Origin of the sequence: Actinobacillus ureae ATCC 25976 (assembly GCF_000188255.1) — a bacterium.
Taxonomy (GTDB): Bacteria; Pseudomonadota; Gammaproteobacteria; order Enterobacterales; family Pasteurellaceae; genus Actinobacillus; species Actinobacillus ureae.
Genome location: NZ_GL831081.1, coordinates 219,382 through 277,052 on the forward strand (window position 1 = coordinate 219,382; position 57,671 = coordinate 277,052).

The window sequence follows — 57,671 nt, forward strand, 5'->3', positions numbered from 1 at the left end:
GTGGGTTAAAGCCTTATAGTACAAGGTTTTAACCCACTTTGTAGACTCAATTTTGTCCACTATCCCCTAATTTGCAATAATAACCTTAAAAAAATTATACATAATTATTGAGTATGATTTATCCTCACCAAACAAGTTACATATAAAATAATTAAAAAATTCCTCGTGATTTCGGTTTCTATGAAACTTTGGTGTATGATGCTAAGACTAATTACTCATTTCGACCAATAAAAAGGAAATAAACAATGTCTAATCCTCTTTTAAATTACACCGGTTTGCCTGCCTTTTCACAAATCAAACCGGAGCATATCCAACCTGCAGTAGAAGCAGTGATTAAAGAATGTCGTGATACTATTGAACAAGTTGCCCAAATCGAAAACCCAACCTGGGAGAATTTCTATATGCCACAAGCCATCGCCGGCGATAAATTTGCGCGTGCGTGGTCGCCTATCGGTCATTTAAACGGGGTAAAAAACTCGCCGGAATTACGTGAAGCTTATCAGGCTTGCTTACCGCTACTTTCCGAATACAGTACTTGGGCGGGACAACACCAAGGCTTATATCAAGGCTATGTAAAACTTAAAAACTCACCGGAGTTTGAGAGCTATTCGCTTGCACAGAAAAAAGCGATTGAAAACAGTCTACGTGATTTCGAACTTTCAGGGATTTCATTACCCGCAGATAAACAAAAACGTTATGGCGAAGTGTCTGCCCGTTTATCTGAACTCAGCTCGCAATTCAGTAATAATGTCCTTGATGCCACAATGGGCTGGGATATCGTGATCACAGACGAAGCACAGCTTCAAGGCTTGCCTGAATCCGCCTTAGAAGCGGCAAAACTTTCTGCGGAAAGCAAAGGTAAAAAAGGTTACCGCTTTACTTTAGAATTCCCAAGTTACTATCCGGTACTGACTTACTGCGAAAACCGTGAATTACGTGTAGCAATTTATAAAGAGTATGCAACCCGTGCTTCTGATCAAGGCTCAAATGCAGGCAAATGGGATAACTCGGAAAATATCAATGAGAAACTCAAATTACGTTTAGAAATGGCGCAATTATTAGGTTTTGAAACTTATGCTGATCTTTCTCTTGCTACCAAAATGGCGGAGAACCCGCAACAAGTTGTCGATTTCTTAGAAGATTTAGCCAAACGTTCAAAAGCACAAGGTGAAAAAGAATTAGCGGAACTACACGCCTTTGTTGAACAAGAATACGGCGTAACCGAACTTCAGCCGTGGGATATTGCATTCTATAGTGAAAAGCAAAAACAAGCGTTATATGCAATCAATGATGAAGAACTTCGTCCGTATTTCCCGGAAGATCGCGTACTTTCAGGCTTATTTGAATTAATGAAACGTATTTTTGGCTTACGTATCGAAGAAAAATTCGGCATTGATACTTGGCACGAAGACGTACGTTTTTTCCAAATTTACGATGAGCAAAACGAAGAGCGTGGTTCATTCTATTTAGATTTATACGCACGTGAAAATAAACGTGGCGGTGCGTGGATGGACGATTGTATCAACCAAAAACGTTTAGCGGACGGTTCGTTACAAAAACCGGTGGCATACTTAACTTGTAACTTTAATAAACCGATTGGCGACAAACCGGCACTCTTTACGCATGACGAAGTCACTACCTTATTCCATGAGTTCGGTCACGGTATCCACCATATGCTCACCCAAATTGATGTCGGCGATGTTGCCGGTATTAATGGTGTGCCGTGGGATTCGGTAGAACTACCGAGCCAATTCTTAGAGAACTGGTGTTGGGAAGCGGAAGCGCTTGAATTTATTTCAGGGCATTATCAAACCGGCGAACCGTTACCAAAGGATAAATTAACCCAGTTACTCAAAGCGAAAAACTTCCAAGCGGCAATGTTTGTGCTAAGACAGTTAGAATTCGGTTTATTCGATTTCCGCTTGCATTTGGCACAACCTCGTGAAGGCTTAGTCTTAGATACATTAAAAGCAGTGAAGGCGGATGTTGCAGTGGTTCGCACACCTGAATGGGTACGTACGCCGCATAGCTTTAGCCATATTTTCGCAGGTGGCTATGCAGCAGGTTATTACAGTTACTTATGGGCGGAAGTATTATCGGCGGATGCCTTTGCGAAATTTGAAGAAGATGGTATTTTCAACCGAGCTACCGGTCAGTCTTATTTAGATAATATTCTGACTCGTGGCGGTTCGGAAGAACCGATGGTATTGTTTGAACGCTTCCGTGGTCGTAAACCAACCTTAGATGCACTATTACGCCATAAGGGTATTGCGAGTTAATATCGTTCTATTCAAGTATAAGGAAGAAATTATGTGGATGACAATCGGGATTGGCATAGTCACTCTCCTCGCAATATCAATAGCTATTTCACTGAAATTAAGCGTAAAAGAACAACATTAATTTTCTAGAATAGTAAGTGTATTAAAGCGGTCAAATTTGCAAAAAATCTTGCAAATTTGACCGCTTATCTTTTTTTTATCAACGAAATCGCTATAATCTTGATAAATCAAATAATTAAGAGAAAACACGATGTCATTAGATTTATCCAATATCCGCCAGCAAATTACCCAACTTGATCGCTATTTACTGAAATTACTTGCCGAACGTCATCGTCTCGCTTTTGATGTGGTACGTAGCAAAGAGATCACACAAAAGCCGCTACGTGATATCGAACGAGAAAAAGCGCTATTACAAGCATTGGTAAGCCATGCCGAAGCGGAAAATTACCAATTAGATCCGCAATATGTCACACAAATTTTCCAACGTATTATTGAAGATTCCGTGTTGACTCAGCAAAATTATCTGCAAAATAAATTAAACGAGCAGAAAGAACAGAATGTATCGATTGCCTTTTTAGGTATGCGTGGTTCTTATTCCAATATGGCATCTCGTCAATTTGCGAAAAAATATCAAGGTTCTTTAATTGAATTGAGTTGTGATTCGTTCCAACAAGTATTTGATAAGGTAAGTGAAGGTGAAGCTGAATTTGGTGTGCTTCCGCTTGAAAACACCACTTCAGGTTCAATCAATGACGTGTATGACTTACTGCAACATACCGATTTAGCGGTGGTCGGCGAATTGGCTTATCCGATCAAACACTGCGTATTGGCAAATGCTAAGATTGACTTAGCTGAAATTGATACCTTGTACAGCCACCCACAGGTAATCCAACAATGCAGCCAGTTTATTCAAAGCCTGAATAAAGTTCATATCAAATATTGCGAAAGCAGTTCACACGCAATGCAAATGGTTGCTCGCTTAAATAAACCGAATATTGTCGCATTAGGCAATGAGGATGGCGGTAAGCTCTACGGCTTAACCAATATCAAAACCGATATCGCCAACCAACAAAACAATATCACGCGCTTTATCGTGGTAGCAAAACAAGCGATTAACGTTTCGCCGCAAGTACAAACTAAAACTTTGTTATTAATGACCACTTCACAACAAGCCGGTGCATTAGCGGATGCGTTAATGGTATTCAAACAATATCAGATTCGTATGACAAAATTGGAATCTCGTCCAATTTACGGCAAGCCTTGGGAAGAAATGTTCTATGTGGAATTGGAAGCGAATACGCATGCTGAAAACACGCAACAAGCTCTAAAAGCATTAGAAAGCGTAACCAGTTACATCAAAGTCTTAGGCTGTTACCCGAGCGAAATTATTGAGCCGGTAAAGCTATAACAAGCGGTTGAATTTTAAGATCTTTTTGCAAAAAAATGCCCGATAAGCGATGATTTATCGGGCATTTTATTTAGAAAGTTACCTCTGCAGTTAACTTAAAGTTTCTTCCCGGAGCAGTGAAACGATTTAAGCCTTTACCTGTTGCTTGGTTAATCAAGTTACTCGTACCAAACGGACGAATTGAACGAACTGATTCCCAAGTCAGATATTTTCGATTCTGTAAATTATAAACACCTGCTTGCAAGGTGACATTTTTCCACGGTTTAACATAAGCAATCATATCTAACAACGTATAAGCATCGCTACGCCATTTTAAGTAGCTGTCTTTTGCTTTTTCTTCGCTGTGATACATATTGTAAGTATCTTCCGCTTTCTTCGCACTTACACGAGTTACATATACATCTACACCGAATTTATCTTCCGGATGTGCATAACCTAAACCAAACACAGAAGTTCTCGGCTGAATCGCATTAAGCGGTAAATTCCCCTCCATCTTACCCTTTTGATAAGTGTATTTATAACTTGCGTTGAACCCTTCTAAAGCTTGCCATAATTGCCCGAAATTCAATTTAGAACTAATTTCTAGGCCGTTAACTCTAGCCTCTTGACGGTTTACATTTTGATAAATTTGATAAGGTCTTGCCGTTGCACTGCCGCCGAAAGCATTCATTAGATTTTTAGGACCAAGATACTTCAAATCAATAAAATTATCATAATCCGTTTTAAAGTAACTGGTTGTAATAAAGCCTAAATCACCATGTAAAGTTAATGCGGCTTCTTTCGTCTCTGCACGCTCAGATTTAAGATCCACATTAGGCAATACGGTAAAATCCGGGTGCTTAAAGGTAAAATAAAGCTCATCAGAAGTCGGTGCTCTAAATCCATTTGCGTATTTAACTTGTACGCGCAAGAAGCTAAACGGATCCGCAGTTGCCGCTAATGAATAAGAATGTTTTTGATATTTAACATTACGTGATAAATATTTAATATTTTCTTCCGCATTTTGGCGAATCTGCTCTTTTGACGGCCGTTCCGGTAACGGCACAAATAAGCCTTGCAGCATATCATCCGGAATCTTCGCCGTTTGTCCCGCAACATATTTAGGCTTATAGCTAATATCATCATAGCGGTAGCCGATATCAAAACTTAAATAGTCATTCGCTTTCAAATTATCCGCAAAATATAATGAACCATTTTTCGCTTCAACCGGAATTAAGAACGAAAACGTATCTTCATTCGGGCAAATTAAGCCATTCCATTGATCGCTACCGGTCGCATTTTTACAAGTAATGACTTCTTCCGTTCCTTTAAAGAAGTCATTCCTCATACCAAGGAAACGCATTGTCCACCATTGAGTATTACTCGTTGCACCGAAACCACTACGGTTAACCATTTTTTTCTCAGTATGGTTGTAACTACCACCGTATTCCAGCGAATGTTCTTGACCAAATAAAGAAAGTGATTTTGTCAGATCAAGGTTAAGTTGCTTCGTATCCGTGTCTAAATCTCGTTCAGTATAAATATTTTCCGTATAACCTTTGCTTTCCGGTAATAGAACATAATTGAATTGCTTATTAGTAATTGCCGCAAATTTTCGTCCTTTCTCATCCGTATAGATTTTATCTAAAGCAACTTGTTCAGATGTAATGCCATTATAATAGCTTTTTTTATAGGCCGTCACAGACTTATTACAGTCAAAAATACTACAATCAAACCAATAATCTCTCACCAAATTTACACCTTCAGTGTAAGTACCTTTTGAATCTGTAATTGTAGTTAGCCCCGATTTGTCAACGCCTAACTTCGGCTGATTGCCGTCTCTATCCACTACTTTGCCGTCTTTTAACTGTAAGCCCGCTGCGTTACTGGTTTCCTTGCAATGGGAACCGTCACAATAATCATCCGTTCTAGCTCGATTCTTAATTTTTTGCGTAGAATAAGTAAGTTTTAACGTATCCCATAATGGATTCGCACTAAAATTCTCATACACAAACGCATAATTTTGGCGCTTGCTTTTATCATTCGTATGACGTAATTCATATTCGTCAACATTAATGTAGGTAGTCTGTTTTAAGTTATAAGAAAAGTCGTGCCCTCTATTTTTCTTCTCATACAAATCTGCTACCACACTAAAACGATGATTATCCGAAGGTGAATAGCCGAATTTAATTAAAGTACTGTCTTTCTTAATTGAATAAGGATCGGCTTTTTCTCGTTCTTTTCCCTGTACACTACCGTCTGCTGTCTTGTAATCATAATTTTCTAATTCATGACCGTCACGCCAAGTTTTTAACGCTAAAATATCAAAGTTTTTATAACGACCTGCAAACGTCACAGAATTGGCTTTTTGATTATCAGCACTGGAATAACCTGTTTTATAGCCAAAGTGGTAATCTTTTTCCGTTAAAAAATCGCGAGCATCTTTGGTTTCAAACATCACCGCACCGCCTAAAGCACCGCTTCCGGCTCGTACCGAATCCGCACCTTTACGAATTGTTGCTTGTTTTAATGTTTCGATTTCTACCGAGTTACGCGTATTATTAAAGTTACCGTACCCTTCAAATAATTCTTTAAACCCTTGAGACGAAAGTGTTTCAGCTTGATGTAAGCCGTCTACTGTAATTGCAACACGATTCTCATCTACGCCTCGCACGGCATAACCGCTACTGCCCATACGTCCGGTTTCAACCACCGTTACGCCGGTTTCATAACGAACAAGATCTCGTGAATCCTGCACTTGTTGTTTTGCAAGTTGTTTTGCGGATTTTTTGATTTCAGCAATTTTTTGTTGCTGAATCCCCTCCTTCACAATAACAGTATCGAGCTGTACTTGTTCTTGCGCTAATGCAATGTTGTATTGCAAAATACAAAGTGCTGCAATAGACAGATTAAAACGAAGCTTAATCACAATCATTCTCCTTTAGGTGAAATAAAAAACTGTGCCAGCAAACCACCAGCACAGTAAACGTTTAATAATGTATTTATTCTGTTTTATGACCTTCATCTAAGTGAACAATATTCACTAGATCATCCGGGCTAACTTCAAACGCTTTACCAAAGCCTTTTACGAAAAGCCCTTGTGTCGGTTTAAAGCTAAATAATTTGAAATCTTTCATTTTCGAAAGCTCATCAATAAGATCGCCATGGCGAGCTTTCAATGCTTTCAAACCGCTTTCCCACTCTTCATCTTCACGCTCAATTAAACGTGAAGTCGCATCAAAAGTTAAACGGCGGCGCGCAAAAATTTGGCGGCTTTTAGATTCATCATCAATTAACATTAGTGATACTTTCGGTACTTCAATTAAATTACGTGCATGACGAGCAATTTTTGAAATAAGAACTTGGTATTCACCATTATTGATCACAAAAGGCGCATAGCTCACATTCGGGTTACCGTTTTTATCCACTGTTGAAAGAACAATAGTTTGAATATTTTCTTTTAATTCTTGAATTTCTGGTCCTAAACGATTTTGTAAGACTTCTTGGCGATTAGTCGCAGGCATAAGATCTCCTTCTCTAAAATTTATGTAAGTTTTATCAGCATATATTGTTAATACAAATTATTTTTAATTATATTTATACTGTTTTTTTTCGCAATGTTAAAAATGTAAATTTTTACTTTTGACGAACAAATGCTCAAACAGTGGTTGTATCTCTTTGAATTTAAGAGTAATTAATCACCCCTAAAGGGCTTTTCACTTTACTAAACTTACAACTTTGTGTCTAAATGAATCTATTCTTCTTGAATATTTACTTCGCCAAAAAGGATTTTGCTTATTTAGCAATATGTCAAAACATTTAAAAATTGACATATCTTACACTTATTAATAAATAGGGGTTCATATGCAGAAACGCATAGCTAATTTTCTCAATAAAAAATACCTCTGCACCTTGTCTGTGACAGAAAATAACCAACCTTGGGCTTTTGCATGTTTTTATAAATTTGATGAAGCTAATTGTCGCTTAATCTATATCAGCTCAGAACAAACCACCCATTCTAAAATCGTGCATAAGAATCCTAAAGTCACCAGCACTATTTTCTCTCCAACCCGCTTTCACTCTTCCATTCAAGGTATCCAATTTCTCGGTACGGCAAATCGTTTAAGCGGCGAAGATGCGCAAACTGCAAAAGAATTATATAAGGCGGAACTTAAACCTTATGTCGATGATGAGTTGCCTATTTGGGAAGTACAATTAGAACAAGTTCGTCTTATTGATAATTCACTCGGTAAATTTGGCAAAATGAAATGGAAAAAAGGTGATCCAGAAGTATGCGATGATTTTCAAACCATACAAAAACAAGAATAGACAGTGAAACATAAATAAAATAGCCCCTGAAAATCACTCTTTAAGAGTTTGCTTTTCAGGGGCTGTTAATTTTTATTTCAGAGATTGACGAGCCATTTCAATACTTTGAATGATCGCTCTACGATCGATTGATTCATTCTCTCCATCAAGCACTTGTCGCCAGAAATCAATCGCCTGCTGATATTGCTTATTCGAATAGGCGTGAGAAGCAAGCAACAGTAAACTTGTACTCTCTTTTTTATCTAAGCTCAACGCTTTATCAAGCCATTGCTGTGTCTGGGGAGAAATCTTTTTTTCCTCTTGATAATATTTGGCAGTTGCCATTGCACCGAAAATAGCCGCTTTCTCACCCAACACTTTTTGCGCATTATCATAACAAATTAAAGCAGAACCAAAATCATTATTTAAAGCGTAAGCTTGCCCCAACTCATACCACAATTCCCCGTTATTCGGGTTTTCTCGTAAGCGATCTTGTAGACTTAAAACATAACGATTATTTTTCTGTTCTTTATCTTCTTGCCCTACTTGGATTTGAAAAGCTTGATGCAACTGCTCACCTCGGTTCACTATCTGATAACGTTCCGTTTGCCAATAAAAAATAGCAGCCATCATAAAGCTCAACACCAATAAAAATAGCCCGACAAGCGGTCTATTTTTAGCAAAACTTTGCAAAGATTGAGGGGATTGCCGCTCAAATTGGTAGCGTTGTTCTGCTTCATTGAGATACTCCGCTTTCAGCTCATCTGCAAAATTTTCGGCAAATTTAACCGCTTGCTGATAATTTTCGTGATTAATTTCTGCTCTTGTTTTCATCTTATCGTCATCAAATTCGCTTCAATAAATACGAGTTACTATTTCTTTTTCGTGCGCCAAATAATTAGGCTTAATAACATTAAACATAATCCAAACGGCATTCCCCATAATACCCAAGTTTGAGCATTAACCGGCGGATCGTAATTCACAAAATGGCCGAAACGATTGGTCATAATTTGAATAATTTCTTCATCGCTTTTACCTTGATTGACCATTTCATAGACTTCTAAACGTAATTTATAAGCGATAGTGGCATTCGATTCCACCAGGTTTTGATTTTGACATTGCGGACAACGCAATGACTTCGCTAATGCCACCGCTCTTACTCGGTCTGACTCTCGCTGAAATTGGAAGGTATCAACCATTTCCGCTTGTGCAATACCACTCAATACAAGCGGTAAAAAAAGCCAAATTTTTTGCAAAAGTTTCATTAAGGTTCCTTACGTAACGCTTCTAAACGAGGAAGAAAATCTTTTTCAAAGTCTGGGTTATAACCTTTTTGCTGATAACGTACGATCCCGTGTTTATCAATTAAATAACTTGAAGGCGCAGAAGAGACTTTTAACGTTTGAATTAAAAAGCCACGTTCATAATCATCAATAATCAGGCTAAACGGATTTCCCCAACGATTTAATGCCGCTCTCGCCGCATTCGGCTCATCGGTATAAGTTAAACCGACAATCGGAACGCCTTGCTCTTTAAGCTTTAATAAAATCGGAAATTCTTTAATACACCAAGTACACCAGCTTGCCCACACATTCAGAATATAAGGCTCTTTCGGTAAGCTGTTATTATTTAAACGTGCGTGCGGATCTAATAAATTCTTACCGACAAATTCAGGAAACGGTTTATCTCGCCAATCTTCGGTCGGCGCTAATGCGTCTTTATTCATTAGCGGCACGGTAAGAAATGCCACTAAAGCAACCAATAATAATAAAGGCAAAAACAAAAAGGCTTTTTTCATCTTATTCATCCATCATAAAATTTATTTATGGCGATACCCAAACAGCGCCAAAATTGAGGCAATAACCATTATAATACCGCCAAGCCATAATGCTCTGACATAAGGCTTATAATGTAAGCGGAACGCATATTCTAAGTTACCGAATTTATCGCCCATTACGATATACACATCATCTAAGCCATGATGATACAAACCGACTTCCGCCATTGTCATGGTTCTCACATCATAATAACGGCGCTCCGGTATGACTAGTGCTAATTCTTCTCCCGCTTTAGTAATACTAAAAATCGCTTGCTCCGCTGTATAGTTGGCTCCGATAACATCACGATAACCTTCATAATGGAAAGTAAAACCGGCTAAATTCGCTTGTTGATCCGGCTTGAGGCGCACGCCAATCTCATCGCCATAATAACTATTCATCATTGCGCCAATTACACAAATGGCAAAACCGATATGCGCTAAACGCATTGCAAGCGGTCGAATTTGCCACATATATTGCAAATAAGGAATATGGGTCAAAATGATCCACATAGCTAACGTTACAAATAATAAAGGTAATAGCTCGAATTGATATAGTTGCGTTTGCGCAATCGTATGTTGAATCAACCCGACCGCCAATCCTAATGCAACCAGTAAGAACGCCAGTTTTAATAAAATCATTTTGAACGGGATTTGTTTCCAACGCAAGATCACTGCCAGTCCCATCGCTAACATCAAAAATACGGCTAACGGCACAAATATGCTATTGAAATAAGGCGCACCGACTGAAATTGAACCCCAATTCATTGCAGTAAAAATCATCGGATAAAACGTACCGAGTACCACAGCACAAGTAGCAATCGTCAATAATCCGTTCAACAACAGAAAGCTGGTTTCTTTTGAGAACAAGCGGAAACGCACCTCGCCTTGCCATAAATTTACACGGAAAGCGAATAGCGCTAATGCAATAAAACTTAAACTGAAAAATAGAATTAGTAATGCCATACCGCGATCCGGATCAACCGCAAAAGCATGTACCGAGGTCAGAACACCAGAACGAACAATAAAAGTCCCGAGCAAACTCAATGCGAAAGCAAAAATGGCTAATAAAATCGTCCAATAGCTAAAAATACCTCTTTGCTCGCTCACAATTAAGGAATGAATTAATGCCGTACCTAATAGCCATGGCATTAACGAAGCGTTTTCGACCGGATCCCAGAACCACCAGCCGCCCCAGCCTAACTCATAGTACGCCCACCAAGCGCCTAAAATAATACCGGCAGTCAAAAATCCCCATGAAATCATTGCCCACGGACGAATCCAGCGTGCAGTTGCCGCATCTAATACACCGGAAAGTAAACTCGCCACAATCATCGCAAAACTTACCGCAAAGCCGACATAGCCCAAATAAAGTAACGGCGGATGAAAGATCAACCCGACATCCTGTAGCATCGGATTTAAATCTCGCCCTTCCGGTGGCGGTGGGAAACTACGTTCAAACGGATTGGAAACCAATAAGATAAACAGCATAAAGCCAAGGCTAATCAACCCTAGCATCGCTTGGGTACGGTAGTTAAACAAGCGGTCGGATTTATCGGAAAAAATGCAAAATACACCTGTCCAAAGGGTTAATGCGCTGAGCCAAAACAACATTGAACCTTCATGCCCGCCCCAAGTCGCCGCAAATTTAAAAAAGTCCGGTAATTGACTATTGGAATGCTGCGCAACATAAATGACAGAAAAATCATCGCTCAAAAATGCGTGCGCCAACGTCCCGAACGAGACAATGCAACATAGCGCCTGTACTCCGCTAAATAACGGATTCAAACTCAACAATTGCGGGCGTTTAAATAGTTCGCCCCACAATGATAAACCCATTTGAAAAACAGCTACGACCGTAGCCAAAATCAATGCAAAATAACCCAACTCAGGGAGCATAAATAAACCTTATCTAATTCTATAAAGACAAACGAATGCTAACCGAAATACGTGTTTTTCATAGCCATGCCATCATAAAGAGTTGTTAGCATCATGTAAATGAAAAGGGCGATAACTCGCCCTTTGTTGTAAAAAGATTTGATCTAATCCGAATTTTATCGATTCGATAAATTAGCTGCTATTTATTTTCACTGTTCACCGTCTGATCGCTCTCGTCCTCTGCTAAAATTTCTGCAGCAGATTCATTCAGCGCTTCCGCTTCTTGTTGCGGTTTCACAAACGGTTTTGGTGTAAAGTATTTGCGTACAATTTCAACCGAAGAACCATAAATTAACTCTTCTTTAAAGCGCTCTTTATCCAAAGCTCGGACGCTTTCTATCACACTGTCTGCTTCAACATCATCAACGCCTAATTTCATCATCGCCGCTTTACTTAACACTAAAGCCGATTCAAATGTCTCGCGAGTTTGGAAATCAACGTGTAATTTGGTTAATTCAATCGCACTATGACGATCATAGGTTCGAGCTAAAATCGGCGTTAACGGAAACTCTTGTTTAATCTGTTCAACAATGAGTGCGCTGCGTTCCGGATTATTGATGCCTAATACCACACAGTCCACTTTAGCCAAACCGCTGGCTCGTAATACATCTAAGCGAGTACCGTCCCCATAGTACACTTTAAAACCGAAACTCGCCGCCGCACGAATACGATCTGTGCTGGAATCAATCACTGTTACCGTAATGCCTCTCGCTAATAAAGTTTGACATACGATTTGGCTAAATCGTCCAAAGCCAATCACCAATACGTTATTTTCCAGATCTTCGGCAATCTCAATATCCGTCATATTCGGTGCTTCTTGGGCGGATTTTCGCATCATTACACGTTGTACAAACAGCACAACCAACGGAGAAATCAACATTGAAACAATCACTGCCGCCGTAAACGTTGCTTGCTGATCTTGATTAAATAAACCGATTGCTGCCGCCGCCGAAAATAATACGAATGCAAATTCACCACCGTGCGCCATAATCGACATTCGCATCATTGATTCTCTATAGCTCAAACGTGTTAAACGGGCAATCGCATACACAACCAAAGCTTTGCCCAGCACACATATCGCTACAATACTTAATAACCATAGCAAATCATTAAAGACAAAATTTAAATCGAGCGACATGCCCACGCCCATAAAGAATAAGCCGAGCAATAAGCCACGAAACGGCTCGATATCCGCTTCCAATTGGTGGCGAAACGCCGACTCCGATAAAATTACGCCGGCAACAAATGCTCCCATTGCCATAGAAAGCCCACTCGCTTCCATTAACCAAGCCGCACCTAATACCACCAGCAAGGCTGCTGCCGTCATCATCTCACGCACTTTAGCTTTCGAGATCATTCGAAACAACGGATTCATCACCCATTTACTGCCCACTACTAAAATGATAATACCGACAATTGCGATCACAATCGAAGTGAAATTAAATGTCAGTTCTGCCTCCGCTTCCGGTGATAGGAAAGCAATCGAAGCCAACAGCGGCACAATTGCTAGATCTTCAAATAACAATGTTGAAACAATACGCTGCCCTTTTAAGGTGCTTGCAATCCCTTTATCTTCTAACACTTGCATCACAATAGCAGTGGAAGACAACGCAAAACCGGCACCAGCAATAAATGCCACCTCCAGTTTAAGCCCCAGAATATGAATACCGGCGAAAGTCAGTAACGTTCCACAAGTAGCAACCTGTAAGAAGCCTCGTCCAAAAATAGCTTTGCGCATACTCCACAGCAACTCCGGATGCATTTCCAAACCGATAATGAATAGGAACATAACCACGCCAAGTTCGGCTAAATGCACAACCGCTTGGGGGTCTTGGAATAAACCGAGTACGGACGGACCAATGAGACAGCCGGCGACTAAATAGCCTAATACGCTGCCTAAACCGATACGCTTAAATAATGGAACAATCGTAATACTGGTTGCCAGTAAAACAACGATTTTCGCCAATTCCGGATTGGCAAGATGAGAAATACCTTCGGACATAATGATGTTGTGTATAAATTAAAATGATAATGTAAAAAATTAGCCAATTTAGACCGCTTGTAACTGCGCTAAATAGTCTCTATGTTGTTTGCTTTGGAACGGTACAATTTGCATTTCGCCGTTAACCCGAATAAGTTGATAAAACTGAGAAAAATTAAAACTGCTGGTTACCAAAGCGGCATTTTCTTCTACCGAATGCAGTCGATTAATTTCTTTCACTTTTTCTTCTTTTACACCGAAACAGTAGTAATAGGCTTCTAAAATATTCTTTTCATCTAAAATATAAACGTTGAAGCTCCCATCTGGATTGTCTTCAAAAAAGAATTGTAAGAACCCTTCACTCGCAAATTCATCAATTTCACGTGGAAACACCAGGCCATTACTTTCTGAGCTTGATGCGGCATTTGCAAAATTTTGAGTAAAATCGACCGCTTGATCCTCTATCTGTTGAATCGCCACCTTTTGCTTTCCAAAAATAAATTGCCACGTTTTCCCTGCCACTTTCAACGTATTCAACGAATGTTGATATGAAATCGTACCGGTCTGAATCGTAATACAACGATGTACAAGATCCGCAATAAACTCTCGCAATTCACTTCTAAAGCGGCGGCTATAACAAAAGACATTGACCGATTGCGGCGGTGCCGAACCTCGATAGATCTTATTCGAAATCAGTTTTAACGCTTTTAAGAGCGCGTCATCTCCTTCAAAGTGCAATGTGCGAATTTCGTTCCACATATTACGATAAATAATACTGACGTTGCCAACTAAATTCTCTTGTGAAGAACCGAAATTAAATAAATCGCTCGGCTGCACGCTACGGCGCATATCCGCTAGTTTTTGGGTCGGGTCATTTACTAAATTCACCGCCAAAATTAAGCTCCGAATCTCATTCGGGTGCAGCATATCCTGCTCGCTGATCACCGGCGTAGTTACCGGAAAAGAGAGTCTTAAATCCGTAATAAATTGGCGCAGTTTTGGTAAATCCAAGCTACGGCTGATTAAATGCAATTGCGTACTTGAAGTAATCACTCCATTAAAATAGCCCCATGCCACCACTTTGGTCAGATTCTTTGCATGGCGCACATAACGTAATTCCGAATTGTACGGACTTCTTGGTGCTTGATTAATTAAATACCAACCGGACTGCAGTGTAGAGCCTTCTCTTACCTCAATAAAAGTAACGGCACTTTCCGATAAATTTTTAGCAATATACGGATTAATCAACGGCACTTTGCCCGGTAATACTTCAAACACCGAATACAACTTACGCATTAAAGTATCAACATCATTGGTTAAAATGCTTGGATCAATATGAAACTTGCGGGCAAAATGAATTAAATTACGATAACTCTGCAACAACAAATCAACAATAATTTGTTGATGGCTAATCGCTTGTTTAATCTTCCAACTCTCACGGTTATCCAGCAATTTAATTTCGTTCACATTCCATTGCCAGCCATTCACTAATTCTAATAACGCCTGCTTACGCCAAGAATCGGATTTGTCGCCCTCATTAGCTTTCATATAAAAGCACATTCTAACGTGGCCTAAGCGGACAAATTCTTTACGGTTGGTCAAATAAACCGTAACTTGCTCCAACATCGCTAAATAAGGGTCAAAATGATATTTTTCCGGCGCTTGATTGAGCAATTTTTGCTTAAATACTTTTGAAATTAACGCTGTTTCCGGATAAGTCTCGGCATAGCTTTCCAATAATAAAATTTTAAGTGCCGATTTATACGGGCAATCAATCCCTTTATATAATTGCCATAAACTTGCACCGAAAAATTCTGCAGTTGAAAGTGAAGAAAAATCACCAAAATCAATCCATTCACTTTGATCAAAGTCCGCCAACTCCATACATTTTTGATATTGTTTGTCACTTAGATGAAGCCATAACAAACGCTTACCGGATAAACGAATTGCCGAACGATAAAATTCATCCAGCAAGAAAAAATGCTGTGCGGATCCGCTATGTTCCGCATTCACATCATTACTGGCTAAATTCGCTTTGAAATGGTTAGGATTCATTAAATAAAAATTGAGTTCCACATCAAAGTGCTTTGCCCAATTTTTTATCTTAGTAAGTTTTTGCTCGATCAATTGGTATTCCACCGCACTCAGGCGATCAGAATAACAAAGCCATAAATCCAAATCGGATAAACTTGTTTGGGTAATACTGCCGGCACTACCCATTGAATACAAAGCATCAAATGCAGGATTCTTTGAGAAACATTCAATCGTCTCAACACTCAAATCAAAGCTGGCTAAATAGTGATGTTGGAAATCCGAAAGCTGAAACTGCGCAATACCGCTCGGTGCATTTTTCACGTAAGACGGCAATTCGGGGCTATTGGTATGAATTAGGAGGGGTAATAAAGAAAAAACGTACTGAAACTGCGGATTATTCGCAGCTACAGCACGTTTAATTCTAAAATCATTTAAGGCATCAATACGAGGAACAGACCAACTCAGCTGGCTAGCAATTGAAGAAAAAGCATCAGACACACCAGACAATCTCTGATGTAAGTAAGCCGTTGATAGCTCCAACTCTTCCACGTTAAATCCCTTGTTATAAAAAATGTGATCAATTTAACATTTTACTCAAAAAAGTAAAGTCAGTCGCCTTGTAACTTTGGACATCTCGCAAAAATTTGCAAAAAACAACTCGGATCAGACCGCTATCTTTCGCGAAAAGAGTTCAGACCAGTCCTAAAATCATGTAAAATACATAAGTTTTAGTAGCTTACTTTAGCGAACAAGTGTAAGCTGAATCTAATATCTTACGAAATCAATTATGATGAAGGAAACAAAATGAAAAGAGTCGTTATCACTGGTTTAGGCGTTATTTCTAGTATCGGTAACAATAAAGAAGAAGTTTTAGCTTCATTAAAAGAAGGTAAATCAGGTATTGAATTCGTTCCTGAATTTGCTGAAGTAGGTATGCGTAGCCAAGTTGCCGGCACAATCAAATTAAACCCGGCAGAATTAATCGACCGTAAAATTTATCGTTTTATGGGTGATGCTGCTGCTTACGCTTATCTTTCAATGAAAGAAGCGATCGAAGATTCAGGTTTAACCGAAGATCAAGTATCAAACGATCGTGCCGGTCTAGTTATCGGTGCGGGTACCGGTTCTGCACACAGCCAATTAGTGGCTTGTGATGCGGTACGTGGCCCACGTGGCGTGAAAGCGGTTGGCCCTTATGCGGTAACCAAAACAATGGCATCAAGCGTATCGGCATGTTTAGCGACACCATACAAAATCCGTGGTGTTAACTACTCAATCAGTTCTGCGTGTGCAACTTCAGCTCACTGTATCGGCCATGCCATGGAATTAATCCAATTAGGTAAACAAGATGTTGTGTTTGCCGGCGGTGCGGAAGAGCTTTCTTGGGAATGTGCAACCGAATTCGATGCGATGGGTGCAGTGTCAACCAAATATAACGATAACCCAACTAAAGCAAGCCGTGCTTATGACGCAAACCGTGACGGTTTTGTTATCGCAGGCGGCGGCGCGGTTGTTATGGTTGAAGAATTAGAACACGCACTTGCTCGTGGCGCAAAAATCTATGCTGAAATCGTAGGTTACGGTGCGACCTCTGACGGTTATGACATGGTTGCGCCAAGCGGTGAAGGTGCGGAACGTTGTATGAGACAAGCGTTAGCAACCGTAAACGGTGAAGTGGAATACATTAACGTACACGGTACTTCTACACCGGTTGGTGATGTGAAAGAGTTAGGCGCAATTAAAAACGTATTCGGTGATAAAAAACCTGCGATTTCATCAACAAAATCAATGACAGGTCACTCTTTAGGTGCAGCAGGTGCACACGAAGCAATCTACTCACTATTAATGTTAGATAACGGCTTTATCGCACCAAGCATTAACATCGAAACATTAGACGAACAAGCGGAAGGCTTAAATATCGTGACTGAGCGCCAAGACAAAGCGTTAACAACGGTAATGTCTAACAGCTTCGGTTTCGGTGGTACAAATGCTTGCTTAGTATTCCAAAAATACAACGGCTAATCACCTAGTTATATAAAGTAAAAAAGTGCGTTTAATACGCACTTTTTTTCTTATTACAAGCGGTCAAATTCTTCAGATTTTTTGCAAAACTTTAGGGAATTTGACCGCTTGTTATTTATATGTAAAACAAAAAAGGCTCCATATCGGAACCTTTTTTACCACCTTAAATCAATTTACGCTTTAGTTAAATCTAGGTCTTTGGTTTCTTTTGATACGAATAACGCAATTAAAGTTAAGACTGCGTTTGCCGCAAGGTAGATCCCTACAGCTAAAATGCCGTAGGCTGCGTTGATTTTAATGGCAAATGTCGCTGCGACGGTTGCACCAACAATTGAAGCGAAGTTGTAAGCGAGTGATGCACCTGAATAACGAACTTCGGTTGGGAACAGCTCCGGCAATAATGCCGCCATTGGGCCGAAAGTGAATCCCATCAACGCCATCCCCACGACAAGGAAAGCAAATACGGAATACGGAGTGCCGTTTGAAAGGAATAACGGCATTGCTAAACCGAAAATGCCCATCGCAAAAGTGACCCATAATAAAAACTTACGGCGACCAACTTTATCGGCTAAAAGACCTGAAATACTGGTAAATGCACCAAAAACGATCGCACTTAATAGTAACAAACCAGTAAAGGTATTCGGCTCAATACCGAGTCCCATCGGGTAACCGGCTTCAGAAAGTTTTGCCGGCGTTCTTGAATAAACTTGTGCAAAGGCGGTCATAATATAGAACAACACATAAGTTGCCGTCATAATGAAAGTCCCTAAAATAAGCGGTTTCATATGGTGTTTAAACACAGCACTCACCGGCGCTTTTTGGGTTTTACCTTTTTCTTCCGCTTCACGGAATACGTGGCTTTCATGTAGGGTTAAACGCACCCATAATCCCACCATAACTAACACAACTGATGAAATAAATGGAATACGCCATGCCCATTCAACAAGACCTTCTTTCCCCCAAATGTAACTGACAAGGAAGAACGCTCCGTTTGCTAAAAACAAACCGATTGGCGCACCTAATTGTGGAAAAGTACCATACCAAGCACGTTTGCCGTCCGGCGCATTTTCGGTTGCAACTAAGGCTGCGCCGCCCCATTCGCCGCCAAGACCTAAACCTTGTCCGATACGACATAAACAAAGTAACACGGTTGCCCAAATACCAATATCCGCATAAGTCGGTAAAAGACCGATACAAACGGTTGAACCGCCCATTAATAGCAATGAAGCGACTAACGTCTTCTTACGACCGATTTTGTCACCAAAGTGGCCAAAAAGCGCCGAGCCGATAGGACGAGCGAAGAAAGCGAGTGCTAAAGTGGAAAGAGAAAGTAACTCATCCGAAACCGGATCACCACTTTTAAAAAATTGCGTATTAAAAACTAATACCGCTGCTGCGGCATAAATATAGTAATCAAAGAATTCGATTGCTGTTCCCACCATTGAAGCAATCGCAACTTTTTTAGGATCATTCCTTAAATTTTGTGCTGTGTTAGACATAAATATAAATCTCATTTAATTGTTATAAAACGGCAAGAATCCTAACAGTTTCAACATACTAGAGCAATAACTCAGCAACCGGTTAAAATTAATTTAAATTTATAAAAAACTAGTAAACCAATAAAACTCAGCATAATCCACTAATTTCATATCAAGCTTATATAATTATGCTTTAGCCAGCGCATTTCGGCTTACAAAATTTTTATCATTTTTTTTACAAAATTAAATAATCACAAAAAAGCGATTGTTTCTCTTAAGAGTTTAGGCATACAATGGCTCAAACCGTATTAAATTTTTTACAATAAAGGGAAAGAAAACATGACACAAACACAACAACTAGAACCTGTTTCAAACTGGCAATCAAAACTAAAAGCAATAGGACCGGGGATTTTAATGGCATCTGCTGCAGTCGGAGGTTCGCATATTGTTGCTTCAACCCAAGCAGGTGCAATTTATGGTTGGCAATTAGCGTTAATTATTATTTTAGCGAATTTATTTAAATATCCGTTCTTCCGCTTTGGCGTGCAATATACGCTAAGCACGAATAAAACTTTATTAGAAGGCTATCAAGAAAAAGGCAAAATCTATTTATGGATTTTCTTTGTCTTGAATGTGATTGCAGCAATGATCAATACAGCAGCAGTAGGTATCGTTACTGCTGCAATTTTAAAATTCTTATTCTCTGCCATTGGTGTACAGTTCGATCTGAGTATTCCGCTTGCCAGTGCAATTATTATTGCTATCACTTGGGGCATTTTATTATTAGGCAAATATCGCTTTCTAGATTCACTGTCTAAATGGATTATGATTGTGCTAACCGTTTCCACGGTGACAGCGGTAATTGTGGCGGCATCAAAAGGTGGTGTACAAATCGCACCTGATTTTATTGAGCCTAACCCTTGGAATCTAGCTTCACTCGGTTTTATTGTGGCATTAATGGGCTGGATGCCGGCACCGATTGAGATTTCTGCGATCAACTCAATGTGGGTCGTGGCAAAACGCCGTTTAAATAAAGTGAGCTATGGAGACGGTATTTTTGATTTCAATGTCGGTTTTATCGGTACTGCAATTCTCGCCTTAGTATTCTTAGTGTTAGGCGCATTAGTCCAATATGGTTCGGGCGAAACGGTTGAACAAGCGGGTGTAAAATATATTGCACAATTAATTAAAATGTATGCATTCGCTATCGGTGATTGGTCTAAATTATTGATCGCTTTCATTGCTTTTATGTGTATGTTTGGCACAACCATTACCGTAATTGACGGTTATTCACGAGCCAATAATGAAGCTTTACGTTTATTGCTAAACAAAAAAGAAAGCACTGCGGCAAGTTTAAGTATTTGGATGACAATCACCGCTGCTATCGGAGTTCTGATTATTTCGGTATTTATGAGTGATGTGGCAAAAATGCTTTCTTTCGCAATGATTTTTTCATTCGTTTCAACGCCAATCTTTGCTGCATTAAATCTATCACTTGTATTAAAAGGAGAAAATAAAGTGAAAGGCGGATTATTTTGGTTATCCATTGCAGGCTTAATCTATCTTTCAGCATTCACCCTACTCTTTATCGCTTATGAATTGGGTATGTTGGCTTAAATTCTAAGCACTAGAAATACACAAGCGGTCTATTTTCCTAACTTTTTTGCAAAGAAATAAGGAAAATAGACCGCTTATTTTTACTCGTATTATGCATCTGATTCGCTATCACTCACGAGTGGAAAGCCGCCAAGATCTTTTAAACGATTCACCATTGCGCAGAATAATTCTGTGGTTTTTTCCGTATCATACAAAGCTGAATGCGCCTGTTTACCATCAAACGAAATTTTTGCCATTTGGCAAGCCTTTACTAATACGGTTTGTCCATACATAAAACCGGCAAGTGTTGCGGTATCAAACATTGCAAACGGATGAAACGGATCACGCTTCGCATTAATACGCTTAACCGCCGCTTGTACGAATGCCTGATCAAAAGTCGCATTATGTGCCACAATTACCGCACGCTGACAGCCTTGATCTTTCATTGCACGGCGTACCATTTTAAACATTTCGGGAATCGCAATATTTTCCGGCACTGCTCCACGCAATGGGTTATCAATATCAATACCATTAAATTTAAGCGAATCGGGATTGATATTCGCCCCTTCAAACGGCTGAATATGAAAATGGCATTTTTGATCCGGTACTAAATAGCCGTTCTCATCCATTTTTACCGTGATGGCTGCCAGTTCTAATAAAGCGTCTGTTTGTGCATTCAATCCGGCTGTTTCCACATCAATAATTACCGGTAAATAACCACGAAAACGATTTTTTAATAAATTATAGTCTGTTACTTGTTCTGTCATTGTCTATTCATTACAGGTGGTTTCCACCTATTTAAAGAAAAAGCGGTCGGATTTTAAAGAGAATTTGCAAATATCTCTTAAAATTTGACCGCTTGCACCATGAATAACCAAAGGGCTATTCTTATGGCAAATAAAATTAATTACCTAATGCAGCCTGTGCATTTTTATTTTCGATAAACTCAATTTTATAACCGTCCGGATCTTCCGCAAAAGCGATGACTGTCGTACCGCCTAATACCGGGCCTGGTTCACGGGTAATTTTACCGTCTGCCGCACGCACGCTTTCAATCGTTGCATAAATATCGTCAACACCTAATGCAATATGACCGTACGCCGTACCTAATTCATAGCTTTCTACGCCCCAGTTATAAGTTAATTCAATTACTGCGCTTTCGCTTTCATCTGCATAGCCTAAAAATGCTAATGAATATTTATATTCAGGGTTTTCGCTGGTACGAAGTAAGCGCATACCTAATACTTCGGTATAAAATTTAATAGAGCGTTCTAAATCGCCTACACGTAACATGGTATGTAAAATTCGCATAGTTCATTCCTCATTTAAGTTAAAAAACTGCGTATATTATGGCATAATTTCAGACCAAAATCATTTTTCAATTTTACTTATCTATCAATTTTAAGTTATGTCGCACAATCACGATTCTGAAAAAAAATATGATGTTGCCACACACGCACTATTACCAATGGTATTAATGCTGTTTGTGCAAATGTTACTTAATCACTATTTTGCACCACAAAACGCAATTTTTATCTCACCGTATTTGCTGGCTTTCTTTATTGCAAACCTCATTGCATTTTTTGTGTTATGGAAAGGCGAAATTTGCCCAGGACAAACGGGTAGATTGTTATTCGTACTAAAATTCTTCATCGTATTTGCGCTTGGCAATTTCGTTTATTCAATTGGCCTTACACCTAAACACAATCCTATGGCACTTGCCGGAGTGGCGTCATTGATGAGCGGTATTTTTTATTGGTTATTTAGCGCACATGAAAAACCAATGAACACCTTAATTTACTGTGCTTTCGGTATTCTTGCGGTGGGAATGATCCAGTATTTGGCGATTTATTGGGTTGAACTTCCATCTTTATTTAACGGTGTCCGCGCCAATAATTTTGCTCAGCTGTTACTCGGTATTTTACTTGCAGGTTGGTATTTAATGTTGGCCAAAAGCCGTCTTGATGTTTTCTTTAAATTATTAGTACAGTTGGCGCTAATTGTGTTGGTGCTAAATTATTTATGGAGTGCATTCGTACTGTATCAACAATTGCAAATTATGCCGGATATGGCGTTATTGCCTTATGTGTTTTATTTTATCGTACAATTTGTGATTTTCGCTTTACTCGCTTGGTTATTACTCGGCAAAGGTGAAAAACAAATTAAAAACCCGCTAGGCTGGACATTAGCCACTTTATTGGCAATGCTCTATCCATTCACTAATATGATCTAATGCTAAAACGTAGCCTACTCGTTATCGGTACTTTTGTTGCACTGCTGATTGTCGGCGGTGCGACACTGCTTTCGGGTAAGCAACTTGCCACGGTAACAAATTGGTTTCTACCGGACGGCTGGCAAATTCAAACGCCCGCCAGTGGTATTCAAGCTAATTTGGAAAATGCAAATTTAGCGAAATTTTCTCTCACCTATCAAAATTGTCCTTTAATTACGGTCGATAATCTTGCTGTACATTGGCATAGCCAGCAGCGGGTCTCAATCGATAAAGCAACTCTAGATTATCAATGTTTAACTCAATTACCAACCTCGGATGATTCATCATCAACCTTCTCTCTTACGCCAATTCTAGCGTTGTTACCCGAGGGCGAAGCGGAAATTAAAGCGTTACATTGGCTGAATTTACCTAATGATTTGCATCCTCGTTTAGCGCAATTGCTAACCACGCCGAGTTACAGCAAATTTGCATTTTTTCAGCAAAAATTGACCGCTTTAATCCGCCAAGAAGCGGTCGAATTAAGCGCAGAATTTGCCAATCAAACCCTTTCCGGCAATTTAAGCTATCAACCAAGCAAACAGGAAAAACACAATTTACTGTTTTCCACCCACGTGAGTCCAAAAAATTTGTTCGCCATTCCATCACAATTTGAAGGCGATTATCACTGGATTTTACCGAAAGAAATCATAGCAAATGAAGTGATTAGGGAAGGCAGCTCTCTACTCAGTTGGCAAACCGATGAACAAAATCAGTTAGTCGGCGATTGGGCTTTCGCTTCCGACACCGCCCCGAAAAACCGCTTAAATTTCCCATTCCGTTTTGATTCACAAACTCTTGAAATCAAACAGGGTAAATTCTATTGGGATTGGCTGGAAGATTTTCCGCTGCAAGGCTTTATTAATGCAAAACTCACGCCGAACAGTTTTGCAAATGGCGATTATTATCCGATTAAAACCTACTTACGTTTTAACTTGCTATCGCAAAGTAAAAATGCCGGTAAAGGAAATATTGTATTGGAAAACCGTGACGGTGAATTACAAGCTGATGGTTTAAATATGCCGTTTCAAATTACCGGTAATATGAAATATGACGATTTCATTCTGTACAGTTCTTTACCAGTAGCATTTAGCGGTAAATTTGATCATCTGAGTTTTAAATTTCAGCCAAAATCGCTATTACGTTTGGTCGGAAAACAACGATTACTGGCAATTCATGAACTACGTTTCCCGCTTGCTGGTATTCAGATTAATAAGCATGGTGTAAATGGTCGCTTACATTCGGTATTCAAAGGTGAAAGCCCCGATTTTAAAAATATCAATCTGCATTTAGACGGTTTTGCTAAAAACTTCAAAATGGGGCAATTAGACTTTTTTGAAGACGTTTCGGATAAAAATGCGGTACAAGATTTATGGCAATGGCGAGTGTGGGGTGATACCAATATCCACACCATAGCCAGCAAACTCAATATTAGTGGGCAAGGAAATTGGCACAAAAATTTAGTACAACTCAACAAATTAAGTGGTGAATTAGGCAAAATTCACCAGCAAGGTGTGTATATTCCTAAAACCGAATTACGTTTACTAGAGCCAATTAAATTTGCTTATCAAAAATGGCAACTTCACGGTGGTATCCAAATCAAATCGCCGGAAATGCGCTTTGATTACGGCGGAAAAATTCCATCACCTTCCGCTAAATTACAAGTAAGCGGTGAAATTGAAAACTTAAACCTAAAAGGTGAGCTACAAGCAGAACAAATTCAACCGCTTCAATTATTCGCTCGCCGTAAACTGACCAAAACCACTAGCGAACTGATTGGGCGATTATATTGGAAAGAACAATCGGCAAAAGTGTTCCAACCGTTAATTCCGTTTCGTCAACACTGGCTAATCACCAGCGGTACTGTTCGAGGCGAAACCGCTTTCAGCGCCAGTGCGGAAAAAGGTATTATTGCCGGTGGGCATTTCGCCATTCGTAACGCTGCGCTTTCCATGCCGAACGGAGAAGCGAAAGCGATTGAATTTAACCTGCCCTACCGCTTACAGGATAACGAGTTTGACTTTGGTTTAAAATGGCCTATCGACTTAAAAATCGGGCAACTGAATATTGGTTTGCCGATTGAGAATATTCATGTAAAAGTGTTTGGACATTATCCTTATAGCCGTCAAAAGCCATTAATGCTTAAACAACTTTCAATGAATTTATTAGATGGTGCGTTGAGTGTTGAGCAATTTGCTTTGCCACAGACTCAAATTGCTTATTTAAAGCTGGCGAATATCAATTTCGAACGTATCCTCGAATTGGTGCAATATCAGCAAATTGAATTAAAAGGCAAAGCAAATGCGACCTTACCGTTTTGGTTGGAAGGTAAACCTTGCTATGTATGCGATGGCTTACTGACCCAAGCGGTGCAATCGAATTTAAAAATTCAGCCGGAATTAATGCAGGCAATCTCTCAAACCAGCGGCTATTCCGAGCGACTATTACTCTATTTACTCAATGATACGAAAATTACCGATTTACGTAGCTTGATTAATGTTGGGCCGAATGGTGAAATGGCGTTAGATGCCAAATTAAAAATGCAGCTTAATCAGCAAGAAAAAACTAAAATTAACTTTAATTATCATCATAAAGAGAATATCTTTAGTCTTTGGCATATGATCAATTCAGGTTCTTATGTCGAACAGAATATTGAAAATTCTATTTACCAGCAGTTAGATAAAAGAAAATGAGAAAAAGCCTACTTTTTGCAATTTTTTGCCTAAATTTGACCGCTTGTACGCCGAAAGTACAGCTTGAAACGCCGGCAGAAGGGATTACGATTAATATGAATGTGGTGGTTGATCACCGCATTGATGTGAAATTTGATGAAAAATCTCGTGCCGTATTGCAAACCTCAGATAACAAAGTGGCTAAATCGGAAGCCGTGGTAGCAACACCGACAAAATAGAGCCATAAAAAAATGCACGGGATATTCCGTGCATTTGGAATTAGAACGTCACCATTTGATGATGTTTAAATTGTTGGTAAATTTCCGCTAATTTTTCACCGCTTGGCAGCACTAAATCTGAGTTAAGATCATACATCGGCACAATTACAAACTCTCGATTTTTCATTTCAATATGCGGTACGGTTAAACGTTCGTTTTGAATCTGTTCATCGCCGTATAAGATAATATCCAAATCCAGCGTACGCTCGCCCCAGCGCCGAATTCGCACTCGTCCTTGATCGTTTTCAATACTTTGTAATTTATCCAACAATTCAAGCGCTGTTAAATCGGTATCGAATTTTGCCACTGCATTCACATAATCCGGCTGATCTTGTGGCCCAACCGGCTTACTGCCGTAGAACGGACTAATTTCAAAATTAATTGCAAATGTTTTTAAAGATTCAACCGCTTGTTTAACTTGTGCTAGCGGATTATCTAAATTCGACCCTAAAGCGATATAGACTGTTTTCATAATGATTTCCGTTTCTAGTTATTCTAACTAAAAGAAAAGGCACAAGCTCTCGCTTGCACCATCTTTCTATTTACTCTGCCGAGACTTTCTTCACTGGCTTTTTCTTTCTAAATGTTTTACGACGACGTTTTTTCTTTTCTTCGCCGGCAAAATTCGGCAAATTTCTGACCGCTTTCAACATTTCCGCACGTTGTGCGTCATTGCTAAATTGGTATTCGTGCCACCACGCTGAAAGCTCGACCAAGTCACCGCCTTCAATCTCAGCTCGCATCACTAATAGATCAAAACCGGCACGGAATTTTACGTATTCCAGCGTCTGCTGCGGACGTTTACCCGAACGTTTGGTCATTTGGAATTGTAACGCCCAAATATCACGAATCACAGAGGTATGACGACGATGTAATGCAATCGCTTTACAACTTTCATCCAATACATCATTCGCTGCTAACATCATTGCATCGTGGCTGTTTAAACCACCTTCATTTTTCAACACTTCCATTTTCTCACGTAATGGATACCAAAGTAATGCTGCGAATAAAAATGCCGGATTAACCCGTAAATTATCACGAATACGTTCATCCGTTGAGTTTAGTGCTTTACTTAGCATACGCTCTGCATTCGAATCATTGTGTTCGGTGAAAAACGGCACTAGCACCGGAAATAACTGCTCGAATAAGCCATATTGCCGCATCAATTGATAAGTTTTAAAACCTTGTCCCGATTGCAACAATTTTAATGATTCATCAAACAAACGTGCCGCCGGAATATTTTTCAATAAATGGGCAAGTTCACGAATAGGGGCATCGCTCGGTTTATCCAAGAACATATCCAATTTCGCCATAAAGCGAACTGCACGCAACATACGTACTGGATCTTCTTGATAGCGTATCACCGGATCACCGATTAAGCGTAACTTACCGGCTTTTAGATCTGCAATGCCATCAAAGAAATCAAAAATCAGGTTATGTTTCGGATCGTAATAGAGCGAATTAACGGTGAAATCACGACGCTGTGCATCTTCACGTAGCGTGCCGTACACATTGTCACGTAACAGCATACCTTCTTCGCTAACTTTTGAGATTTTATCGCTGCTATGATTGCTGTGATCTGCTCGGAAAGTCGCCACTTCATAAATATCACGTCCAAACACAATATGGGCTAAACGGAAACGGCGCCCGATTAAACGGCATTGATGCCCAAAGATTTTTTGAATTTCTTCCGGTTTTGCATTAGTTGCAACGTCAAAATCTTTTGGTTTATGTCCTAACAATAAATCTCGAATACAACCACCGACCACGTAGGCCTCAAAACCAGCACGCTGTAATTTTTCAACGATTACTAACGCATTTTTCGGAAAGTCTTTCGGAGTAATATCATAATGGCCGGCATTTACTGTAAATTTTTTATGTAACAGATGAGAAGGCATATTTGTATTATTTGCCTTCTTGGCTTTTTTAGACGAGTGCGTTTTGTTTTCAATCGCTTTCGAAGCAGAGCGTTTAGTACGTGATTCTGCTGCTTTAGCGTTCTTGCCTTGCTTACGTCCTTCCGATTCAAACTCTACAAGCGGCTGCTTTTTAACGTTTTTTCGACGAGTAAACAACGATTTGATATAGTTAAAAATAATACACCTCTGAAATTAACAATCGTAATAGATAATTAAATCATAATAAAAAATAATGGACAATATGAGATTGTCCATTATCAATTTCAATTACCCATTTCTAATTAAGCTTATAAGCCCATTTGCTTTTCACGGATTTCTGCAAGCGTTTTACAGTCAATACACATATCGGCTGTCGGACGAGCTTCTAAACGACGTAGACCAATCTCTACACCACAAGTTTCACAATAGCCGTATTCATCTTCAGCAATGCTGTTTAGCGTCTGCTCAATTTTTTTAAGCAATTTACGCTCACGGTCACGGTTTCGTAATTCAAGGCTGAATTCTTCTTCCTGTGTTGCTCGGTCTGCTGGATCGGCAAAATTTGCCACTTCCTCTTGCATTTGGCTTTTGGTGCGCTCAGCTTCTTCCATGATTTGAACGTGCCACGCACGAAGAATTTTACGGAAATGCTCTTTTTGCGCATCGCTCATGTATTCTTCGTCTTTTTTAGGTTGGTAAGGTGTAACGCCTGCTAGAGCTAATAAACCTAATGAAGTGGTACCTGCCACTTGAGCCATAATTTCACTCCTTTTGGATAGTGTTGCCCCTGTTTAGAATTATTTGATATAAAAAATTTTAGGGGATAGTTCAAAAGGGCGTATAAATAACAAATGTAATCCCTTTTGGCAATCAGATTTTGCAAAAAAATTTTGTAATTTTTACCGCTTAGCAGACAATAAAAACGGCTAAAGATTCCATTAGCCGCTAAAATAAACGAATGATTTCTGCTACCAACTTTGTTGCCAACTCGCAAGCCATTTTCTTACTGTCTCAGAAGATGGCTGTATAAAAGCAAGCTGTTTATATTCAGGTAACGCTTTAAACGCCGGAACTGCATCTGTGCCAACCACCGGTTTCATCACATTATGATAAGAAATCACATTTTGCGCTTGAGCTTGATGTAAAAATTGCAAAAATTGTTTGGCTAATGCTTTTTGCTTACTCACTTTGGTAATTGCTGCAACTTCCGTTTGGACCAAATGGCCTTCTTCAAATTGCGCAGCGACATACTTGTCGGTTTTTTCATGCCATTGATGATAAAGTGGTGAAGTTGCATAACTTAGTACCAAATCAGATTCGCCTTTCAAAAAAGCACCATAAGTTTCAGACCAACCTTTACCAACAGTTACCGTATGCTTAGCTAACGTTTTCCAAGCGTCTTCAGCCTTATCACCATACACACTATTTACCCAAAATAGCAAACCACGCCCCACTGTACTGGTGCGAGGATCTTGATAAATCACTTTTAAATCTTGGCGTTCAACTAATTCTTTTAATGATCTCGGCGGCTGCGCTAATTTCTCTTTGTTATAGATAAAAGCATATTCGCTGTAATCATACGGAAAGAACACTTCATTTTGCCAAGGAAAATCCTCGACCGTTAATTCGTGTTCGATAAAAAAGCCCGATTTTTGCGCTTCTTCCATCGTAAAATTATCAATGCCTAGCATCACGTCCGCTTTTGTTTTTTTACCTTCTAAACGGATACGATTAAACATTGTAATACCGTCTTCAAAGGGTAAAAATCTCACGTCACATTGACATTGTTTTTCAAATAATTCTTCAAGTTTTGGCGCAGGCCCCCACTTTGAAGTGAAAGAATCATAAGTATAAACCGTCAATACAGGTGTTTGCGCCATAGCATGTGCTGCAAAACACCAAGCAGATAATGCCAAAAGTTTTTTCATTGTCATCTATTCCTTCTAAAAATAAACTAGAAGGATTTGAGTAGAACCAGCTGCCTTCCATACTCTGATTAAATGCTTTTATAAGCCTAATTTGGTAAGTATAGCAAATGTCTCAAATCCCTACACTGATACTAATCAGATCAGGTTCTATGGGTAATTTCTCAGCTTTGTAAAGCACCCCAATGAGAACGAAGCAAATTGTAAGGCATGCGTAAATATAATGCAAATCCAAAAAGCAAACGTTTGCTTTTTGATTTTTTAAAAGATATACTACAGTCCTAGTGCCAAGAAAGGAACTAGATAGATTCATATGCAAAACCTTACAACATACTTAAACACTCATTTAGCCAAACATCATTTCATTATGGTGCTTGACTCTTTTTTTGGCATTTCAACTCATTTATAGATCTCTTTTTAGAGATCTTTTTTTTACCTAAAATTCAGCAAAATAAGTAGAGAGGAAAAGATTAACATGAGCCAATTAATTCGTACGCTCAAAAGCCATATTCGTGACGAAATTATTAAAAAAGGCGGTTGGGTGAATGCTCACGCCCATGCAGACCGAGCATTTACAATGACGCCGGAAAAAATTGCCATTTACCAAAATGCCAATCTACAACAAAAATGGGATTTAGTTGATGAAGTAAAACGCAATTCAACGGTTGATGATTACTACCGCCGTTTTTCACAAGCGATTGAATTAATGATTTCACAGGGGGTTACCGCATTCGGGACTTTTGTGGATATTGATGGCGTATGTGAAGATCGTGCAATTATCGCCGCTCACAAAGCTCGTGAAGTGTATAAAAGCGATATTACCTTAAAATTTGCCAACCAAACCTTAAAAGGCGTAATTGAACCAACTGCAAAAAAATGGTTTGATATCGGTTCTGAAATGGTAGATATGATTGGTGGCTTGCCATACCGTGACGAATTAGATTTCGGCAAAGGCTTGGAAGCAATGGATATTTTGCTGGATAAAGCCAAATCACTCGGCAAGATGTTGCATGTACACGTGGACCAATTTAATACCCCGAAAGAAAAAGAAACCGAACAATTATGCGATAAAGCAATCGAACACGGTATGCAAGGTCGAGTGGTGGCAATCCACGGTATTTCAATCGGCGCACATCCGAAAGAATATCGTAAAATGCTCTACCAAAAAATGCGTGACTCGCAAATGATGGTGATCGCTTGCCCAATGGCGTGGATTGATAGCGGTCGTAAAGAAGATTTACAGCCATTCCATAATGCACTAACACCGGCGGATGAATTGATTCCGGAAGGCATTACCGTTGCAATCGGTACAGATAATATTTGCGACTATATGGTGCCGTTATGTGAAGGTGATATGTGGCAAGAACTTAGCCTACTCTCTGCCGGCTGTCGCTTTACCAATTTAGAAGAAATGGCGAATATTGCCTCAATCAACGGTAGAAAAGTGTTAGGTTTACTCTAATTTCTAATTAATCGCTGATTTTTAATCTTCTTTAATCTGAACAAGCGGTCAAATTTGCAAAAAAATCTGTAAATTCGACCGTTTGTTTCTTTTCCTCTCTCCAATTCTCGGCAATTTTCCGCTATAATTTCAAAGATTTTGTCTCCGCAATTTATCACAGCGGAAAACCTATTTTTAAATCTTAAGGATATTTTTATGATGCGTTCTCATTATTGTGGTGCTTTAAACCGTTCGCACGTTGGTCAAACCGTAACATTAAGCGGTTGGGTTCACCGTGTGCGTAACCTCGGTCGTTTTATTTTTATGCAAATTCGTGACCGTGAAGGTATCGTGCAAGTTTTCTTTGACGAGAAGGACGAAGCGATTTTCAAAATTGCTTCAAGCCTACGTTCAGAAGCGTGTGTACAAATTCAAGGTGAAGTGATTGCACGTGACGAATCGCAAATCAACAAAGATATGGCGACCGGCGAAATCGAAGTGTTAGTGAAAAATGTGATTGTGTATAACAATTCGGAAGTTTTACCGCTTGATTTCAACCAAAGCAACACTGAAGAACAACGTTTAAAATATCGTTATCTTGATTTACGCCGTCCGGAAATGGCGGAAAAACTCAAAACACGTGCAAAAATCACCAGTTTTGTACGTCGTTATATGGACGACAACGGCTTCCTTGATATCGAAACGCCAATGCTGACCAAAGCAACACCGGAAGGTGCGCGTGACTACTTAGTGCCAAGCCGTGTACATAACGGTAAATTCTACGCTCTACCGCAATCACCGCAGCTTTTCAAACAGTTGCTAATGATGTCGGGCTTTGACCGTTACTATCAAATCGTAAAATGCTTCCGTGACGAAGATTTACGTGCCGATCGCCAGCCGGAATTTACCCAAATCGATGTGGAAACCTCATTTTTAACCGCTGAAGAAGTGCGTGAATTAATGGAAAATATGATTCACGGCTTATGGTTGGATCGCTTAAACGTAGATTTAGGCAAATTCCCAATGATGACGTGGCAGGAAGTGATGCAACGTTTCGGTTCGGACAAACCGGATTTACGTAACCCGTTAGAATTAGTCGATGTGGCAGATATCTTAAAAGACGTTGAGTTTAAAGTATTTAACGAGCCGGCAAATTCAGCAGACGGTCGTGTAACCGTACTTCGTGTACCGAACGGTGCAACACTCACTCGTAAACAAATTGACGAATATACTCAATTTGTCGGTATTTACGGTGCAAAAGGCTTAGCATGGGCGAAAATCAATGACGTGAATGCCAGTATGGAAGGCATTCAAAGCCCAGTAGCGAAATTCTTAAACGAAGACATTTTCAAAGCATTAATCGAGCGTACTAACGCAACTAGCGGCGATATCCTATTCTTCGGTGCGGATAAATGGCAAGTGGTTACCGACTCAATGGGCGCTTTACGTCTGAAAGTTGGCCGTGATTTAGCATTAACCGATCTTTCAGCGTGGAAACCGCTTTGGGTGATTGACTTCCCAATGTTTGAAAAAGACGATGAAGGCAATCTTTCTGCAATGCACCACCCGTTCACTTCTCCGAAAGATTTAACGCCGGAAGAATTAGCAGCAAATCCGGTGAATGCGGTTGCGAATGCTTATGATATGGTTATTAACGGCTACGAAGTGGGTGGCGGTTCGGTACGTATTTACGATCCGAAAATGCAACAAACTGTATTCAGCATTTTAGGTATCAACGAAGAAGAGCAACAAGAAAAATTCAGTTTCTTATTAGACGCATTAAAATTCGGTACACCACCGCATGCTGGTCTTGCGTTCGGTTTAGACCGTTTAACCATGCTTATCACCGGTACGGAAAATATTCGTGATGTCATCGCATTCCCGAAAACCACTGCAGCAGCATGCTTGATGACCGAAGCACCAAGTTTTGCAAATCCGCAAGCGTTGGAAGAGTTGGGGATTGCGGTCGTGAAAAAAGAGAAAGCGGAATAAGACAAGCGGTCAAAAATCACTTATTTTTTTGCTGATGAAATACAAAAATCCTAACTCCATTTTAGTTGTGATTTATGCACAAAATTCGGGTAAAGTCTTAATTCTGCAACGCCAAGACGATCCCGAATTTTGGCAGTCGGTAACCGGTTCGCTTGAGCCGAACGAACAACCGTTTGAAACGGCGATTCGTGAGGTGAAAGAAGAAATTGGCATTGATATTTTAGCGGAAAAACTTTCGCTTATAGATTGCAACGAGTCGGTAGAATTTGAGATTTTTCCGCATTTTCGGTATAAATATGCGCCTGATGTGACACATTGCTCGGAACATTGGTTTTTACTAGCCTTAACGCAAGAACGACAACCGATATTAAGTGAACATTTAGCGTTTAAATGGGTGAGCGTCGAAGAAGCCATCCAACTAACAAAATCACCGAATAATGCGGCGGCGATTGCAAAATATTTAACTCCCCTCTTTAGAAAAGAGGGGAGCTTTTTCAAAACATAAATTTAAAAGAAGGAAACAACAGAATGGCAGGTCATAGTAAGTGGGCTAACATTAAACACCGTAAAGCGGCACAAGATGCGCAACGCGGTAAAATCTTTACTAAATTAATTCGTGAATTGGTAACAGCTGCAAAATTAGGTGGCGGTGATGTTTCTGCAAACCCTCGTTTACGTTCTGCAGTAGATAAAGCATTATCAAACAATATGACTCGTGACACGATCAACCGTGCAATCGAGCGTGGTGTAGGCGGTGGCGATGACACCAATATGGAAACTAAAATCTATGAAGGTTACGGTCCAGGCGGTACAGCGGTGATGGTTGAATGTTTAAGTGATAACGCTAACCGTACCATTTCACAAGTTCGTCCAAGCTTCACTAAATGTGGCGGTAACTTAGGTACAGAAGGTTCTGTTGGTTACTTATTCAGCAAAAAAGGTTTAATTTTAATTGCTTCGGGTGATGAAGACGCTTTAACTGAAGCAGCTATCGAAGCCGGTGCAGACGATATTCAACCGCAAGAAGACGGTTCATTCGAAATCTATACTGCTTGGGAAGATTTAGGTGATGTACGTGATGGCATCGAAAAAGCCGGTTTCAAAATTGAAAATGCAGAAGTTACGATGATTCCATCAACCACCGTTGAACTAGATGCAGAAACTGCACCGAAATTACTTGATTTGATTAACCGTCTCGAAGATTGTGATGATGTACAAAACGTATATCACAACGGTGAAATCAGTGACGAAGTTGCTGCATTACTATAAATCATAATACATAAACCAACCATTTAGGTTGGCTTCTTTTTTACTTAAATGGAACTAACTTCAATAAGTTGGCATCTAATGGATGCGTTTAAGACGTGTATTTATCCCTAACATAAGGAATATAAAATGAAATCAATAAAATTTATTTCAGCGTTATCTTTAGCGACTCTTTTAGCAGCTTGCTCAACAGCAAGCGATGTGGCTTCAACTGTAAGCGAAGGCGTATCAAACGCTGCTTCAGCAACAACAAATGCGGTAAAAGAAGGTGCAACAGCCGTATCTAACGGCGTTTCAAACACAGTAAATACGGTAAAAAATAAATTAACTGCGTCTTCTAAAACCGTAGTTTATCAATGCCAAAACAGCAAAACTGTAGTAGCAACCTATGATTTTGAGGGCGAAAAAGCTACCGGCTTAACTTTAACTGTAAATGATGTGGCAGTAAAAGAGTTAATGCGTGATGAGAAAAATAAAGACTTCGAATCATTTGCCTCAAAAACGCACGTATGGAACTTAGATGAAACCTTCTCACTTTCAACCTTTAATAAAACCGAAGCGGGAATGTTATTCAAAAAAGGTAAAAATGCAGATGAAATCCTTGCAAAAAACTGCGAAGTTAATCAAACTGCAACCGCAAAATTAAATAAATAACAGATTGATTCGTTTAGATAAGCGGGCGGATTTGTAAAATTTTTTGCAAATCTGCCCGCTTGTTTTCATTCATTGGATAAACTATGCCGATTATTTTAGGAATTGACCCCGGTTCGCGGGTTACCGGTTATGGTGTGATTCATCAAACCGGACGCCATTTAGAATATTTAGGAAGCGGCGCAATTCGCACTTCCGTTGATGATTTACCGACTCGCTTAAAACGTATCTATGCCGGCGTGACAGAAATCATCACCCAATTCCAGCCAGATATGTTTGCGATTGAACAAGTGTTTATGGCAAAAAATGCCGATTCGGCACTCAAACTCGGGCAAGCTCGTGGTACAGCGATTGTCGCAGCGGTAAATCACGATTTACCTGTGTTTGAATATGCCGCCCGTTTAGTCAAACAAACCGTCACCGGCATTGGCTCGGCGGATAAAATCCAAGTACAAGATATGGTCACCCGCATGCTTCAACTTTCGTCCAAACCGCAAGCCGATGCTGCCGATGCCCTTGCGATTGCAATTACGCACGCTCACTCGATTCAACATTCTTTAGTGGTCGCAAAACAAAGTAATCAGAAAGTGAGTAGTGACAAGGAACAAATTCTCGCTTTGATGAAAACCCACTATAGCCGTGGACGATTCCGCCTGAAAGGCTAATTTGCAAAATTTTCGCTATTTTTGACCGCTTGTTAAACCCAATAAAAACAAAAGCCTCTCTTTTCAATGAAAGAGAGGCTTTGTATTCATTGCATTAAGCTTTATATAAAGTTAAATCAATTTCTTGATCGGCAAAATGGCTTAACTCAGGTTGATGAGTAATAAAGATCACAGAAGCATTTGGAAGCTGTTGCTTAATGAGTTTAAACATTTGAGTCGCTGACTCCTCATCTAAACTGCTGGTAGCTTCATCTAAATAAATCACTGCCGGTTTATTCAGTAAGATACGTACAAAAGCGATACGTTGCTGTTCCCCACCTGAAAAAACATTATGCCAAGCATGAACTTCCGTTAGGCGATTCTGCCATGCACTTAGCCCTACCAGCTCTAAGACCGTATTAATTTCAATATCGCTATAACAATTTTTGTTCGGATAGCTTAATACGTCCGCCAAAGTACCTTCGTTTAAATAACTGCGTTGTGGCACAAGCAAACTTGGTTTATTCGGTTGCTTATACTCGCCCTCATAATAATCCCAAATACCGCTTAATACTCGTAATAAAGTCGATTTACCTAAACCACTTTTACCCTTTAATCGAATCCATTGGCTGTGATCAATTGCAAGGGATAAATCACTAAACAAGCGGTTATTTTCCGGTGTGTAAATAGCAAGCTTTTGCATATCTAATGCTTTATCACTGATAGCGATTTCCGCCTTAACTCGTTTTTCCAATTCATCCATTTCATGCTTTAACTGAGTTAAACGCTTAATCGCCGAACTCCATTCAGGTAAGCGTGAATAAGCGAAAATGAACCAGCTAAACGCATTAATTACGACACTAAAAGCACCACGGATTTGCATAATGCCACCAAAGGTAATCACTTTCATCACCAACAATGGAATAGAGAACACCACCGGTATTGACATCCTCCCCGCCCTAAAGGACGAGGATTCCTACTAGCTCCCTCGCTTTGCGTGGGCTACTCTTGGTGGGTTCTTGCTGCTGACCTCTATTGAAATTCACTTCACAAGCTCGACGGCTGTGTCCCAGCCTGATATGTTTATCAGCGGTTAATTACAATTTAAATACAAATAATAATAATTCTTAACTCGATTTACAGGTGGTGAATGGTACTTTTTCTACTCAATTTTATAGATTTTGGGTAGAATAAAGCATTTCTTGATTAACGATACCAATGTTATGACTCAACACCTTATTCATTTCCTCCCTCCTCAGCTTGCTAACCAAATCGCCGCCGGTGAAGTGGTGGAGCGTCCAGCCTCTGTTGTGAAAGAGTTGGTTGAAAATAGTCTAGATGCCGGCGCAAATCAGATTCAAATTGATATTGAGAAAGGCGGTGCGCAGCTTATTCGCATTCGAGATAACGGCTGTGGAATCAGTAAACAAGATTTAGCGTTGGCATTGGCTCGTCACGCGACCAGCAAAATTTCTAGCCTTGAAGATTTGGAGATGATTTTAAGCCTTGGCTTTCGTGGTGAGGCTCTGGCAAGTATCAGTTCCGTTTCTCGCTTAACACTCACTTCTCGTCCGGACGGGCAGGCGGAAGCGTGGCAAGCCTATGCGCAAGGGCGTGAAATGGCGGTGGAAATTCAACCGGCTTCACATCCGGTCGGCACAACAATTGAAGTCGCAAATTTATTTTTTAATACGCCGGCACGCCGTAAATTTTTGCGTACCGATAAAACCGAATTTGCGCATATTGATGAGGTAGTGCGCCGTATTGCGCTAGCAAAACCGAATATCGGTTTTACCTTAACGCATAACGGTAAAACAGTGCGCCAATACCGCAAGGTGCAAGATAATTCGGTAGAACAGCAGCAGCGCCGAGTAGCAGCAATTTGTGGTGATGAATTTATCCAAAATGCGATTCATATCGACTGGCAACATGGTGACTTACACTTACACGGTTGGATTGGTTTACCGAATATTTCCCGATTGCAAAATGATTTGTGTTATAGCTATGTAAACGGACGAATGATGCGAGATAAAACCATTAATCACGCCATTCGCCAAGCCTATGAAGCGACGGATATGCCGGCAGGCAATTATCCTGCGTTTGTGGTTTTTTTAGATATTGATCCAAGCCAAGTGGACGTCAATGTACATCCGGCAAAACACGAGGTACGTTTTCACCAAGGACGATTGGTGCATGACTTTATTTTGCAAGGGGTGCAAACCGCATTACAAGGGCAAGCTGAAATCGGTTTAACCAATCAAGTAAACGAGCCGTTGCCGAGTTATCAACGCGATACCAATCGTATCGCTGCCGGTAGTAATAGTTTTTTAACACCGCAACAAGCGGTCGAATTTTCCGGAAATTTTGCAAAACCGACCGCTTCTCGTGCGACAAGTTATTCGCCTCGCACTGCAACTACCTCCAAATCAGCGCAAAAATGGTATGGCGAATTAGTCAGCCAGCCGCAAACTCAATCGGATAACATACAAGATTTAATTGAATCGAAAGCTAATTTCGCACCGGTGATTTTTGCTCAAGAGATAGATGAGGCGGAACCTAAACTGGCACAAGCAGTATCGGCGGCAATAGGGCATTGGCAGCCGTTAGCTATCGTGCAAAATCAGGCGTTATTATTAAGAGCGGAACAACAATTTTATTTGCTTTCATTAGAAAAATTAGCACGTTTGCGTTTTATAGCACAACTAGAAAAAGGCGAAAGCCAAGCGTTATTGATTCCGCTGAATTTAAGTTTAGACGAGCAACAAACGCAACGCTGGCAAACGTTAAAAACGCCATTAGCGGAACTAGGCTTTGCAATCAGTGAGAAGACATGGCAAGGGCAAATTCGGCTTTCGGTTACTCAAGTGCCTAGATTGTTAAGAGAACAAAATTTGCAACAAATCTTGTTAAGTTTATTCGCTTCGCAAGCGGTCGATTTAACCGAATTTTTTGCAAAATTTGCGCCGATTCCGACCGCTTACAGTTTGGCGGAAGCGGTAAATTGGTTGGCGGAAACGGAACAAACGGCTAAAGCGGAGCTGGAAAAGTTAAAAGTAGCTGTCGATTTTTCCGCATTTTTAGCGAGATGTTAAAGTGTTTTTATGTAATAAAACCATAATTTAATTATGGTTAAGTAATTGATTTTGTTAAATTTTTGTGAACTATGTCATAAAATTGATAAATTGTTGTTGCACAAAAAAAGTACGTGGGCATACTAAAGGCAGTTCCAATGTTTAAATTTTAAACATTGTCCAAAAGCGTTTACCGTTGTTTTACTTCATAGGAGAAATCATGATGAAAATGCGTGCTGCTGTGGTTGCCCCACAATGTGATGGAACAGTTGAAATTGTTGAACGTGACATTCCGGAAATCAAAAATGGCGAAGCCCTTGTTGAAGTTGAATATTGCGGCGTATGTCATACCGATTTACACGTCGCTGCCGGCGATTACGGTAAAAAACCGGGTCGTATATTAGGCCACGAAGGGATCGGTATTGTTAAATCGATCGCACCGGATGTGACTAATTTAAAAGTCGGTGATCGTGTCAGTATTGCATGGATGTTCGAGAGCTGCGGCTCGTGCGAATATTGCACTACCGGACGTGAAACACTTTGCCGTAGCGTGAAAAATGCCGGCTATACGGTGGACGGCGGTATGGCGACGCACTGTGTCGTAACGGCAGATTATGCGGTAAAAGTACCGGAAGGCTTAGATCCGGCACAAGCAAGTAGTATCACTTGCGCCGGTGTAACCACTTATAAAGGGATTAAAGTCTCGGGCGTACGTGCGGGACAATGGATTGCGATTTACGGTGCCGGCGGTTTAGGTAACTTGGCGGTACAATATGCGAAGAAAGTATTCGGTGCACGTGTGATTGCAATCGATATTAATGACGATAAACTGGCGTTTGCCAAAGAAGTCGGTGCGGATTTAACCATTAATCCGCTGAAAGAAGACAGTGTACAAGTGATTCAAGAAAAAGTCGGCGGTGCGCATGCGGCGGTTATGACGGCGGTATCTAAAGTGGCGTTTAACGCTGCGGTGAACTGCGTTCGAGCAGGCGGTCGCGTGGTGGCTATCGGTCTGCCGCCGGAAACTATGGATCTCTCTATTCCGCGTATCGTATTGGACGGTATCGAAATTGTCGGCTCATTGGTCGGTACTCGTCAAGATCTTGCCGAGGCGTTCCAATTCGGTGCGGAAGGTTTAGTGGTACCGTTAGTGCAATTACGTCGCTTGGACGAAGCGAATGACATTTTCCAAGAAATGCGTGACGGTAAAATTCAAGGTCGAATGGTGATCGATATGAAAAAAGGCTGCGGTTGCGGTTGTAGTCACTAAGCCTTAATCGGCAAGCGGTCGTAAGTCGGAAGATTTACGACCGTTTTTGTTTTTATGTTTAATTATGCCGATTTGGGCTTTTGGCAAATTTCCGTTAAAATTCGATCGCTTGTAACTAAACAGAAAATAAAATGAATAAGAAACCTTTAGCGATTTTTTTAATGGGCCCAACGGCTTCGGGTAAAACCGATTTGGCGATTGCTTTGCGCCAAACGCTTCCGGTGGAAGTAATTAGCGTGGATTCCGCACTGATTTATAAGGGGATGGATATCGGTACGGCAAAACCGAGTAAAGCGGAATTGGAGCTTGCCCCTCACCGTTTGATTGATATTTTGGATCCGAGCGAAAGTTATTCGGCGATGAATTTCCGTGAAGACGCTTTGCGTGAAATGGCGGAAATTACGGCAAGCGGACGAATCCCGTTATTGGTCGGCGGCACAATGTTATATTATAAAGCCTTATTGGAGGGGCTTTCGCCGTTACCGTCTGCCGATCCGGCGATTCGTGCCGAAATAGAAGCGAAAGCGGAACAAATCGGTTGGAGCAGTTTGCATCGCGAATTATTGACGATTGACCCTATTGCCGGAAAGCGCATTAATCCGAATGACAGCCAACGGATTAATCGTGCTTTGGAAGTGTTCTATATTACCGGTAAAACAATGACGGAGCTGACCGCTCAACAGGGCGACAGCTTGCCTTATAACGTCCTTCAATTTGCGATTGCGCCGCAAGATAGACAGGTATTACATCATCGGATTGAACAGCGTTTTCATAAAATGATGGAACTTGGCTTTCAACAAGAAGTCGAAAAGTTACACGCAAGAGGGGATTTACATAAAGACTTACCTTCTATTCGTTGCGTGGGATATCGCCAAATGTGGGAGCACCTTGACGGTGATATTTCGCTTGATGAAGCAGTATATAAAGGTATTTGTGCAACCAGACAGCTTGCAAAGCGCCAAATTACTTGGTTGCGTGGCTGGGGAAGTGAAATTGAATGGCTAGATGGCTTAGATCCGACCAGTTCGAAGCGGAAAATGATTGAAAAGATCGAGCAAAGATGGCGTAATCTATGATAATATCTCTATTGCCTTTGGCAGAAATAAGACGATATTTAACACAAAAATAAAAAAGGAAAAGAAAATGGCAAAAGGTCAATCTCTACAAGATCCATATTTGAATGCACTTCGTCGTGAGCGTATTCCTGTTTCAATTTATTTAGTTAACGGCATTAAATTACAAGGCCAAATTGAATCTTTCGATCAATTCGTAATTTTATTAAGAAATACCGTGAGCCAAATGGTTTATAAACATGCGATTTCAACTGTAGTACCAGCTCGTTCAGTTTCTCACAACAACGGTGGTTCTTCATACGCTCAACAAGCGCAAGCAGTTGAGGCGCCATCAGACAAAGCGGAATAATTAAGCTATTACTACGCAAGCTTTTTTTACCGAACAGATGCCAAATACAGATGAAAATGCTGTATTTGGTTTTGCTTTATCTGAGAATGGGAGAAACTCTGAGAAAGATCTATCTCATACGAAAGATAAAGCAATTTTAGTCCACCTCTTTCTTTCTCAACATAAAGATATTGAGAATCTGATGGAATTCCAAACACTTGCCGAATCGGCAGGTGTCGAAATTCTTGCCACGTTAACCACCTCTCGTTCTGCACCGCATATCAAATATTTTGTAGGACAAGGTAAAGCCGATGAAATCGCTCAAGCGGTTAAAGAGCGCGGTGCAACCGTAGTTTTGGTCAACCACGAACTGAGTCCTTCGCAAACCCGTAATTTACAAGCGTTATGTGAATGTCGAGTGGTGGATAGAACCGGTCTGATTTTAGATATTTTTGCCCAACGTGCCAGATCGCACGAAGGTAAATTACAAGTCGAGCTGGCTCAACTTAAACATTTGGCAACACGTTTGGTACGCCGTTTGGGCAATCAAGATCAGCAAAAAGGTGGGGCAGTCGGTTTACGTGGGCCGGGCGAAACTCAGCTGGAAACCGATCGCCGTTTGATAAAAGTGCGAATTCAGCAACTCCAAAATCGTTTGGAGAAAGTGAATAAGCAACGCAGTCAAAATCGGAAAACACGTCAGAAAGCGGATATTCCGACCGTATCGTTGGTGGGTTATACCAATGCGGGGAAATCGACTCTATTTAATGCGATTACCAATGCCGGTATTTATGCGGCTGATCAGTTATTCACAACGCTTGATCCGACTTTACGTCGAATGCAGGTTCAAGATGTCAGCACCACAATTTTAGCAGATACGGTAGGTTTTATCCGATTCTTACCGCATGATTTGGTTTCCGCCTTTAAATCCACTTTACAAGAAACCACCGAAGCAAGTTTGTTGTTACACGTGATTGATGCAGCGGATGATCGCAAAAATGAAAATATTGATGCGGTTAATCAAGTTTTAGATGAAATCGGTGCGTTAGACATTCCAACGTTATTGGTTTATAACAAAGTTGATAAACTCGAAGGTGTGATTCCACATATTGAGCGGAATGATGACGGCAAACCGATTGCGGTTTATCTCTCCGCACAAGCCAATCAAGGTATTGATTTGTTGTATGAAGCGATTCGGGAATGTTTACGCAATGAGCTAGTGTGTGTGAAAGTATTATTACCGGCAACCGTAGGGCAAATTTATACGCAATTTCACCTACAACATTGTATTAAAAACGAAAGCTTTAATCAGTTTGGTGACAGATTGGTTGAAGTGGAAGTGGATTTAGTGCAATGGAATAAGTGGTTAAAACAATTTCCTGAATTAGCGGAGTATGTTGAATTCGCAAGTTGGGAAGAGAGCTAGAATACAAGCGGTAGCATTGCTACCGCTTTTTGCAATTTAAGGAAGTCGTATGCAGATTCAAGATTATCAAAATTGGGTCAGAGAATTTTATCAGATACAGGGCTGGTATCGTTACAATCCGTTTATTCGAGTGAACTTTTTAAGTGAAGAAGTCGGTGAAGTGGCACGTGCGGTACGAGCGATTGAAATTGGTCGAGATCGTCCGGATGAAACCGAGGCGTCTTATCAAGAGAAAAAGGCGTGTTTGATCGAAGAACTGGGCGATGTGCTGGATAATTTGTTTATTTTGGCGGATAAATACGATATTTCAATTGAAGAAGTGATTGAAAAGCACCAAGCAAAATTTATTAAACGTTATGTAAAAGACGAATAAAAAAGACCGCTTGTGAGCATTAACAATGCGGTCTGATTTCATTAAAATTTAGCGAGTACCGTAAACCACAATGGTTTTACCGTGCGCAGAAATTAAGCCTTCATCTTCTAACATTTTTAAGATTCTGCCGACCGTTTCACGTGAACAACCGACCATTTGACCAATTTCTTGGCGGGTGATTTTAATTTGCATTCCCTCAGGGTGGGTCATCGCATCCGGCATTTTCGCCAGATTCATTAAAGTTTGTGCAATACGACCAGTTACGTCTAAGAAAGCAAGATTACTTACTTGGCGTGAAGTTTGGCGTAAGCGGCGAGCCATTTGCGCAGAAAGATACATTAAAATATCCGGATTTAAATGCACAAGCTGTTTGAATTTTTTATACGAGATTTCTGCAATTTCGCAAGCACCTTTCGTTTTGACCCAAGCGGTACGTGGTTGAACAGATTCTTCAAATAAACTGATTTCACCAACAAACTCGCCTTGTCCAAGGTGAGAAAGAATCATTTCTTTACCTTCATCGTCTTTAATAAATACTGCAACCGAACCGCTCACAATATAGAATAAAGATTCAGCATCTTCACCGGCGTGAATTAGTGTGTATTTTGACGGGTAACGATGAATATGACAGTGAGTCAGAAACCACTCCACAGCAGGGTCATGGATTGATGGTGGTGCTGAGATTTCTCCGTCAATCTGAGGCGTAGAAATTGAAATATTTTGCATCTGCATAAAAACCTCTATAAATCATTTATAATTATTTGACATCCTAAATGCTAAAATTGTATCACGAGACACTCAATTAACCTAAAAAAGATTTTTTGTCTTTAATATCAAGGCTTTGATGCAGCTCCGACCAGACAATCACAACTTTATCCGCTTTTAATTGAGCTAATAAGCGCTCACGTTTTTCCTCTAAAGAAAGTTCTCTTTCGCCGTAATCGGTGCCTTCTCGTAAAATAAATGAATCCAATACATTATTTAATGTTGCGGGTTCAAGTTCTTGCCATGGAATAATCATAAAACTTACTCAAATAACGGCTTAATTAATGCCCATTGTTTTTCAAAGTGTTGATGTTGGTTATAACTGAAGTTAGAACGTACTAAACGTAAGAATTGACCTTCGCAAAAATTGACTAAATAGCCGGCGAGCGCTCGTTCATCCTCAAAGGTTTTACCTTCACGTAATTTACTCATCTGTAAAATGTTGGTGAACTGAAACTCTAAGCCGTCAAAAAATTTGGCGACACGTGCTTTTAATTGATCGTCTTCAAACATTAGCGCATGACCGGTTAGAATGCGAGTAACTCCCGGATTTTTGCGTGCAAATTCAATCACGGTGTAGAGGATCGCTTTTACTGCCAATGCAGTCGAATTCTCTTTGCGTTTACTTGCATTGATATAACTGGTTAGCGTTTGTTCGATACGTTCAATCAATGCCTCAAACATCTTTGTTTTGCTTGGAAAATAACGGTAAAGCGCACCTTCCGAAACACCAACTGCTTTGGCTAAACGTTCGGTGGTTACACGTTGCATACCGTCTTCGGAATTTAATAAGCCAATCAGCACTTCAAGTACTTGTTGCTGACGTTCTTTCACCGATTTTTTAGGCATCTTAACTGTTGGTTGTATCATAAATTTCTCTTTGCTTTGCTAATCTGCTTATTATCAAAAGAAGTCATAAGCGGTCATTTTTGCAAAATTGTTTACAAATTTGACCGCTTGTTTGGGTATCGAATTACTGTTTACCCGAATGACCGAAACCGCCTTCACCGCGTTCGGTTTGTTCAAAATCATTTACGATATTGAAGCTGGCTTGTACCACCGGCACGAAAACTAACTGAGCAATACGGTCACCGACTTCTACTGTGAAAGGTTTATCGCTGCGGTTCCATAATGACACCATTAACGGACCTTGATAGTCGCTATCAATTAAACCGACTAAATTGCCTAACACGATACCGTTTTTATGTCCTAAACCTGAACGAGGTAAAATCACCGCCGCTAAATTTGGATTAGCGATATAAATTGAAATACCGGTTGGGATCAGTACGGTTTGACCGGGTTCTACGGCTAAAGCATTTTCAGTTAATGCACGTAAATCTAAGCCTGCTGAACCTTCGGTTGCATAGGCTGGTAATGGAAATTCGTTGCCGATACGGCTATCTAAAATTTTTAAATCGATTTGTTTCATTTATGTTCCTATTTGTCGTGTTTAAATTGCTCAATAATCTCGTGAACTAAGGCCTCTGCCAGTTTGCTTTTATCTGCAAGCGGTAGCATTTTCTCACCGTTTTGCCAAAAGAGTTGTAGGGCATTTTGATCTTGCCCGAACACCTGTCCGCCGGACACATCATTGGCGCAAATTAAATCTAAATTCTTACGTTTGAATTTATCTTTAGCATAGTTCGCTACATCTTGCGTTTCCGCTGCAAAACCCACGGTAAACGGGCGATTTTCAGTTAAATTTGCCACATTGGCGATAATGTCCGGGTTTTTAACTAATTTAAGAATCAGTTCGTCATTATCAGTGGTTTTCTTGATTTTTTGTGGCGCGACTTCAGCCATTCGATAATCGGCAACGGCAGCACAACCGATAAAAATTGTAGATTTTTGTGCAAATTTGACCGCTTGTTGTTCCATTTCTACCGCCGATTCCACATCGATTCGAACGACATTTGCCGGTGTGGCAAGATTGACCGGACCGGCAATCAGATTCACGTGCGCACCACGTTTGGCAAATGCTTCAGCAATCGCAAAGCCCATTTTGCCGGAACTGTGATTGCTGATATAACGCACAGGATCGATCGCTTCACGGGTTGGGCCGGCGGTAATTGTCACACTAAGATCTTTTAGATCTTGCGTATGGCTAAAGTGATCGCATACCGCGTGGAAGATCTCACTCGGCTCGGACATTCTGCCGGCACCGACATCACCACAAGCTTGGAAGCCGCTATTCGGACCAATCATTTGTATACCGCGATTTGCCAATACGGCTAAATTTTCTTGTGTAACTGCTTGTTTGAACATTTGTTGGTTCATTGCCGGTGCGAGTAAAATTGGGCTGGCAGTTGCTAAACAGAGGGTAGAGAGCAAGTCATTTGCCATACCGGCACGTAAACGAGCGATAAAATCGGCAGACGCCGGTGCAATAACCACGATATCCGCCCATTTTGCTAATTCGATATGACCCATTGCCAATTCCGCTTGTGGATCTAATAAGGAATTAGAAACCGCATTGGCTGAAATCGCTTGTAGGGTAAGCGGGGTCACAAAAGCTTCTGCCGCTGGTGTTAATACGACACGAATGTCTGCATTGGCTTTTTTGAAATGACGAATTAATTCAATCGTTTTATAAGCGGCAATGCCACCGGTAATGCCAACCAAAATGCGCTTGTTACTAAGCATAGCAATTCCTATTTTAAAAAAATATTTATTCATTTTCTGAGAATAAGCAAAGAAGATGAGCCAAATAATTCTACCTTAATAAGTACTCACTCACAATAAAGCGATTTTTGCGATCTGTATCGAAAAAATAAAACTTTTCTTTTGATTCAAATAGTTAGCTTCTTTATGCTTTTTTTCTATTTGGTCTAACTGAGTAAAAAATAATGTGTAATGCAGAATTAATGCCACGAGAAAAATTATTAGCTTATGGAGCGGGGTCATTAACTGATCAGGAATTATTGGCGATTTTTTTGCGTACCGGCATTAAGGGGCTGCCGGTGATGCAATTATCTGAAACGGTACTCAAACAATTCGGTTCATTAAGAGGGCTACTTAGTGCGGATGTAAACGCATTTTGTCAAATGAAAGGGCTTGGGCAAACGCAATTTATTCAATTACAAGCTTCAAAAGAAATGACTAAGCGTTATTTAGCACAACAAATGCAAGTGCGAGAAAACATTACAGAACCTTATTTAGCCGTGATGTGTTTTCAAGCTGAGCTAGAAGCGGAAGAACGGGAAATTTTTATGGTGATGTTTCTCGATAATCAGAATCGGCTGATTAAAAAAGAGAAAATGTTTTATGGCACGATTAATCAAGCAACGGTTTACCCTAGAGAAATAATCAAAGAAGCATTAAAATGTAATGCAGCGGCAATTATTGTCGCCCATAATCATCCCTCTGGCCATTGTACGCCTTCGGAATCGGATAGAATACTCACTAAGAAGATTGAAATGGCGTGTGATTTGGTTGAAATTCGTTTTGTTGATCATATTGTCGTCGGAAAAGGTGATTATTTTTCCTTCGAAGAAGAGAAGTTTCGCCGAAATAATTCATAAATTGAGACTTGAATAATGCTATCAAAGCGAGTATAATCCGTGGTCTTTAAATATGACTTTGGTCGGGCTGAGCCTGACGAGGCAATTAGATAAACTGATATAAGTCCTAATCGCCCGAACCATTTAAACATTACTTAAGTAATTGGAGAATTAAAATGTCAAGAGTTTGCCAAGTAACCGGCAAGCGTCCAGCAGTTGGTAACAACCGCTCACACGCATTAAACGCGACTCGTCGTCGTTTTTTACCTAACTTACACACTCACCGTTTCTGGGTTGAGAGTGAAAACCGTTTCGTAACTTTACGCTTAACAGCGAAAGGTATGCGTATTATCGACAAAAAAGGCATCGATGCAGTATTAGCTGAAATCCGTGCTCGTGGCGAAAAAATCTAAGGAGCTAACCAATGGCAGCTAAAGGTAATCGTGAGAAAATCAAATTAGTTTCAACTGCTGAAACTGGTCACTTCTACACAACGACTAAAAACAAACGTAATATGCCTGAAAAAATGGAAATCAAAAAATTTGATCCAGTTGTGCGTAAACACGTTGTTTATAAAGAAGCTAAAATCAAATAATTTGATTCAATGTTTCAAGAGCCCAGCTTTTCAGCTGGGTTTTTTTACGCTAATTTGGCAACCGTTTGCATTTTAGACATTTGAGTAAGCTAATATAAGGTTAGTTAATAAAAATTACTTTATTTTTTGCCAAAAAAATGTACTATTATGCGTCCTTAGATGTAACCCGCATTTAAGCCTGTTTCCAACCTGCACCTCCTTTCTTTTGTTAAATCTAGGGGCAGGGTAAAAACAAAAAAGCTGAAACGCTTTTTTTAATAAGTAGCGAGTCAAATGCCCCATGGCATCTGTTTTTTCAGAAACAGAAAGCTTAGGCTTCCCGCAAGGCACCGGACTTATTTTTTTCACCTATCAATAGGAAACTCATTTCAAATGACAATTACCACTCCTGTAAAAGCAGTTCTCGCATCAAACAAACATTTCTTAGATCGCCAAGATCAAATGGAATCAAATGTTCGTAGTTATCCTCGTAAATTGCCTTTTGCTTATGCAAAAGCACAAGGTTGCTGGGTAACAGACGTTGAGGGTAACGAATACCTTGACTTCTTAGCGGGCGCAGGAACACTTGCACTAGGTCACAACCACCCGGTATTAATGCAATCAATCAAAGATGTATTAGAAAGCGGTTTACCGTTACATACACTTGACTTAACTACACCATTAAAAGATGCATTCACAGAAGAATTACTTTCATTCTTCCCGAAAGATCAATACATCCTTCAATTTACCGGTCCATCAGGTGCGGATGCTAACGAAGCAGCAATCAAATTAGCCAAAACTTATACCGGTCGTGGCAATGTGATCGCGTTCTCTGGCGGTTTCCACGGTATGACACACGGTGCGTTATCATTAACCGGTAACTTAGGCGCTAAAAATGCGGTACAAAACTTAATGGCGGGCGTGCAATTTATGCCGTATCCGCATGAATATCGTTGCCCGTTCGGTATCGGTGGTGAAGCAGGTGCAAAAGCGGTTGAACACTATTTCGAAAACTTTATCGAAGATGTGGAAAGCGGTGTAGTAAAACCGGCGGCGGTAATTTTAGAAGCGATTCAAGGTGAAGGCGGTGTAGTACCGGCGCCAATCAGCTTCTTACAAAAAGTGCGTGAAGTAACCAAAAAACACGGTATCTTAATGATCGTGGACGAAGTTCAAGCTGGTTTTTGCCGCAGTGGTAAAATGTTCGCTTTCGAACACGCAGGCATTGAGCCGGATATCGTGGTAATGTCAAAAGCGGTTGGCGGTTCATTACCATTAGCGGTATTAGCAATTCGTAAAGAATTCGATGCATGGCAACCAGCAGGTCACACCGGTACTTTCCGTGGTAACCAATTAGCAATGGCAACTGGTTATGCTTCATTAAAAATCATGCGTGAAGAAAATTTAGCGCAAAATGCACAAGAACGTGGCGAATACTTAACCAACGCATTGCGTGAATTAAGCAAAGAATTCCCATGTATCGGTAATGTACGTGGTCGCGGCTTAATGATGGGTATTGATATCGTTGATGAGCGTAAGCCACAAGATGCAACCGGTGCTTATCCACAAGACGGCGAATTAGCGGTCGCAATTCAAAAAGCGTGTTTCAACAATAAATTATTGTTAGAGCGTGGTGGCCGTGGCGGTAACGTAGTACGTGTTCTTTGTGCAGTAAACATCAACCAAGCGGAATGTGAAGAGTTTATCAAGCGCTTCAAACAATCTGTGGCGGATGCAATCAAAGCAGTACGTGGCTAATCTAACCCTACACGAGTCGTGTAGGGGGGCTTTATCTGAGCCACTTTGTGGCTCTTTTTGTATGATAGCTCTAACGGGGCAGGATTTAATTAACTTAGCACAGTTTGTGCTAGGTGTGAGAGAAAAAATGGCAGATATTTCAAAACACAGACAATCGCTTTTCTGTAATGATCCACAATCAATCGCTGATTATGAAAATGCGATGAATAATGCGGTGCAAGCGGTCAGTGCTTGGTTAAAAAACGACAAAATGTACACAGGTGGTTCAATCAAGCAAATGCGTGCTTTGATTGATGGCTTTAATCCGTCAAAAGAAGGCGTAGGCGTACAAAAATCACTTGATCACTTAGTGGAAATTTTCTTAAAACCAAGTCTTAAAGTACATCACCCACATTCGCTTGCGCATTTACATTGCCCGACAATGGTAACTAGTCAAATTGCGGAAGTGTTAATTAATGCAACTAACCAATCAATGGACTCTTGGGATCAAAGCCCTGCAGGTTCGATTATGGAAGAACACTTAATTGATTGGTTACGTCAAAAAGTTGGCTATGGTGTCGGTACTTCAGGCGTGTTTACTTCAGGCGGTACGCAATCAAATCTCATGGGCGTATTACTTGCTCGTGATTGGGCGATTGCGAAAAACTGGAAAAACGAAGACGGTTCGGAATGGTCGGTACAACGTGACGGTATTCCGGCAGACGCAATGAAAAATGTGAAAGTAGTTTGCTCGGAAAATGCTCACTTCTCAGTGCAAAAAAATATGGCAATGATGGGGATGGGCTTCCAATCTGTGGTAACAGTGCCTTGCAATAAAAACGCTCAAATGGATGTTGTAGCATTAGAGAAGACATTGGCGGATTTAACCGCACAAGGCAAAATCGTTGCTTGTGTGGTGGCAACAGCCGGTACGACTGACGCTGGTGCGATCGATCCGTTAAAAGAAATTCGTGCAATCACTAATAAATTCGGCGTGTGGTTACATGTAGATGCCGCTTGGGGTGGTGCGTTATTACTTTCTAAAGATTTCCGTCATTTCTTAGACGGTATCGAAGAAACCGACTCAATCACGTTAGATTTCCACAAACACTTCTTCCAAAGTATTTCGTGTGGTGCGTTCTTATTAAAAGATCAGGCAAACTATCGTTTTATCAACTATAAAGCGGATTACCTTAACTCAGAATATGATGAAGCACATGGTGTACCAAACTTAGTGGCGAAATCATTACAAACCACTCGTCGTTTTGACGCATTAAAATTATGGTTCACGGTAGAAGCGTTGGGTGAAGATTTATATGCTTCAATGATTGACCACGGTGTGAAATTAACTAAAGAAGTGGAAGGCTATATTAACGCGACTGACGGCTTAGAAATGTTAGTGCCAAGCCAATTCGCTTCGGTGTTATTCCGTGTGGTACCGCAAGGCTATCCGGCAGAATTTATCGATACCTTAAACCAAAACGTAGCGGACGAACTTTTCGCACGTGGCGAAGCAAATATCGGTGTAACCAAAGTGGGCGACAAACAATCGCTTAAGATGACTACGTTAAGCCCGATCGCAACCTTGGAAAACGTGAAAGCGTTATTAGCACAAGTATTAGCGGAAGCGGATCGTATTAAAGATTCGATTGTAAACGGTACTTATGTGCCGCCGATTGATTAATTGGTAAAACTTTAGCGAAAAAAGACCGCTTGTAAGGGTAGCTTGCAAGTGATTTTTTTCTAGGCGATTGAGAGCGATTTCCGGCAGGAATATCGCTCGTTTTATGCGTTTTTTCTTGACTTATTTTGAATTGTTGATTTAATGGTAGGTCGATTTTTTCTTTTCAAATTCAGCGGTAAATTATAAGAGGCATATTATGGCAGAGAGTTTTAGCGTAACACGTCGTTACTTTGATGATAAAAATTATCCACGCGGTTTTGCTCGTCACGGCGATTACACCATTCGTGAATCTCAAACTTTAGAGCAATTCGGTCAAGCGTGTTTAGCATTAGAAACTGGCGAACGTAGCCCAGTGACGGCAGAAGAAGAGCGCTTTGTTGCTGTAATGAAAGGTGATGAAATTGCTGAAAGCATTATTGAAAAATCATGGTTAAAATACCGTACTTTAACTAGCAAAACAAAACGTATCTATACGCTTTCAGGTAATGCGGGTAACGATACCGGTGATGATTTCAGCGCTGCTGAATAATAGACATTTCTAAGTATTTGCAATTTTAAGTGTGCCACGGAATACGCTGAAAACACGAAAGTGTTAGTCAGGGTATTTTGTGGTTTCTTTTTTATATTAATTTTACTTTTCTCAGCCAGTCTCTTATACGGTTGGGGACAATGAATAGTGATAAATTATGAACCTTCCTATTGAGCAATATTCTGATCTTCTTGCAAAAAAAGCAGAAAATTTGACCGCCTTACTTGTGCCTTTTAATCCGCCTGCACTTGAAGTGTTTCAGTCTGAAACCAGCCATTTCCGTATGCGTGCCGAATTCCGAGTATGGCATGATACTAACGAAGCCGGAGAAAATGAGCTGTATCACATTATGTTCGATCAGGAAACTAAGCAACGTTATCGAGTTGATCAATTCCCGATTGCTAATCACTTAATCAATAATATGATGAGTACGCTATTAACCGAAATTAAGGGCAATGAATTACTCACTCGTAAATTATTCCAAGTGGATTATCTCAGCACCTTAAGCGGTGAAATTGCGGTTTCAATGCTTTATCACAAAAAGCTAAACGAAGAATGGCAAGCGGAAGCAGCTGCATTAAAAAAACGCTTAGAAAATCACGGTTTTAACGTACAAATTATCGGACGTGCAACAAAGCAGAAGATCGCTTTAGAGCGTGATTATGTTGAGGAAGTATTGCCGGTGGACGGGCACAATTTAATTTATCGCCAAGTAGAAAACAGCTTTACCCAGCCGAATGCCAAAATGAATATCAAAATGTTGGAATGGGCGAGAAGCTGTACCCAAAATAGTACCGGTGATTTATTAGAGCTTTATTGCGGTAATGGAAATTTCTCGATTGCATTAGCCGAGAATTTCCGCCAAGTGTTAGCCACAGAGATTTCAAAATCTTCGGTTCATTCTGCACAATATAATATTGAACAGAATAGGATCAATAATTTGCAGATTATTCGAATGTCGGCAGAAGAGTTCACTCAGGCAATGAATGGCGTGCGTGAATTTAATCGCTTAAAAGGAATTGATTTAAAAGCGTATGATTGCAATACGATTTTTGTTGACCCGCCACGAGCAGGTTTGGATCAAGATACCCTAAATATGGTGCAGGCTTACGAGCGAATTTTATATATTTCGTGCAATCCGCATACGTTAGCAGATAATTTACAGCAATTGACCCAAACGCATCGTATTGAACGTGCAGCACTTTTTGATCAGTTCCCTTATACTCATCATGTAGAAAGTGGTGTGTGGTTGATTAGGAAGTAAGCATAAATAGTCGGTTGTGCTGAAAAATAAATCACTTGATGATTTTTAACGATTTTTCGCTTGACCGACTTTGATAAAACTTATATTATTCCGCTCGTTTTCAACGGAGGAATGGTCGAGTGGTTGAAGGCACCGGTCTTGAAAACCGGCGAGGGTTTACGCCCTCCGTGAGTTCGAATCTCACTTCCTCCGCCATCAAATTTATAGCTTGTTGATTTAATAAATCAGCAAGTTTTTTCTCTCAAAGAGAGTACAATTTAGAATATGTTTTCAATCCGGAGGAATGGTCGAGTGGTTGAAGGCACCGGTCTTGAAAACCGGCGAGGGTTTACGCCCTCCGTGAGTTCGAATCTCACTTCCTCCGCCATCTATTCAGAGCCGCTTGTAATGTAAATTACAAGTGGTTTTTTCTTGGCAAAATTTTGCAAATTTCCTGATAAATTTGGCCGCTTATTGCTAACAAAAAAGCACAGAACTTACATTCTGTGCTTTTGTATTTTTATAACCAACCTTTGCGTTTAAAGTAGATATACGGGGTGGCGGCGGCGCAAATCATTAAGCCGATTGCCATCGGATAGCCGTATTTAAAATGTAATTCCGGCATAAATTCAAAGTTCATTCCGTAAGTCGAGGCAACGAGAGTTGCCGGTAGGAACATCACCGATACGACCGAGAAAAACTTCATAATTTTATTCTGCTCAATATTGATGTAACCCATTGCCGCTTGCATCAAGAAGTTCACTTTTTGGAACAACGATTCGTTATGTGGCTGGAGTGATTCAATATCTCGCATAATGTCACGAGCTTGTTCAAGCTGATTGTTTGGTAAACGGGTTTTACGTAATAAGAAACTTAATGCACGTTGCGTATCCATCAGACATAAACGCACTTTTGAACTAGCATCTTCCAATTCGGTTAAATCGGAAAGCGCATCGTCAAAATTTTCACTTTCTTGCTTACCGTTTAAGATTACACGGCTTAAGGTTTCTAAGTCCGCATAAATTGTTTCGATAACATCCGCAAGCTGCTCGATTTTGGTTTCAAATAAGTCGAGCAGTAATTCGTATGCATTGCTATCAATTAATTTTTCACGGCGAGAGCGCATTCGATATAAACGGAATGCCGGTAAATCGCGTTCACGCAAGGTAAATAAACGCCCGTCACGAATGGTAAATGCAACGGTGGCAATATCGGCGTAATCGTCGTCATCTAAACAATAGAAAAAGGAGTGAAGGTGTAAGCCGTCTTCATCTTCGAAGAAGCGAGCAGAAGCCTCTAAGTCTTCCAATTCGTGTTCTTCCGCAAGCGTTTGGTCTAAACCACGCTGTAGTACGCTACGTTCATCATCGCTCGGATCGATTAGGTCAATCCAAATTGCATCGTTTAAATCGGTAGCTGTTTCGTCCACGCTGACAAGACGTGCGTTATCTAATGCAAATGCACGGATCATTTTATTCTCCATCCAATGGTTAGGAGGTAATGAACAAAAAGGAACAAAAAAGATACTAGGCGAGAGTTACCGACTTGTCGGTAACCTGAGGGTTTGGACAAGTGGGTTAGAAATCTGATAAGTATCGACTGTGACTGTCCAAAATTGTAATCCTCAAATAAAAATAGTGTGCGAATGGTACAGATTAACCGCTTTCTAGTCAAGCAAGCGGTCATTTACTTGCTTGATTTTGCAAAATTTTAAGGAAAAATGACCGCTTTTTTGCTATCGTTAGCATTCCGAAATAATCGATGAGAATTTGACAATGACTGATTTACAACACACGACAGAAACAACTGAAAACGAAACAACGCATTTTGGTTTTAAAACCGTTGCTAAAGAAGAAAAACAGCAACTAGTTGCTAATGTATTTCACAGCGTTGCCGGCAAATACGACTTAATGAATGATTTGCTTTCGTTTGGTATCCATCGTGTTTGGAAGCGTTTTACCATTGATTGCAGTGGTGTGCGTAAAGGGCAAAAAGTGTTGGATCTTGCTGGTGGAACCGGTGATTTTACTGCAAAATTTTCGCGTATTGTCGGCGAAAGCGGTGAAGTGGTATTAACTGATATTAATAGCTCAATGTTGGAAGTTGGTCGTGAAAAATTACGTAATTTAGGCGTAGTCGGCAATGTCAGTTATGTACAAGCTAATGCGGAATGTCTGCCGTTTGCGGATAATACCTTCGATTGCGTGGTGATCAGTTTCGGTTTACGTAATGTGACGGACAAAGACAAAGCGTTACGTTCGATGTTTCGTGTGTTGAAGCCGGGTGGCCGTTTGCTTGTATTGGAATTCTCAAAACCAATTATTGACCCGATTAGTCAGTTATATAACTTCTATTCTTTTAATATTTTGCCGAAAGTGGGTGAAGTGGTAGTCAACGATGCGGATAGCTATCGTTACCTTGCCGAATCAATTCGTATGCACCCGAAACAAGACGAATTAAAAGCGATGATGGAAAATGCCGGCTTTGAAAGCGTCAATTATTACAACTTAAGTGCCGGTATTGTAGCGTTACATCGAGGATATAAATTTTAATTTATTTTTGGTCTGGAATCCAAGGAATACGCTATGTTATCTCAACTTAAACAGCAGCTTATGTTGCCACAATTGGCTTTCGGTGCGATAGAAACCGCTTTTAATGCGTTGCTGCAGCGTTCGCCGCATGTATTACCGGCATTACGTAAGTTAGCGGGTAAATGCTTACATATTGAATTAACCTCACCAGCAGTTAATTTTTATCTAATCTTCAGCGAAACTCGTGCAGAATGGTTATCGGTTTACGAGGGTGAAGCGGATTGCCATGTGCAACTTTCTTTTGAAACCTTACCGAAACTTGCCGATAAAGCGAAATTAACCGAGCTGATTAATAACAAATCATTGGTACTGAACGGCGATATTCAGGTGTTACAACATTTCGCCGCATTGTTAGATGAATTGGAAAAAGATCCTGCTGAATTGTTGTCGCCTTTTGTCGGGGATGTGTTGGCTCAGACTTCAACCGATTTTGCTAAAAAATTATTTAATAAGCTAAAAGGGCAAATTGAGCAGAATCTTCAGCATCTCGCAGAGAATTTAATGAATGAGCGTCCGGTAGTGGTACATCGCTTACAAGCGGTTAATTTTTACGATCAAGTTGCAGAGCTTGAGCAACAAGCGGTCGAATTTGAACGAAAGTTTGTAAGGTTTGAGAAGAAATTATGACCTTTAAAAATACTTGTCGTCTTTATCAAATTATCACTACATTTCTGCGTTACGGTATTGATGAAATCATTCCGGATATTCCGCTTACACGTTATGCTCGTTTAGGACTTAAAGCCATCTTTTGGGTGCGAAATCAGCATAAAGATCAGCTGTTCGGCGTACGTTTACGTTTAGCTTTGCAAGAGTTAGGGCCGGTGTGGATTAAACTCGGGCAAATGCTTTCAACTCGCCGTGATTTATTTGAACCGGAATTAGCGGATCAACTTGCTTTATTGCAAGATTCAGTTGAGCCTTTTGACGGCAAAGCGGCTTGCCAAATTATTGAACAAGCCTTAGGTGGCAGTCTTGAAACTTGGTTTGAAGCATTTGATGAACAAGCGCTTGCTTCCGCTTCAATTGCACAGGTTCATACAGCAAAATTTAATCAAAATCAACCGCTTGCCGGCAAAGATGTCGTGATTAAAGTGATTCGCCCGGATATTGAACCGGTTATCAAAGCGGATATTGCCTTGATGTATCGTCTGGCAAGTTGGATTCCTCGCCTTTCAAATGATGCGAAGCGTCTGCGTGCGACCGAAGTGGTGCGTGAATACGAAAAAACATTACTCGATGAATTGGATTTAACTCGAGAAATGGCAAATGCAATTCGTTTACGTAATAACTTTGAAAACAGCGAAATGTTGTATGTGCCGGAAATGTATCCGGATTTCTGCTATAAAAACGTGATTGTGATGGAGCGTATTTACGGTATTCCGGTGTCGGATGTCGAAATGCTTAAAGCCAACGGCACGGATATGAAATTATTGGCGGAACGTGGTGTACAAGTGTTCTTTACTCAGGTGTTTCGTGACAGCTTTTTCCACGCAGATATGCACGCCGGTAATATTTTCGTTAATCCGAATCATCCGGAAAATCCGCAATATATTGGCATTGATTGCGGTATTGTCGGTACACTGAATCAAAATGATAAACGCTATTTAGCGGAAAGTTTCGTTGCCTTTTTTA

Annotated in this window: 52 protein-coding genes, 2 tRNA genes and 1 riboswitch (1 of these 55 running past the window's edge); of the genes, 32 read left to right on the forward strand and 22 right to left on the reverse strand. The window is 40.3% G+C overall.

Features of this window, described 5'->3' with window-relative positions; genetic code table 11:
- Positions 1 to 245 precede the first annotated feature (245 nt).
- Together prlC and HMPREF0027_RS08865 are read left to right on the forward strand one after the other, a co-directional pair.
- Positions 246 to 2,279 (forward strand): oligopeptidase A, encoded by a 2,034-nt coding sequence (prlC, locus tag HMPREF0027_RS08860; protein ID WP_005624382.1) that lies wholly within the window; start codon positions 246 to 248, stop codon positions 2,277 to 2,279.
- Positions 2,280 to 2,529: 250 nt separating this feature from the next.
- Positions 2,530 to 3,687, forward strand: a complete 1,158-nt coding sequence (locus HMPREF0027_RS08865; RefSeq protein ID WP_005624387.1) for a chorismate mutase — start codon at positions 2,530 to 2,532, stop codon at positions 3,685 to 3,687.
- Positions 3,688 to 3,757: 70 nt separating this feature from the next.
- Here the strand turns inward: HMPREF0027_RS08865 and HMPREF0027_RS08870 are convergent, their stop codons facing one another.
- Together HMPREF0027_RS08870 and hutZ are read right to left on the reverse strand one after the other, a co-directional pair.
- Positions 3,758 to 6,601 carry a TonB-dependent hemoglobin/transferrin/lactoferrin family receptor gene (locus HMPREF0027_RS08870; RefSeq protein WP_005624389.1) on the reverse strand — a complete coding sequence of 948 codons (2,844 nt, stop codon included), beginning with the start codon at positions 6,599 to 6,601 and terminating at the stop codon, positions 3,758 to 3,760.
- A gap of 67 nt (positions 6,602 to 6,668) precedes the next feature.
- Entirely contained in the window at positions 6,669 to 7,190 is a 522-nt protein-coding gene (gene hutZ / locus HMPREF0027_RS08875) for a heme utilization protein HutZ (protein ID WP_005624391.1), read from the reverse strand.
- Between the two features lie 340 nt (positions 7,191 to 7,530).
- Here hutZ and HMPREF0027_RS08880 point away from each other — a divergent pair, with 340 nt between their 5' ends.
- Positions 7,531 to 7,995 (forward strand): pyridoxamine 5'-phosphate oxidase family protein, encoded by a 465-nt coding sequence (locus tag HMPREF0027_RS08880; RefSeq protein ID WP_005624393.1) that lies wholly within the window; start codon positions 7,531 to 7,533, stop codon positions 7,993 to 7,995.
- A gap of 72 nt (positions 7,996 to 8,067) precedes the next feature.
- On the opposite strand, the gene HMPREF0027_RS08885 is transcribed toward HMPREF0027_RS08880, so the two are convergent.
- The 6 genes from HMPREF0027_RS08885 to HMPREF0027_RS08910 all read right to left on the reverse strand — a co-directional run bounded on the left by HMPREF0027_RS08885 (position 8,068) and on the right by HMPREF0027_RS08910 (position 16,292).
- Positions 8,068 to 8,808 (reverse strand): TPR domain-containing protein, encoded by a 741-nt coding sequence (locus HMPREF0027_RS08885; RefSeq protein WP_005624394.1) that lies wholly within the window; start codon positions 8,806 to 8,808, stop codon positions 8,068 to 8,070.
- A 38-nt stretch (positions 8,809 to 8,846) separates the two neighbouring features.
- Positions 8,847 to 9,239, reverse strand: a complete 393-nt coding sequence (nrfF, locus tag HMPREF0027_RS08890) for a heme lyase NrfEFG subunit NrfF (RefSeq protein ID WP_005624396.1) — start codon at positions 9,237 to 9,239, stop codon at positions 8,847 to 8,849.
- Positions 9,239 to 9,772 carry a redoxin family protein gene (locus HMPREF0027_RS08895; RefSeq protein ID WP_044024490.1) on the reverse strand — a complete coding sequence of 178 codons (534 nt, stop codon included), beginning with the start codon at positions 9,770 to 9,772 and terminating at the stop codon, positions 9,239 to 9,241. Before HMPREF0027_RS08895 ends, nrfF begins: the two co-directional genes overlap by 1 nt.
- Before the next feature lie 21 nt (positions 9,773 to 9,793).
- Positions 9,794 to 11,689 (reverse strand): heme lyase NrfEFG subunit NrfE, encoded by a 1,896-nt coding sequence (gene nrfE, locus HMPREF0027_RS08900; RefSeq protein WP_005624401.1) that lies wholly within the window; start codon positions 11,687 to 11,689, stop codon positions 9,794 to 9,796.
- Positions 11,690 to 11,867: 178 nt separating this feature from the next.
- Entirely contained in the window at positions 11,868 to 13,730 is a 1,863-nt protein-coding gene (locus HMPREF0027_RS08905; protein ID WP_005624403.1) for a monovalent cation:proton antiporter-2 (CPA2) family protein, read from the reverse strand.
- A gap of 48 nt (positions 13,731 to 13,778) precedes the next feature.
- Positions 13,779 to 16,292 (reverse strand): class I adenylate cyclase, encoded by a 2,514-nt coding sequence (locus tag HMPREF0027_RS08910; protein WP_005624405.1) that lies wholly within the window; start codon positions 16,290 to 16,292, stop codon positions 13,779 to 13,781.
- Between the two features lie 255 nt (positions 16,293 to 16,547).
- Here HMPREF0027_RS08910 and fabB point away from each other — a divergent pair, with 255 nt between their 5' ends.
- Positions 16,548 to 17,765: a beta-ketoacyl-ACP synthase I gene (gene fabB / locus HMPREF0027_RS08915; protein WP_005624408.1), complete on the forward strand. Its 1,218-nt coding sequence runs from the start codon at positions 16,548 to 16,550 to the stop codon at positions 17,763 to 17,765.
- Between the two features lie 173 nt (positions 17,766 to 17,938).
- On the opposite strand, the gene HMPREF0027_RS08920 is transcribed toward fabB, so the two are convergent.
- Positions 17,939 to 19,264: an MFS transporter gene (locus HMPREF0027_RS08920; RefSeq protein WP_044024491.1), complete on the reverse strand. Its 1,326-nt coding sequence runs from the start codon at positions 19,262 to 19,264 to the stop codon at positions 17,939 to 17,941.
- Between the two features lie 318 nt (positions 19,265 to 19,582).
- On the opposite strand from HMPREF0027_RS08920, the gene HMPREF0027_RS08925 reads away from it, so the two are divergent.
- The gene (locus HMPREF0027_RS08925) at positions 19,583 to 20,860 is read left to right on the forward strand and encodes an NRAMP family divalent metal transporter (protein WP_005624414.1); all 1,278 of its coding nucleotides are present in this window, start codon (positions 19,583 to 19,585) and stop codon (positions 20,858 to 20,860) included.
- Between the two features lie 89 nt (positions 20,861 to 20,949).
- Here the strand turns inward: HMPREF0027_RS08925 and rnt are convergent, their stop codons facing one another.
- Positions 20,950 to 21,606 carry a ribonuclease T gene (gene rnt / locus HMPREF0027_RS08930; RefSeq protein ID WP_005624416.1) on the reverse strand — a complete coding sequence of 219 codons (657 nt, stop codon included), beginning with the start codon at positions 21,604 to 21,606 and terminating at the stop codon, positions 20,950 to 20,952.
- A 136-nt stretch (positions 21,607 to 21,742) separates the two neighbouring features.
- A complete protein-coding gene (gene gloA / locus HMPREF0027_RS08935; RefSeq protein WP_005624417.1) occupies positions 21,743 to 22,150 on the reverse strand; it encodes a lactoylglutathione lyase in 408 nt (135 codons plus the stop codon).
- Between the two features lie 97 nt (positions 22,151 to 22,247).
- Here gloA and HMPREF0027_RS08940 point away from each other — a divergent pair, with 97 nt between their 5' ends.
- Genes HMPREF0027_RS08940 through HMPREF0027_RS08950 form a run of 3 tightly spaced genes read left to right on the forward strand, consistent with a single transcriptional unit; the run spans position 22,248 to position 26,019 of the window.
- On the forward strand, positions 22,248 to 23,072 hold the full coding sequence (locus tag HMPREF0027_RS08940; protein WP_005624419.1) for a hypothetical protein: 825 nt from the start codon (positions 22,248 to 22,250) through the stop codon (positions 23,070 to 23,072).
- Entirely contained in the window at positions 23,072 to 25,801 is a 2,730-nt protein-coding gene (locus HMPREF0027_RS08945; protein ID WP_005624422.1) for a YdbH family protein, read from the forward strand. The genes HMPREF0027_RS08940 and HMPREF0027_RS08945 overlap by 1 nt, the downstream gene beginning before the upstream one ends.
- Positions 25,798 to 26,019 carry a YnbE family lipoprotein gene (locus HMPREF0027_RS08950; protein ID WP_005624424.1) on the forward strand — a complete coding sequence of 74 codons (222 nt, stop codon included), beginning with the start codon at positions 25,798 to 25,800 and terminating at the stop codon, positions 26,017 to 26,019. Before HMPREF0027_RS08945 ends, HMPREF0027_RS08950 begins: the two co-directional genes overlap by 4 nt.
- A gap of 40 nt (positions 26,020 to 26,059) precedes the next feature.
- Here the strand turns inward: HMPREF0027_RS08950 and folK are convergent, their stop codons facing one another.
- The 4 genes from folK to thiB all read right to left on the reverse strand — a co-directional run bounded on the left by folK (position 26,060) and on the right by thiB (position 29,884).
- Complete coding sequence (folK, locus tag HMPREF0027_RS08955; protein WP_005624426.1) at positions 26,060 to 26,530, reverse strand: 2-amino-4-hydroxy-6-hydroxymethyldihydropteridine diphosphokinase; 471 nt, start codon at positions 26,528 to 26,530, stop codon at positions 26,060 to 26,062.
- Between the two features lie 70 nt (positions 26,531 to 26,600).
- Positions 26,601 to 28,133, reverse strand: coding sequence for a polynucleotide adenylyltransferase PcnB (pcnB, locus tag HMPREF0027_RS08960; protein WP_005624428.1), 1,533 nt, complete (start codon positions 28,131 to 28,133; stop codon positions 26,601 to 26,603).
- A gap of 131 nt (positions 28,134 to 28,264) precedes the next feature.
- Positions 28,265 to 28,714, reverse strand: a complete 450-nt coding sequence (gene dksA, locus HMPREF0027_RS08965) for an RNA polymerase-binding protein DksA (protein WP_005624430.1) — start codon at positions 28,712 to 28,714, stop codon at positions 28,265 to 28,267.
- A gap of 210 nt (positions 28,715 to 28,924) precedes the next feature.
- Positions 28,925 to 29,884, reverse strand: coding sequence for a thiamine ABC transporter substrate binding subunit (gene thiB / locus HMPREF0027_RS08970; RefSeq protein WP_044024492.1), 960 nt, complete (start codon positions 29,882 to 29,884; stop codon positions 28,925 to 28,927).
- Positions 29,885 to 29,983: 99 nt separating this feature from the next.
- A riboswitch (TPP riboswitch) is annotated at positions 29,984 to 30,076 on the reverse strand.
- Positions 30,077 to 30,356: 280 nt separating this feature from the next.
- Between thiB and HMPREF0027_RS08975 the strand changes: the two genes are divergently transcribed.
- The 6 genes from HMPREF0027_RS08975 (at position 30,357) to ruvC (ending at position 35,896) form a co-directional block, all read left to right on the forward strand.
- On the forward strand, positions 30,357 to 31,343 hold the full coding sequence (locus HMPREF0027_RS08975) for an amidohydrolase family protein (protein WP_005624433.1): 987 nt from the start codon (positions 30,357 to 30,359) through the stop codon (positions 31,341 to 31,343).
- A gap of 195 nt (positions 31,344 to 31,538) precedes the next feature.
- Positions 31,539 to 33,314, forward strand: a complete 1,776-nt coding sequence (gene aspS, locus HMPREF0027_RS08980; protein WP_005624435.1) for an aspartate--tRNA ligase — start codon at positions 31,539 to 31,541, stop codon at positions 33,312 to 33,314.
- Between the two features lie 34 nt (positions 33,315 to 33,348).
- Complete coding sequence (gene nudB, locus HMPREF0027_RS08985; protein ID WP_005624437.1) at positions 33,349 to 33,819, forward strand: dihydroneopterin triphosphate diphosphatase; 471 nt, start codon at positions 33,349 to 33,351, stop codon at positions 33,817 to 33,819.
- Positions 33,820 to 33,842: 23 nt separating this feature from the next.
- A complete protein-coding gene (locus HMPREF0027_RS08990; protein ID WP_005624439.1) occupies positions 33,843 to 34,583 on the forward strand; it encodes a YebC/PmpR family DNA-binding transcriptional regulator in 741 nt (246 codons plus the stop codon).
- A 126-nt stretch (positions 34,584 to 34,709) separates the two neighbouring features.
- Entirely contained in the window at positions 34,710 to 35,234 is a 525-nt protein-coding gene (locus tag HMPREF0027_RS08995) for a hypothetical protein (RefSeq protein ID WP_005624441.1), read from the forward strand.
- Positions 35,235 to 35,317: 83 nt separating this feature from the next.
- A complete protein-coding gene (ruvC, locus tag HMPREF0027_RS09000; RefSeq protein WP_005624443.1) occupies positions 35,318 to 35,896 on the forward strand; it encodes a crossover junction endodeoxyribonuclease RuvC in 579 nt (192 codons plus the stop codon).
- A gap of 94 nt (positions 35,897 to 35,990) precedes the next feature.
- Here ruvC and HMPREF0027_RS09005 read toward each other — a convergent pair whose 3' ends face one another.
- Complete coding sequence (locus tag HMPREF0027_RS09005) at positions 35,991 to 36,824, reverse strand: ATP-binding cassette domain-containing protein (RefSeq protein ID WP_044024493.1); 834 nt, start codon at positions 36,822 to 36,824, stop codon at positions 35,991 to 35,993.
- A gap of 274 nt (positions 36,825 to 37,098) precedes the next feature.
- On the opposite strand from HMPREF0027_RS09005, the gene mutL reads away from it, so the two are divergent.
- The 6 genes from mutL (at position 37,099) to HMPREF0027_RS09035 (ending at position 43,416) form a co-directional block, all read left to right on the forward strand.
- Positions 37,099 to 38,967 (forward strand): DNA mismatch repair endonuclease MutL, encoded by a 1,869-nt coding sequence (gene mutL, locus HMPREF0027_RS09010; RefSeq protein ID WP_044024494.1) that lies wholly within the window; start codon positions 37,099 to 37,101, stop codon positions 38,965 to 38,967.
- A gap of 199 nt (positions 38,968 to 39,166) precedes the next feature.
- The gene (gene adhP / locus HMPREF0027_RS09015; protein WP_005624449.1) at positions 39,167 to 40,216 is read left to right on the forward strand and encodes an alcohol dehydrogenase AdhP; all 1,050 of its coding nucleotides are present in this window, start codon (positions 39,167 to 39,169) and stop codon (positions 40,214 to 40,216) included.
- Positions 40,217 to 40,347: 131 nt separating this feature from the next.
- Positions 40,348 to 41,292 (forward strand): tRNA (adenosine(37)-N6)-dimethylallyltransferase MiaA, encoded by a 945-nt coding sequence (miaA, locus tag HMPREF0027_RS09020; RefSeq protein WP_005624452.1) that lies wholly within the window; start codon positions 40,348 to 40,350, stop codon positions 41,290 to 41,292.
- A gap of 67 nt (positions 41,293 to 41,359) precedes the next feature.
- The gene (hfq, locus tag HMPREF0027_RS09025; RefSeq protein WP_044024495.1) at positions 41,360 to 41,638 is read left to right on the forward strand and encodes an RNA chaperone Hfq; all 279 of its coding nucleotides are present in this window, start codon (positions 41,360 to 41,362) and stop codon (positions 41,636 to 41,638) included.
- Between the two features lie 37 nt (positions 41,639 to 41,675).
- On the forward strand, positions 41,676 to 43,043 hold the full coding sequence (hflX, locus tag HMPREF0027_RS09030) for a ribosome rescue GTPase HflX (RefSeq protein WP_005624459.1): 1,368 nt from the start codon (positions 41,676 to 41,678) through the stop codon (positions 43,041 to 43,043).
- A 49-nt stretch (positions 43,044 to 43,092) separates the two neighbouring features.
- Positions 43,093 to 43,416 carry a MazG nucleotide pyrophosphohydrolase domain-containing protein gene (locus HMPREF0027_RS09035; protein WP_005624462.1) on the forward strand — a complete coding sequence of 108 codons (324 nt, stop codon included), beginning with the start codon at positions 43,093 to 43,095 and terminating at the stop codon, positions 43,414 to 43,416.
- A gap of 48 nt (positions 43,417 to 43,464) precedes the next feature.
- Here HMPREF0027_RS09035 and crp read toward each other — a convergent pair whose 3' ends face one another.
- The 5 genes from crp to coaBC form a co-directional block, all read right to left on the reverse strand.
- Positions 43,465 to 44,142: a cAMP-activated global transcriptional regulator CRP gene (gene crp, locus HMPREF0027_RS09040; protein ID WP_181893802.1), complete on the reverse strand. Its 678-nt coding sequence runs from the start codon at positions 44,140 to 44,142 to the stop codon at positions 43,465 to 43,467.
- Positions 44,143 to 44,218: 76 nt separating this feature from the next.
- Positions 44,219 to 44,437 carry a YheU family protein gene (locus tag HMPREF0027_RS09045; RefSeq protein WP_005599748.1) on the reverse strand — a complete coding sequence of 73 codons (219 nt, stop codon included), beginning with the start codon at positions 44,435 to 44,437 and terminating at the stop codon, positions 44,219 to 44,221.
- A gap of 5 nt (positions 44,438 to 44,442) precedes the next feature.
- Positions 44,443 to 45,051 carry a nucleoid occlusion factor SlmA gene (gene slmA / locus HMPREF0027_RS09050; protein WP_005624468.1) on the reverse strand — a complete coding sequence of 203 codons (609 nt, stop codon included), beginning with the start codon at positions 45,049 to 45,051 and terminating at the stop codon, positions 44,443 to 44,445.
- 103 nt (positions 45,052 to 45,154) lie between these two features.
- The gene (gene dut / locus HMPREF0027_RS09055) at positions 45,155 to 45,610 is read right to left on the reverse strand and encodes a dUTP diphosphatase (protein WP_005624469.1); all 456 of its coding nucleotides are present in this window, start codon (positions 45,608 to 45,610) and stop codon (positions 45,155 to 45,157) included.
- A gap of 8 nt (positions 45,611 to 45,618) precedes the next feature.
- Complete coding sequence (gene coaBC, locus HMPREF0027_RS09060) at positions 45,619 to 46,824, reverse strand: bifunctional phosphopantothenoylcysteine decarboxylase/phosphopantothenate--cysteine ligase CoaBC (protein ID WP_044024496.1); 1,206 nt, start codon at positions 46,822 to 46,824, stop codon at positions 45,619 to 45,621.
- 203 nt (positions 46,825 to 47,027) lie between these two features.
- Between coaBC and radC the strand changes: the two genes are divergently transcribed.
- From radC to HMPREF0027_RS09105, 9 genes are all read left to right on the forward strand, one after another.
- Positions 47,028 to 47,702: a RadC family protein gene (gene radC, locus HMPREF0027_RS09065; RefSeq protein ID WP_005624474.1), complete on the forward strand. Its 675-nt coding sequence runs from the start codon at positions 47,028 to 47,030 to the stop codon at positions 47,700 to 47,702.
- 155 nt (positions 47,703 to 47,857) lie between these two features.
- Positions 47,858 to 48,094: a 50S ribosomal protein L28 gene (gene rpmB, locus HMPREF0027_RS09070; RefSeq protein ID WP_005599762.1), complete on the forward strand. Its 237-nt coding sequence runs from the start codon at positions 47,858 to 47,860 to the stop codon at positions 48,092 to 48,094.
- An 11-nt stretch (positions 48,095 to 48,105) separates the two neighbouring features.
- Positions 48,106 to 48,276, forward strand: coding sequence for a 50S ribosomal protein L33 (gene rpmG, locus HMPREF0027_RS09075; protein WP_005624479.1), 171 nt, complete (start codon positions 48,106 to 48,108; stop codon positions 48,274 to 48,276).
- Positions 48,277 to 48,648: 372 nt separating this feature from the next.
- The gene (locus HMPREF0027_RS09080; protein ID WP_005624480.1) at positions 48,649 to 50,013 is read left to right on the forward strand and encodes a diaminobutyrate--2-oxoglutarate transaminase; all 1,365 of its coding nucleotides are present in this window, start codon (positions 48,649 to 48,651) and stop codon (positions 50,011 to 50,013) included.
- Positions 50,014 to 50,140: 127 nt separating this feature from the next.
- Positions 50,141 to 51,676: an L-2,4-diaminobutyrate decarboxylase gene (gene ddc / locus HMPREF0027_RS09085; protein ID WP_044024538.1), complete on the forward strand. Its 1,536-nt coding sequence runs from the start codon at positions 50,141 to 50,143 to the stop codon at positions 51,674 to 51,676.
- 196 nt (positions 51,677 to 51,872) lie between these two features.
- Entirely contained in the window at positions 51,873 to 52,205 is a 333-nt protein-coding gene (locus HMPREF0027_RS09090; RefSeq protein WP_005624484.1) for a MaoP family protein, read from the forward strand.
- 157 nt (positions 52,206 to 52,362) lie between these two features.
- On the forward strand, positions 52,363 to 53,469 hold the full coding sequence (trmA, locus tag HMPREF0027_RS09095; RefSeq protein ID WP_005624486.1) for a tRNA (uridine(54)-C5)-methyltransferase TrmA: 1,107 nt from the start codon (positions 52,363 to 52,365) through the stop codon (positions 53,467 to 53,469).
- A gap of 105 nt (positions 53,470 to 53,574) precedes the next feature.
- Positions 53,575 to 53,664, forward strand: a tRNA-Ser gene (locus tag HMPREF0027_RS09100).
- Positions 53,665 to 53,746: 82 nt separating this feature from the next.
- A tRNA-Ser gene (locus tag HMPREF0027_RS09105) sits at positions 53,747 to 53,836 on the forward strand.
- 132 nt (positions 53,837 to 53,968) lie between these two features.
- Here the strand turns inward: HMPREF0027_RS09105 and corA are convergent.
- Entirely contained in the window at positions 53,969 to 54,919 is a 951-nt protein-coding gene (gene corA, locus HMPREF0027_RS09110) for a magnesium/cobalt transporter CorA (RefSeq protein WP_005624488.1), read from the reverse strand.
- A 304-nt stretch (positions 54,920 to 55,223) separates the two neighbouring features.
- On the opposite strand from corA, the gene ubiE reads away from it, so the two are divergent.
- The 3 genes in view from ubiE to ubiB are tightly spaced (at most 33 nt apart) and all read left to right on the forward strand, a layout consistent with a single transcriptional unit that may run on beyond the window.
- The gene (gene ubiE / locus HMPREF0027_RS09115) at positions 55,224 to 56,000 is read left to right on the forward strand and encodes a bifunctional demethylmenaquinone methyltransferase/2-methoxy-6-polyprenyl-1,4-benzoquinol methylase UbiE (protein WP_005624490.1); all 777 of its coding nucleotides are present in this window, start codon (positions 55,224 to 55,226) and stop codon (positions 55,998 to 56,000) included.
- Between the two features lie 33 nt (positions 56,001 to 56,033).
- Complete coding sequence (locus tag HMPREF0027_RS09120; RefSeq protein ID WP_005624492.1) at positions 56,034 to 56,666, forward strand: ubiquinone biosynthesis accessory factor UbiJ; 633 nt, start codon at positions 56,034 to 56,036, stop codon at positions 56,664 to 56,666.
- A protein-coding gene (gene ubiB / locus HMPREF0027_RS09125; RefSeq protein ID WP_005624493.1) for a ubiquinone biosynthesis regulatory protein kinase UbiB crosses the window boundary here: on the forward strand, positions 56,663 to 57,671 show its 5' portion. The gene runs 623 nt beyond the window's last position; the window shows 1,009 of its 1,632 coding nt (coding positions 1–1,009); it begins with the start codon at positions 56,663 to 56,665; its stop codon lies beyond the right edge, outside the window. Before HMPREF0027_RS09120 ends, ubiB begins: the two co-directional genes overlap by 4 nt.

What these genes read in the sequence shown, in the direction of transcription:
- prlC (WP_005624382.1), top strand. Translation starts at nt 246, where the DNA reads ATGTCTAATCCTCTTTTAAATTACACCGGTTTGCCTGCCTTTTCACAA.
- HMPREF0027_RS08865 (WP_005624387.1), top strand. Translation starts at nt 2,530, where the DNA reads ATGTCATTAGATTTATCCAATATCCGCCAGCAAATTACCCAACTTGAT.
- HMPREF0027_RS08870 (WP_005624389.1), bottom strand. Translation starts at nt 6,601, where the DNA reads ATGATTGTGATTAAGCTTCGTTTTAATCTGTCTATTGCAGCACTTTGT.
- hutZ (WP_005624391.1), bottom strand. Translation starts at nt 7,190, where the DNA reads ATGCCTGCGACTAATCGCCAAGAAGTCTTACAAAATCGTTTAGGACCA.
- HMPREF0027_RS08880 (WP_005624393.1), top strand. Translation starts at nt 7,531, where the DNA reads ATGCAGAAACGCATAGCTAATTTTCTCAATAAAAAATACCTCTGCACC.
- HMPREF0027_RS08885 (WP_005624394.1), bottom strand. Translation starts at nt 8,808, where the DNA reads ATGAAAACAAGAGCAGAAATTAATCACGAAAATTATCAGCAAGCGGTT.
- nrfF (WP_005624396.1), bottom strand. Translation starts at nt 9,239, where the DNA reads ATGAAACTTTTGCAAAAAATTTGGCTTTTTTTACCGCTTGTATTGAGT.
- HMPREF0027_RS08895 (WP_044024490.1), bottom strand. Translation starts at nt 9,772, where the DNA reads ATGAAAAAAGCCTTTTTGTTTTTGCCTTTATTATTATTGGTTGCTTTA.
- nrfE (WP_005624401.1), bottom strand. Translation starts at nt 11,689, where the DNA reads ATGCTCCCTGAGTTGGGTTATTTTGCATTGATTTTGGCTACGGTCGTA.
- HMPREF0027_RS08905 (WP_005624403.1), bottom strand. Translation starts at nt 13,730, where the DNA reads ATGTCCGAAGGTATTTCTCATCTTGCCAATCCGGAATTGGCGAAAATC.
- fabB (WP_005624408.1), top strand. Translation starts at nt 16,548, where the DNA reads ATGAAAAGAGTCGTTATCACTGGTTTAGGCGTTATTTCTAGTATCGGT.
- HMPREF0027_RS08920 (WP_044024491.1), bottom strand. Translation starts at nt 19,264, where the DNA reads ATGTCTAACACAGCACAAAATTTAAGGAATGATCCTAAAAAAGTTGCG.
- HMPREF0027_RS08925 (WP_005624414.1), top strand. Translation starts at nt 19,583, where the DNA reads ATGACACAAACACAACAACTAGAACCTGTTTCAAACTGGCAATCAAAA.
- rnt (WP_005624416.1), bottom strand. Translation starts at nt 21,606, where the DNA reads ATGACAGAACAAGTAACAGACTATAATTTATTAAAAAATCGTTTTCGT.
- gloA (WP_005624417.1), bottom strand. Translation starts at nt 22,150, where the DNA reads ATGCGAATTTTACATACCATGTTACGTGTAGGCGATTTAGAACGCTCT.
- HMPREF0027_RS08940 (WP_005624419.1), top strand. Translation starts at nt 22,248, where the DNA reads ATGTCGCACAATCACGATTCTGAAAAAAAATATGATGTTGCCACACAC.
- HMPREF0027_RS08945 (WP_005624422.1), top strand. Translation starts at nt 23,072, where the DNA reads ATGCTAAAACGTAGCCTACTCGTTATCGGTACTTTTGTTGCACTGCTG.
- HMPREF0027_RS08950 (WP_005624424.1), top strand. Translation starts at nt 25,798, where the DNA reads ATGAGAAAAAGCCTACTTTTTGCAATTTTTTGCCTAAATTTGACCGCT.
- folK (WP_005624426.1), bottom strand. Translation starts at nt 26,530, where the DNA reads ATGAAAACAGTCTATATCGCTTTAGGGTCGAATTTAGATAATCCGCTA.
- dksA (WP_005624430.1), bottom strand. Translation starts at nt 28,714, where the DNA reads ATGGCTCAAGTGGCAGGTACCACTTCATTAGGTTTATTAGCTCTAGCA.
- thiB (WP_044024492.1), bottom strand. Translation starts at nt 29,884, where the DNA reads ATGAAAAAACTTTTGGCATTATCTGCTTGGTGTTTTGCAGCACATGCT.
- HMPREF0027_RS08975 (WP_005624433.1), top strand. Translation starts at nt 30,357, where the DNA reads ATGAGCCAATTAATTCGTACGCTCAAAAGCCATATTCGTGACGAAATT.
- aspS (WP_005624435.1), top strand. Translation starts at nt 31,539, where the DNA reads ATGATGCGTTCTCATTATTGTGGTGCTTTAAACCGTTCGCACGTTGGT.
- nudB (WP_005624437.1), top strand. Translation starts at nt 33,349, where the DNA reads ATGAAATACAAAAATCCTAACTCCATTTTAGTTGTGATTTATGCACAA.
- HMPREF0027_RS08990 (WP_005624439.1), top strand. Translation starts at nt 33,843, where the DNA reads ATGGCAGGTCATAGTAAGTGGGCTAACATTAAACACCGTAAAGCGGCA.
- HMPREF0027_RS08995 (WP_005624441.1), top strand. Translation starts at nt 34,710, where the DNA reads ATGAAATCAATAAAATTTATTTCAGCGTTATCTTTAGCGACTCTTTTA.
- ruvC (WP_005624443.1), top strand. Translation starts at nt 35,318, where the DNA reads ATGCCGATTATTTTAGGAATTGACCCCGGTTCGCGGGTTACCGGTTAT.
- HMPREF0027_RS09005 (WP_044024493.1), bottom strand. Translation starts at nt 36,824, where the DNA reads ATGTCAATACCGGTGGTGTTCTCTATTCCATTGTTGGTGATGAAAGTG.
- mutL (WP_044024494.1), top strand. Translation starts at nt 37,099, where the DNA reads ATGACTCAACACCTTATTCATTTCCTCCCTCCTCAGCTTGCTAACCAA.
- adhP (WP_005624449.1), top strand. Translation starts at nt 39,167, where the DNA reads ATGATGAAAATGCGTGCTGCTGTGGTTGCCCCACAATGTGATGGAACA.
- miaA (WP_005624452.1), top strand. Translation starts at nt 40,348, where the DNA reads ATGAATAAGAAACCTTTAGCGATTTTTTTAATGGGCCCAACGGCTTCG.
- hfq (WP_044024495.1), top strand. Translation starts at nt 41,360, where the DNA reads ATGGCAAAAGGTCAATCTCTACAAGATCCATATTTGAATGCACTTCGT.
- hflX (WP_005624459.1), top strand. Translation starts at nt 41,676, where the DNA reads ATGCCAAATACAGATGAAAATGCTGTATTTGGTTTTGCTTTATCTGAG.
- HMPREF0027_RS09035 (WP_005624462.1), top strand. Translation starts at nt 43,093, where the DNA reads ATGCAGATTCAAGATTATCAAAATTGGGTCAGAGAATTTTATCAGATA.
- crp (WP_181893802.1), bottom strand. Translation starts at nt 44,142, where the DNA reads ATGCAAAATATTTCAATTTCTACGCCTCAGATTGACGGAGAAATCTCA.
- HMPREF0027_RS09045 (WP_005599748.1), bottom strand. Translation starts at nt 44,437, where the DNA reads ATGATTATTCCATGGCAAGAACTTGAACCCGCAACATTAAATAATGTA.
- slmA (WP_005624468.1), bottom strand. Translation starts at nt 45,051, where the DNA reads ATGATACAACCAACAGTTAAGATGCCTAAAAAATCGGTGAAAGAACGT.
- dut (WP_005624469.1), bottom strand. Translation starts at nt 45,610, where the DNA reads ATGAAACAAATCGATTTAAAAATTTTAGATAGCCGTATCGGCAACGAA.
- coaBC (WP_044024496.1), bottom strand. Translation starts at nt 46,824, where the DNA reads ATGCTTAGTAACAAGCGCATTTTGGTTGGCATTACCGGTGGCATTGCC.
- radC (WP_005624474.1), top strand. Translation starts at nt 47,028, where the DNA reads ATGTGTAATGCAGAATTAATGCCACGAGAAAAATTATTAGCTTATGGA.
- rpmB (WP_005599762.1), top strand. Translation starts at nt 47,858, where the DNA reads ATGTCAAGAGTTTGCCAAGTAACCGGCAAGCGTCCAGCAGTTGGTAAC.
- rpmG (WP_005624479.1), top strand. Translation starts at nt 48,106, where the DNA reads ATGGCAGCTAAAGGTAATCGTGAGAAAATCAAATTAGTTTCAACTGCT.
- HMPREF0027_RS09080 (WP_005624480.1), top strand. Translation starts at nt 48,649, where the DNA reads ATGACAATTACCACTCCTGTAAAAGCAGTTCTCGCATCAAACAAACAT.
- ddc (WP_044024538.1), top strand. Translation starts at nt 50,141, where the DNA reads ATGGCAGATATTTCAAAACACAGACAATCGCTTTTCTGTAATGATCCA.
- HMPREF0027_RS09090 (WP_005624484.1), top strand. Translation starts at nt 51,873, where the DNA reads ATGGCAGAGAGTTTTAGCGTAACACGTCGTTACTTTGATGATAAAAAT.
- trmA (WP_005624486.1), top strand. Translation starts at nt 52,363, where the DNA reads ATGAACCTTCCTATTGAGCAATATTCTGATCTTCTTGCAAAAAAAGCA.
- corA (WP_005624488.1), bottom strand. Translation starts at nt 54,919, where the DNA reads ATGATCCGTGCATTTGCATTAGATAACGCACGTCTTGTCAGCGTGGAC.
- ubiE (WP_005624490.1), top strand. Translation starts at nt 55,224, where the DNA reads ATGACTGATTTACAACACACGACAGAAACAACTGAAAACGAAACAACG.
- HMPREF0027_RS09120 (WP_005624492.1), top strand. Translation starts at nt 56,034, where the DNA reads ATGTTATCTCAACTTAAACAGCAGCTTATGTTGCCACAATTGGCTTTC.